This window comes from Glycomyces amatae (assembly GCF_020991375.1).
Classification (GTDB): domain Bacteria; phylum Actinomycetota; class Actinomycetes; order Mycobacteriales; family Micromonosporaceae; genus Glycomyces; species Glycomyces amatae.
The window spans coordinates 1-57,317 of the sequence record NZ_JAJLQZ010000009.1 but is presented as its reverse complement, the minus strand read 5'-3'; the positions used below and the strand labels follow the sequence as shown (position 1 = coordinate 57,317).

49 protein-coding genes (1 of these 49 running past the window's edge) are annotated in these 57,317 nt (G+C 73.2%); 24 read left to right on the top strand and 25 right to left on the bottom strand.

Going from position 1 to position 57,317, the window contains the following annotated elements; translation table 11 throughout:
* Both LO763_RS15375 and LO763_RS15370 read right to left on the bottom strand, forming a co-directional pair.
* On the bottom strand, positions 1–602 hold the 5' portion of the coding sequence (locus LO763_RS15375; protein ID WP_230785863.1) for an ABC transporter substrate-binding protein. 712 nt of this gene lie to the left of the window's left edge; only the first 602 of its 1,314 coding nucleotides appear in the window; its start codon is at positions 600–602; the stop codon falls past the left edge of the window.
* A 10-nt stretch (positions 603–612) separates the two neighbouring features.
* Positions 613–2,733: a glycoside hydrolase family 36 protein gene (locus LO763_RS15370; RefSeq protein ID WP_230785861.1), complete on the bottom strand. Its 2,121-nt coding sequence runs from the start codon at positions 2,731–2,733 to the stop codon at positions 613–615.
* A 211-nt stretch (positions 2,734–2,944) separates the two neighbouring features.
* On the opposite strand from LO763_RS15370, the gene LO763_RS15365 reads away from it, so the two are divergent.
* The gene (locus LO763_RS15365; protein ID WP_230785859.1) at positions 2,945–5,638 is read left to right on the top strand and encodes a carbohydrate-binding protein; all 2,694 of its coding nucleotides are present in this window, start codon (positions 2,945–2,947) and stop codon (positions 5,636–5,638) included.
* A gap of 56 nt (positions 5,639–5,694) precedes the next feature.
* Here LO763_RS15365 and LO763_RS15360 read toward each other — a convergent pair whose 3' ends face one another.
* Complete coding sequence (locus LO763_RS15360) at positions 5,695–6,081, bottom strand: MerR family transcriptional regulator (protein ID WP_230785857.1); 387 nt, start codon at positions 6,079–6,081, stop codon at positions 5,695–5,697.
* A gap of 65 nt (positions 6,082–6,146) precedes the next feature.
* Here LO763_RS15360 and LO763_RS15355 point away from each other — a divergent pair, with 65 nt between their 5' ends.
* Positions 6,147–7,364, top strand: a complete 1,218-nt coding sequence (locus LO763_RS15355; protein ID WP_230785855.1) for an MFS transporter — start codon at positions 6,147–6,149, stop codon at positions 7,362–7,364.
* A 42-nt stretch (positions 7,365–7,406) separates the two neighbouring features.
* On the opposite strand, the gene LO763_RS15350 is transcribed toward LO763_RS15355, so the two are convergent.
* The gene (locus LO763_RS15350; RefSeq protein ID WP_230785854.1) at positions 7,407–7,928 is read right to left on the bottom strand and encodes a MarR family winged helix-turn-helix transcriptional regulator; all 522 of its coding nucleotides are present in this window, start codon (positions 7,926–7,928) and stop codon (positions 7,407–7,409) included.
* Positions 7,929–8,061: 133 nt separating this feature from the next.
* Between LO763_RS15350 and LO763_RS15345 the strand changes: the two genes are divergently transcribed.
* Complete coding sequence (locus LO763_RS15345; RefSeq protein WP_230785852.1) at positions 8,062–8,994, top strand: NADP-dependent oxidoreductase; 933 nt, start codon at positions 8,062–8,064, stop codon at positions 8,992–8,994.
* Between the two features lie 133 nt (positions 8,995–9,127).
* Positions 9,128–9,766, top strand: a complete 639-nt coding sequence (locus LO763_RS15340; RefSeq protein ID WP_230785850.1) for a hypothetical protein — start codon at positions 9,128–9,130, stop codon at positions 9,764–9,766.
* A gap of 82 nt (positions 9,767–9,848) precedes the next feature.
* On the opposite strand, the gene LO763_RS15335 is transcribed toward LO763_RS15340, so the two are convergent.
* The 5 genes from LO763_RS15335 to LO763_RS15315 form a co-directional block, all read right to left on the bottom strand.
* A complete protein-coding gene (locus tag LO763_RS15335; RefSeq protein WP_230785848.1) occupies positions 9,849–12,698 on the bottom strand; it encodes an AfsR/SARP family transcriptional regulator in 2,850 nt (949 codons plus the stop codon).
* A 106-nt stretch (positions 12,699–12,804) separates the two neighbouring features.
* Positions 12,805–13,392 carry an alpha/beta fold hydrolase gene (locus tag LO763_RS15330; protein ID WP_230785846.1) on the bottom strand — a complete coding sequence of 196 codons (588 nt, stop codon included), beginning with the start codon at positions 13,390–13,392 and terminating at the stop codon, positions 12,805–12,807.
* A gap of 98 nt (positions 13,393–13,490) precedes the next feature.
* Positions 13,491–13,910, bottom strand: a complete 420-nt coding sequence (locus LO763_RS15325; RefSeq protein WP_230785845.1) for a hypothetical protein — start codon at positions 13,908–13,910, stop codon at positions 13,491–13,493.
* A 268-nt stretch (positions 13,911–14,178) separates the two neighbouring features.
* Complete coding sequence (locus LO763_RS15320) at positions 14,179–14,958, bottom strand: hypothetical protein (RefSeq protein ID WP_230785843.1); 780 nt, start codon at positions 14,956–14,958, stop codon at positions 14,179–14,181.
* 16 nt (positions 14,959–14,974) lie between these two features.
* Positions 14,975–15,733 (bottom strand): sulfite exporter TauE/SafE family protein, encoded by a 759-nt coding sequence (locus LO763_RS15315; protein WP_230785841.1) that lies wholly within the window; start codon positions 15,731–15,733, stop codon positions 14,975–14,977.
* Between the two features lie 236 nt (positions 15,734–15,969).
* Here LO763_RS15315 and LO763_RS15310 point away from each other — a divergent pair, with 236 nt between their 5' ends.
* The 6 genes from LO763_RS15310 (at position 15,970) to LO763_RS15285 (ending at position 23,755) form a co-directional block, all read left to right on the top strand.
* The gene (locus tag LO763_RS15310) at positions 15,970–17,241 is read left to right on the top strand and encodes an ABC transporter substrate-binding protein (protein WP_230785839.1); all 1,272 of its coding nucleotides are present in this window, start codon (positions 15,970–15,972) and stop codon (positions 17,239–17,241) included.
* Between the two features lie 10 nt (positions 17,242–17,251).
* Entirely contained in the window at positions 17,252–18,223 is a 972-nt protein-coding gene (locus LO763_RS15305) for a carbohydrate ABC transporter permease (protein WP_230785837.1), read from the top strand.
* On the top strand, positions 18,223–19,152 hold the full coding sequence (locus tag LO763_RS15300; RefSeq protein WP_230785835.1) for a carbohydrate ABC transporter permease: 930 nt from the start codon (positions 18,223–18,225) through the stop codon (positions 19,150–19,152). Before LO763_RS15305 ends, LO763_RS15300 begins: the two co-directional genes overlap by 1 nt.
* On the top strand, positions 19,153–21,753 hold the full coding sequence (locus tag LO763_RS15295; RefSeq protein WP_230785833.1) for a beta-galactosidase: 2,601 nt from the start codon (positions 19,153–19,155) through the stop codon (positions 21,751–21,753).
* Positions 21,754–21,771: 18 nt separating this feature from the next.
* Complete coding sequence (locus LO763_RS15290) at positions 21,772–23,034, top strand: ROK family transcriptional regulator (protein WP_230785831.1); 1,263 nt, start codon at positions 21,772–21,774, stop codon at positions 23,032–23,034.
* A gap of 76 nt (positions 23,035–23,110) precedes the next feature.
* The gene (locus LO763_RS15285) at positions 23,111–23,755 is read left to right on the top strand and encodes a histidine phosphatase family protein (RefSeq protein WP_369432001.1); all 645 of its coding nucleotides are present in this window, start codon (positions 23,111–23,113) and stop codon (positions 23,753–23,755) included.
* 109 nt (positions 23,756–23,864) lie between these two features.
* Here the strand turns inward: LO763_RS15285 and LO763_RS15280 are convergent, their stop codons facing one another.
* Positions 23,865–24,362 carry a MarR family winged helix-turn-helix transcriptional regulator gene (locus tag LO763_RS15280; protein ID WP_230785829.1) on the bottom strand — a complete coding sequence of 166 codons (498 nt, stop codon included), beginning with the start codon at positions 24,360–24,362 and terminating at the stop codon, positions 23,865–23,867.
* 3 nt (positions 24,363–24,365) lie between these two features.
* On the opposite strand from LO763_RS15280, the gene LO763_RS15275 reads away from it, so the two are divergent.
* On the top strand, positions 24,366–24,773 hold the full coding sequence (locus LO763_RS15275; RefSeq protein WP_230785828.1) for a hypothetical protein: 408 nt from the start codon (positions 24,366–24,368) through the stop codon (positions 24,771–24,773).
* Between the two features lie 23 nt (positions 24,774–24,796).
* Here the strand turns inward: LO763_RS15275 and LO763_RS15270 are convergent, their stop codons facing one another.
* Complete coding sequence (locus tag LO763_RS15270; protein WP_230785826.1) at positions 24,797–25,660, bottom strand: alpha/beta fold hydrolase; 864 nt, start codon at positions 25,658–25,660, stop codon at positions 24,797–24,799.
* Between the two features lie 249 nt (positions 25,661–25,909).
* Between LO763_RS15270 and LO763_RS15265 the strand changes: the two genes are divergently transcribed.
* From LO763_RS15265 to LO763_RS29880, 3 genes are read left to right on the top strand one after another with little or no spacing between them, the layout of a single operon-like run.
* Positions 25,910–26,581: a GOLPH3/VPS74 family protein gene (locus LO763_RS15265; protein WP_230785823.1), complete on the top strand. Its 672-nt coding sequence runs from the start codon at positions 25,910–25,912 to the stop codon at positions 26,579–26,581.
* 32 nt (positions 26,582–26,613) lie between these two features.
* Positions 26,614–28,119, top strand: a complete 1,506-nt coding sequence (locus LO763_RS15260) for an APC family permease (RefSeq protein WP_230785822.1) — start codon at positions 26,614–26,616, stop codon at positions 28,117–28,119.
* Positions 28,109–28,672: a GNAT family N-acetyltransferase gene (locus LO763_RS29880; RefSeq protein WP_230785820.1), complete on the top strand. Its 564-nt coding sequence runs from the start codon at positions 28,109–28,111 to the stop codon at positions 28,670–28,672. The genes LO763_RS15260 and LO763_RS29880 overlap by 11 nt, the downstream gene beginning before the upstream one ends.
* A gap of 45 nt (positions 28,673–28,717) precedes the next feature.
* On the opposite strand, the gene LO763_RS15250 is transcribed toward LO763_RS29880, so the two are convergent.
* Together LO763_RS15250 and LO763_RS29875 are read right to left on the bottom strand one after the other, a co-directional pair.
* Positions 28,718–29,260: a maleylpyruvate isomerase N-terminal domain-containing protein gene (locus tag LO763_RS15250; protein ID WP_230785818.1), complete on the bottom strand. Its 543-nt coding sequence runs from the start codon at positions 29,258–29,260 to the stop codon at positions 28,718–28,720.
* A 37-nt stretch (positions 29,261–29,297) separates the two neighbouring features.
* The gene (locus LO763_RS29875) at positions 29,298–30,401 is read right to left on the bottom strand and encodes a CopD family protein (RefSeq protein WP_369432000.1); all 1,104 of its coding nucleotides are present in this window, start codon (positions 30,399–30,401) and stop codon (positions 29,298–29,300) included.
* Positions 30,402–30,623: 222 nt separating this feature from the next.
* Between LO763_RS29875 and tsaD the strand changes: the two genes are divergently transcribed.
* Genes tsaD through rocD form a run of 3 tightly spaced genes read left to right on the top strand, consistent with a single transcriptional unit; the run spans position 30,624 to position 33,368 of the window.
* The gene (gene tsaD, locus LO763_RS15235; RefSeq protein ID WP_230603562.1) at positions 30,624–31,757 is read left to right on the top strand and encodes a tRNA (adenosine(37)-N6)-threonylcarbamoyltransferase complex transferase subunit TsaD; all 1,134 of its coding nucleotides are present in this window, start codon (positions 30,624–30,626) and stop codon (positions 31,755–31,757) included.
* Between the two features lie 13 nt (positions 31,758–31,770).
* A complete protein-coding gene (locus tag LO763_RS15230; RefSeq protein WP_230603560.1) occupies positions 31,771–32,169 on the top strand; it encodes an acyl-CoA thioesterase in 399 nt (132 codons plus the stop codon).
* Positions 32,166–33,368: an ornithine--oxo-acid transaminase gene (rocD, locus tag LO763_RS15225; protein WP_230603558.1), complete on the top strand. Its 1,203-nt coding sequence runs from the start codon at positions 32,166–32,168 to the stop codon at positions 33,366–33,368. The genes LO763_RS15230 and rocD overlap by 4 nt, the downstream gene beginning before the upstream one ends.
* Positions 33,369–33,374: 6 nt before the next feature.
* On the opposite strand, the gene LO763_RS15220 is transcribed toward rocD, so the two are convergent.
* The gene (locus LO763_RS15220; RefSeq protein WP_369432006.1) at positions 33,375–34,790 is read right to left on the bottom strand and encodes a short-chain fatty acyl-CoA regulator family protein; all 1,416 of its coding nucleotides are present in this window, start codon (positions 34,788–34,790) and stop codon (positions 33,375–33,377) included.
* 166 nt (positions 34,791–34,956) lie between these two features.
* Here LO763_RS15220 and LO763_RS15215 point away from each other — a divergent pair, with 166 nt between their 5' ends.
* Genes LO763_RS15215 through LO763_RS15205 form a run of 3 tightly spaced genes read left to right on the top strand, consistent with a single transcriptional unit; the run spans position 34,957 to position 38,470 of the window.
* Complete coding sequence (locus tag LO763_RS15215; protein WP_230603554.1) at positions 34,957–36,453, top strand: MmgE/PrpD family protein; 1,497 nt, start codon at positions 34,957–34,959, stop codon at positions 36,451–36,453.
* The gene (prpB, locus tag LO763_RS15210; protein ID WP_230603552.1) at positions 36,453–37,358 is read left to right on the top strand and encodes a methylisocitrate lyase; all 906 of its coding nucleotides are present in this window, start codon (positions 36,453–36,455) and stop codon (positions 37,356–37,358) included. Before LO763_RS15215 ends, prpB begins: the two co-directional genes overlap by 1 nt.
* Positions 37,355–38,470, top strand: coding sequence for a bifunctional 2-methylcitrate synthase/citrate synthase (locus LO763_RS15205; protein ID WP_230603550.1), 1,116 nt, complete (start codon positions 37,355–37,357; stop codon positions 38,468–38,470). Before prpB ends, LO763_RS15205 begins: the two co-directional genes overlap by 4 nt.
* A gap of 18 nt (positions 38,471–38,488) precedes the next feature.
* On the opposite strand, the gene LO763_RS15200 is transcribed toward LO763_RS15205, so the two are convergent.
* Positions 38,489–39,196 carry a TioE family transcriptional regulator gene (locus tag LO763_RS15200; RefSeq protein WP_230603548.1) on the bottom strand — a complete coding sequence of 236 codons (708 nt, stop codon included), beginning with the start codon at positions 39,194–39,196 and terminating at the stop codon, positions 38,489–38,491.
* A gap of 81 nt (positions 39,197–39,277) precedes the next feature.
* On the opposite strand from LO763_RS15200, the gene LO763_RS15195 reads away from it, so the two are divergent.
* On the top strand, positions 39,278–40,324 hold the full coding sequence (locus LO763_RS15195) for an erythromycin esterase family protein (RefSeq protein WP_230603546.1): 1,047 nt from the start codon (positions 39,278–39,280) through the stop codon (positions 40,322–40,324).
* A gap of 55 nt (positions 40,325–40,379) precedes the next feature.
* Here the strand turns inward: LO763_RS15195 and LO763_RS15190 are convergent, their stop codons facing one another.
* The 10 genes from LO763_RS15190 to LO763_RS15145 form a co-directional block, all read right to left on the bottom strand.
* Positions 40,380–41,363: an aldo/keto reductase gene (locus tag LO763_RS15190; RefSeq protein ID WP_230603544.1), complete on the bottom strand. Its 984-nt coding sequence runs from the start codon at positions 41,361–41,363 to the stop codon at positions 40,380–40,382.
* A gap of 188 nt (positions 41,364–41,551) precedes the next feature.
* Complete coding sequence (locus tag LO763_RS15185) at positions 41,552–42,169, bottom strand: DUF6928 family protein (RefSeq protein WP_230603542.1); 618 nt, start codon at positions 42,167–42,169, stop codon at positions 41,552–41,554.
* A 58-nt stretch (positions 42,170–42,227) separates the two neighbouring features.
* Positions 42,228–42,761 carry a hypothetical protein gene (locus tag LO763_RS15180; protein WP_230603540.1) on the bottom strand — a complete coding sequence of 178 codons (534 nt, stop codon included), beginning with the start codon at positions 42,759–42,761 and terminating at the stop codon, positions 42,228–42,230.
* Between the two features lie 96 nt (positions 42,762–42,857).
* On the bottom strand, positions 42,858–45,131 hold the full coding sequence (locus LO763_RS15175) for a glycoside hydrolase family 43 protein (RefSeq protein ID WP_230603537.1): 2,274 nt from the start codon (positions 45,129–45,131) through the stop codon (positions 42,858–42,860).
* Between the two features lie 23 nt (positions 45,132–45,154).
* Complete coding sequence (locus LO763_RS15170; RefSeq protein WP_230603535.1) at positions 45,155–48,823, bottom strand: alpha-glucuronidase family glycosyl hydrolase; 3,669 nt, start codon at positions 48,821–48,823, stop codon at positions 45,155–45,157.
* Positions 48,824–48,925: 102 nt separating this feature from the next.
* Complete coding sequence (locus tag LO763_RS15165; RefSeq protein WP_230603534.1) at positions 48,926–49,558, bottom strand: hypothetical protein; 633 nt, start codon at positions 49,556–49,558, stop codon at positions 48,926–48,928.
* Positions 49,555–50,463: a carbohydrate ABC transporter permease gene (locus LO763_RS15160; protein WP_230603532.1), complete on the bottom strand. Its 909-nt coding sequence runs from the start codon at positions 50,461–50,463 to the stop codon at positions 49,555–49,557. Before LO763_RS15160 ends, LO763_RS15165 begins: the two co-directional genes overlap by 4 nt.
* Entirely contained in the window at positions 50,460–51,404 is a 945-nt protein-coding gene (locus tag LO763_RS15155; protein ID WP_230603530.1) for a carbohydrate ABC transporter permease, read from the bottom strand. Before LO763_RS15155 ends, LO763_RS15160 begins: the two co-directional genes overlap by 4 nt.
* A gap of 68 nt (positions 51,405–51,472) precedes the next feature.
* Complete coding sequence (locus tag LO763_RS15150) at positions 51,473–52,765, bottom strand: ABC transporter substrate-binding protein (protein ID WP_230603528.1); 1,293 nt, start codon at positions 52,763–52,765, stop codon at positions 51,473–51,475.
* A 134-nt stretch (positions 52,766–52,899) separates the two neighbouring features.
* Complete coding sequence (locus LO763_RS15145) at positions 52,900–54,753, bottom strand: glycoside hydrolase family 2 TIM barrel-domain containing protein (RefSeq protein WP_230603526.1); 1,854 nt, start codon at positions 54,751–54,753, stop codon at positions 52,900–52,902.
* A 104-nt stretch (positions 54,754–54,857) separates the two neighbouring features.
* Here LO763_RS15145 and LO763_RS15140 point away from each other — a divergent pair, with 104 nt between their 5' ends.
* The 3 genes from LO763_RS15140 to LO763_RS15130 all read left to right on the top strand — a co-directional run.
* The gene (locus tag LO763_RS15140; protein WP_230603524.1) at positions 54,858–55,856 is read left to right on the top strand and encodes a LacI family DNA-binding transcriptional regulator; all 999 of its coding nucleotides are present in this window, start codon (positions 54,858–54,860) and stop codon (positions 55,854–55,856) included.
* 47 nt (positions 55,857–55,903) lie between these two features.
* Positions 55,904–56,449: a GNAT family N-acetyltransferase gene (locus LO763_RS15135; RefSeq protein WP_230603522.1), complete on the top strand. Its 546-nt coding sequence runs from the start codon at positions 55,904–55,906 to the stop codon at positions 56,447–56,449.
* A gap of 655 nt (positions 56,450–57,104) precedes the next feature.
* Positions 57,105–57,317: hypothetical protein (locus LO763_RS15130; RefSeq protein WP_230603520.1), on the top strand; the 213-nt coding region annotated here is incomplete at its 3' end.

Genomic DNA, 57,317 nt, shown 5'->3' with positions numbered 1-57,317 from the left:
GCCATCTCGTGGAAGGGGGTGACGCCGGCGCCCTCGAGGTCGCGGGCGGTCTGGAGGAAGGCGTCCCAGTCGGCGGGGGTCTCGGTGATCCCGTTGGCCGCGAACACCTCCTTGTTGTAGTAGACGCCCTCGACGGCGGGGGTGGTGATGAGCGCGGCGTAGCGGGTGCCGTCCAGGATGCCGGTGATGTCGCGCAGCTCGGGCTTGTAGGCGTCGAGCCAGGGGGCGTCGTCGAGGGGCTGGAGGTGCTGCTTCGCATTCAGGGCGGTCAGCTGGGAGGCGGTGGGCTGCCAGAAGGCGAGGTCGGGCATGTCGCCGGTGGCGACCTTGGTCTGGACGCCCTGCTCGTAGGGGTCGGGGATGGTGACGACCTCGACCTCGGCGCCGGTGAGCTCCTCGAAGCCCGCGATCACGCTGTCGGGCACGGTGTTCGAGTTCTGGGCGGCCCAGACGGTGAGGGTGGTGCCGGAGAGGTCGGCGTCCTGGGCGGGCCAGTCGACGGGCCCGGTGTCGCCGGTCCCGGCCCCGGGGTCGGAGCACGCGGTGAGGGTCAGGGCTGCGGCGGCGACGAGCGCCGGCGCGTAGCGGAACGGCTTCTTCATTGAACGGCTCCTAGTTCTTCGAGGATCGGACGGTGAGGCGCAGGGTGCGGGCGGCGAGGGCGTCGCCCGCGTGGACGGTGAGGGTGCCGGTGGCCCGGTCCCAGGCGGTCTTCCACTCGGGCAGGCCGGTGGGGAAGACCGTGTCGACGGCGACCTCGCTGCCGGCGAGGTGGGGGAAGCGCAGTTCGGTGCGGTCGGGGCCGCCGCGGCGCCAGACCGAGACGTGCTCTTCGCCGTCGGTGCGCAGGGCGAGGGCGGTCCAGGGGTCGGTCCAGCCGGGGAGGCCGGCGGGCCAGTGGGCGCGGCCCGCGGCGACGGTGGCGCGGAGGGTCTTGGCGGCGGCGACGGCCTCGGCGACCGTGGCGCGCTGGGCCTCGGTCATCTCGTTGAGGTGGCCGGAGACGTAGTAGCGGCCGAGGAGGCCGGTGACGAGGCAGAACGCGGCCTCCTCGTCGTTCATGCCCGGCTGCGGGTAGGCCCAGTTGGCGGCCTGCTCGGGGAGCAGGGAGATCGGGGCGGCGGCGGCGATGGGCGGGAACTTGGTGAAGTCCTGCTGGTCGGAGGTGGACTGCATGGCCAGGCGCGAGAGGATCGCGAAGTCCATGCGCATGGCGCCGGAGGAGCAGTTCTCGACCACGAGGCCGGGGTGGCGGTCGAGGAGGCGGTCGATCCAGGCGAGGTGGGCGCGGTTGTGGTCCAGGAGGCCGTCGCCGACCGAGTCGGCGTCGAGGTCGGTGCCGGGGCCGGGGTCGATGTTGTAGTCGAACTTGAAGAAGCCGATGCCGAAGTCGCTCACGAGGCGGTCGACCACGCCGTCGAGGTGCGCGACGGCGGCGGGGTGGCGCAGGTCGAGGTGGTGGCGGTGGTGCTCGACGAGGCGCTGGCCGTGCCGCTGGAGGAAGGCTTCCGGGGGGAGGGCGTCGGCCATGGGGCTGCGGACGCCGATGACCTCGGGTTCGAGCCAGAGGCCGGGGATCATCCCGGCGTCGCGGATCGCGTCGACGACTTCGCCGAGGCCGCCGGGGAAGCGGGTGGTGGAGGGGCGCCACTCCCCCACGGTGGGCCACCAGTCGCCGCTGTCGTCGTACCAGCCCGCGTCGATGCAGAAGATCTCGGCGCCGACTTCGGCCGCGGCGCCGATGAGCGGGAGGAGCTTCGCGGTGGTGGGGTCGCCGTCGAGGGTGTTCATGTAGTCGTTGAAGACCACGGGCATGGCGGCGTTGTCGGGGTGGGGGCGGCGGGCGGCGCGGCGGAAGTCGGTGAGGGCGGCGAGGGCGTCCTCGAAGTCGGCTCCGGCGGCGACGGTCGCGGGGACGGTGGTGAAGGACTGCCCGGGGCGCAGGACCCTGGTCCAGGCCGCGTCGGCGTCGGTGGGGCCGGAGAGGGCGAGGTAGCCGCCGCCGACGTCCTCGCCGAGCTCCCAGCGCCAGGGGCCGTTGTGCTCGATCTGGAAGGCGAGGGCGAGGTCCGGGGAGACGACGGCGCCGGTCGGGAGGTGGCGGCCGGTGGACCAGGTGCCGTCGGAGGTGCGGGTCCAGGCGCCGCGGGGGTTCTGGGCGGTGAGTTCGGAGGCCAGGCGCGGGAAGTCGATGCCGCGCAGGGCCTCGCGGGTCCAGCGGCCTTCGCCGAGCCAGTCGCTCGTGCCCCAGACGCGGTCCCAGCCGGCGAGGTGGTCGGCGGCGGCGCTGCCGGAGGAGGCACTGCCGGGGGCGGTGTCGTCGGCGGTGAAGCCGAGGGAGAGGGAGGCGACGGCGCGCAGGACCAGGGTGCGGTCGGTGGCGCGGACCTCGACGCGGGCGCGGACGGCCGCGGGGGCGCGGTCGAGGACCTCGAGGAGGAGGTCGGCCTCCACGCCGTCGGCGGCCTGGCGGATCACGAGGGTGCGGCGGTCCCCGTGCTCGGCGGCCTCGTGGGAGACGTACCGCAGCCGGGAGCCGAGCTCGGTGTGCGCGAGGCGGTCGGAGGAGGGGAGGTGGCCCTGGTCGGCCGTCAGGACCTCGACGGCCGGGACGCGGTGGACGGGGTGGCCGCGGCGGCCGCGCGCCAGGCGCGCGACGCTCACCGGAGCGTCGGCGCCCCACTCGAATCCGAGCTCGAATTCGGCACTGCCCCAAGACAACTGTTCGGTCACGACACCCCTTCGGCGGTACTGCTCCGGTGTTTGCGGTCGCCGCTGCCAGCCGGTTCGTCTGGTAGCGATTTCAGGGAAACCGTAGCCAAATCTGAAATCGATTTCAAGTTTAGTCTTGAAATCGTTATCAAATCCCGGTACGTTCAAGCCGTATCGAGGGCCTCCGACCCCCCGCGTCTCGATGAGGAGAGACTCAATGAAGAGGAGACTGATGACCACTGCCACCGCGGCGGCGGTCGCGGCCACCGCCGTCACCGGGCTGGGGGGCGCACCGGCGTCCGCCGCCACCGAAGTGCTCGCCGTCGACTTCGGCGAGCGCACCGGCGAGTTCCGCGGCGGCGCGACCGGCACGCTCTACGGCTTCGGCGACGAAGGCGCGCCCACCCAGGCGCTGATCAACGGCGCCCACATCACCAACTCGTCCCAGAAGGCGCCCTACGGGACCCAGCACCCCTCGGGCGACGCGATCAAGATCGAGGACGGCTTCTTCGCCAAGCACGGCGAGGACATGTACATCTACATGCAGGACTACTACCCCGAGTGGCCCTACAACGGCGGGCGGCGGCCCGGTGACGACCGCACCTACAACCCGGAGGACGGCACCTACACCGAGGAGCCCAACGGCGTCTGGGACTTCCTCGAGGTCGTCGAGTTCGTGACCGAGGCCGTCGCGACCGACTCCGACCGCCCGCAGGACTACGTCTTCCTCCCGTTCAACGAGCCCGACGGCGGCAACTGGTACCCCGACTGGGCGAACCAGAAGGACCAGTTCCTCGGCGACTGGCAGGCCGTCTACGAGAAGATCCAGGAGGTCTGGGAGCGCCACGGCCTCGGGCACGCCCGCATCGCCGGCCCCGGCGACACCCGCTGGCAGCCCGAGCGCAGCGCCGACATCCTCGCCTTCGCCAAGGAGCACGGCTCACTGCCGGACATCTTCGTCTGGCACGAGCTGGGCATCGACAACCTCGCGCACTACCGGCGGAACTTCGCCGACTACCGCGCGCTCGAACGGGAGCTCGGGCTCGACCCCGTCCCGGTCAACATCACCGAGTACGGGATGCTCCGCGACATGGGCGTGCCCGGGCAGCTCGTGCAGTGGCTCTCGATGTTCGAGGACACCAAGGTGGACGCCCAGACCGCCTACTGGAACTACGCGGGCAACCTCTCCGACAACAGCGCCCGGCCGGGCGGCGCGAACGCCGGATGGTGGATGTTCAAGTGGTACGGCGACCTCGCCGGGTCCACCACGGTGGCGGTGACCCCGCCGAACCCCGACACCGTGGACACTCTGCAGGGCATCGGCGCGATCGACGAGGAGAACCGGCGCGCCACCGTCCTGTGGGGCGGGACCGACAACGACGTGACGCTGGACCTGAGCGGACTCGACAAGTCCCTGTTCGGGAACAAGGTCGACGTCGAGATCCGCGAGAACGCGCTCACCGGCGCCGAGGGCCTGGCGTACACGCCGCGCGTCGTCGCCGCCTACGACGGGCTCAAGGTCAAGGGCGGGGCGCTGTCGCTGGACGTCCCCACCTACGACCGGTACGCGGCCTACCAGATCGTCATCACGCCGACCCAGTCCCGCGACGTCGAGGCCGGGGCGCGGGCGCAGGCGTGGACGGCCGCGATCGAGGCCGAGGCGATGGACCTCCAGGACGCGACGGTGTACTCGCACGACCCGAAGGGCGGCGGCGGCTGGCAGTTCCTCGCCTCCGGCGGGCAGGACGTGGGCTCGTTCAACCAGGTCGGCTCGAAGGCCGACTGGACCGTGGAGGTGCCGCGCGACGGGACCTACCGGCTCCAGGTCATCGGCGGGGCGCCGGGCGTGCCCGGGCGCCACGCGCTCTTCGTGGACGGCGAGGCGGCCGGGACGATCCAGTACGCGGCCGACCTCGGGCTCAACGCGACCAGCAAATGGCAGTACCGCGGCAGCGCCGAGGTCCTGGTGGAGCTGGCCGCGGGGAGCCGCACCCTGTCGATCAGGACCAGTGAGGACGGTACCGCGGTACTGCCGAACTCGGACGTCACGCTCGACAAGGTCTCGCTGACGTCCGTGGACGAGGGCGAGCCCACGGCGTACCCGGCCTCGACGTTCCGCCTCGCCGAGGGCGCCGCGCTCGACTGGGCGAACGGCTCGCCGCTGCGCGGCGGCGCCGAGCTCCAGGGCGGGGCCCGGGCCGACCTGTACGCCACCGCGATCGAGACCGGCTACCACGACCTGGTCGTGAACTGGGCGTCCGCCGGGGACTCCGCGGTCGAGCTGAGCGTCAACGGCGTCCCGACCGCCCGGCTCGAAGCGGACCGCAAGGGCACGTGGCAGTCCACGGCCAGGGTCCACCTGGTCGAGGGGATCAACGAGATCGAGGTCCGCTCCCCCGAGGGCGCGGTCGTGGAGTCGCTGACCACAGTGCGCGCCAGGGAGGCCGACGAGGCCGCCGTGTCGATCGAGGCCGAGGACGCCGTGCTCCACGGCGCGGCCGAGGCGACCACGCTCGCGGAGGACACCGGCACCAACGCCTCCGGCGGCGCCTTCGTGGGCTGGATCGGCAACGGCGCGGCGAACGCGATCGAGCTCCCCCGCGACGGCTTCGCCGAGGCGGGCGAGTACGACGTCACCGTCCACTACGCCAACGCCGAGCTCTCGGGCGACCACGACTACAACCCGCAGGTGGTCGACCGGAAGCTCCAGGTCCACGAAGGCGGCACGGAGGTCGGGCACGCCTACTTCCGGTACACGTACTCGTGGGACAGCTTCTTCCAGCGGAGCATCGCCGTGACGCTGTCCACCGCGGACGAGCCGCTGCGGCTGGGCAACGCGGAGGCGTGGGCGCCGAACATCGACCGGATCGTGGTGTCGCCGAGGCTCCTCGGCGACCCGGTGACGGAACGGCTGTCGGGACGGTAAGCGCCGCAAGGTGAGACGGGCCCCGCGCGCATGGCGCGCGGGGTCCGTCCGCGCGTTCAGGCGGCCACCCGGCGCTCCGGCGACCGCGCGCCGCGGACCGTGTCGATGTACCGCGAGATCGCGTCGCGGCTGCGCGAGAGGTGCTCGATCCGGTCCGACATGCTGTCGCGCTCGCGCTCCAGGAGGTCCAGCGTCTCCGGCGTCGCGTCGAAGTCGTGGATGGCCCCCTGGAGCTTGAGGCACGGGAGCACCTGCCTGATGACCCGCGTCGGCACCCCCGCCTCCAGCAGGCCCCGGATCTGGAGCGCGCGGTCGACGCTCCGCTCCTCGTAGTCCCGGTACCCGTTCCCGCACCGGCCCGGGACGAGCATGCCCGTCTCCTCGTAGTAGCGCAGCATCCGCCGGGGGATCCCCGTCCGCTCCGACAACGCACCGATCCGCATGTGTCACACCTCATTCGACGGCGACTTGACCTTCACATCTATGTGAGGGTCGGAAGGTACTGAACATGACGACGATCAGTACCCATCGTATTCCCGATCCCGCGGACGCCCCCGAACGCGACCGGCTCCCGATCTGGCCGCTGCTGGCCCTGACGACGGCGGCGTTCCTGGCGATCCTCACCGAGGCGCTGCCCGCGGGGGTCCTGCCCGAGATGGCCGCCGGGCTGTCGGTGGGCGAGTCGGCCGCCGGGCAGACCCTCACCGTCTACGCCCTCGCCACGGGCCTCTCGGCCATCCCGGTCGCGGCGGCCACCGCCGCCTGGCCCCGCAGGCGCCTGCTCCTGACCGCGGTGGCCGCGTTCGCCGTCGCCAACCTGGTCACCGCGGTCTCCTCCTCGTACCTCCTGACGATGGGCCTGCGGCTCGTCGCCGGCGTCGCGGCCGCGGTCGTGTGGGCCGAGCTGGTGGGCTACGCCCGCAGGCTCGCGCCGGCGCGCCTCCAGGGACGCGCCATCGCGCTGACGATGGCGGGCGTGCCGCTGGCGCTGTCGCTGGGCATCCCCCTGGGGACGCTCCTCGGCGGGCTGGTCGGCTGGCGCATGACCTTCGGCCTGGTGGCGGCCGTCTCGGCGCTGCTGGCGGTCTGGATCCGCGCGTCGGTGCCCGAGTTCCCCGGCCGGGCGCGGGACGGGCGGGAGCCGGTCCTGGGGGCGCTCAGGCTCCCCGGCGTGGCCGCGGTGCTGTTCACCGTGGCGGCCTACGTGCTGGCCCACAACATCCTCTACACCTACATCGCGGCCTTCCTGGACGCCAACGGGATGGACGCGCGGCGCGAGTCGGTGCTGCTGGTCTTCGGCATCGCGTCGGTGGCGAGCATCGTCGTCACCGGGGCGCTGGTGGACCGGCGGCTGCGGCTGCTGACGATCGTCAGCTCGGTCCTGTTCCTGGCGGCGGCCGGGATGCTCACGGTGCTGGCGGACGACCCGCTCACGCTGTACCCGGCGGTCGTCCTGTGGGGGCTGGGCTGGGGCGGGGTGACCACGCTGCTCCAGACGGCGGTCACGGACGCGGGCGGCGACCGGGCGCAGGCGCTGCTGGTGACGACCTGGAACTCGTCGATGGCGGCGGGCGGCGCGGTCGGCGGGGTCATGCTGGGCGCGCTCGGCCCGGGGTCCTTCCCGTGGGGCGTGGTCGCGCTCATGGCGCCGGTGGTGGTCGTGGTGGTCGCCGCCCGCTCGCACGCCTTCCCGGCCGAGCGGCCCGGGCTGGGGACCGGTTCCTGACGGGTGCGGTGAGGGCCGGTGTCGGCGCGCCGACACCGGCCCTCACTCGGGTTCTGAGGCCGGGCGGCGCTTGCGCGGGGCCGCGGAGCGGGGCGGCTGGGCGCGCATGTGGTCGCGCGCGCGGGCCATGATGTCGCCGAGGGCGGCCAGGTCCGCCTCGGACAGCGGGTCGAACAGCAGGCGCTTGACGACCGCCACGTGGCCCGGCATGGCCTGCTCGACGCGGGCGAGCCCTTCGTCGGTGAGGGCGAGCAGGGTCGAGCGCTCGTCGTCGGGGCTCGGGCAGCGGGTGACCAGCCCGGCCTTCTCCAGCAGTCCGGCCTGGTAGGTGAGGCCGCTGCGGCTGTAGACCACGCCGTCCGCGAGTTCGGTCATGGTCAGCCGCCCGCCGGCCTCCGCGAGGGTCGCCAGGATGCGGAACTGGATCGCGCTCAGGCCGATCTCGGCGCGCAGGTGCTGCTCGACGTGGTGCTGGAGGGCGCCCGCGGCCTCCGTGAGGGCGAAGTAGGTCGCCACCTGCTCGGGCGCGAGCCCGGGTCCTGGGTCGTGATCGGGCTCGGTCATCCCCCGACCGTACCTGCTTCGGATTCGAAGCAATGTGCGGAGCGTCACCGCAGCGATTGCTTGCTTCGAATTCAAAGCACTTTACACTCGAGATCATGCTTCGAATTCGAAGCAAATTCTCGAAGGAGCCATCATGAAAGCAGTGCGATACCACGCCTACGGCGACAGCGACGTCCTCCGGGTCGAGGAGGCGGAGCGTCCGACGGCGGCGCCGGGCCACGTGGTCCTGAAGGTCGCGGGCGCCGCGTTCAACCCCGTCGACGCCATGATCCGAGCGGGCGGCTTCCACCAGTTCGCCCCCGTGGAGTTCCCGCACACCCCGGGCATGGACGCCTCCGGCACCGTCGCCGAGACCGGCGAGGGCGTGACCGGCTGGAGCGTCGGGGACGCGGTGGTCGCGTCCCTGGCCATCAACGCGCCGGGCGCGGCCGCCGAGTACATCGCCGTCCCCGCCGACGCCCTGGCCGCCGCGCCCCGGACCGTCCCGCTCGCCGACGCCTCGGCGCTGCCCGGCGTCGGGCTGACCGCCTGGCAGGGGCTGTACGAGCACGCGAAGCTGCGATCGGGCCAGCGCCTGCTGGTCAACGGCGCCGGGGGCGGGGTCGGCAGGATCGCCGTGCAGCTCGCCAAGCGGGCCGGCGCCGAGGTCACCGCGACCGCCAGCGCCCGCAGCCTCGACCGCGTCAAGGCCGCGGGCGCGGACCGGATCGTCGACTACACCGCCGGGCCCGTCGCCGAGGCGCTCGCGGGGCAGCGGTTCGACGCGGTGTTCCACCTGGTGCGCACCGCCCCCGAAGAGGTCGCGCGGATGGCGGAACTGGTGGCGGAGGGCGGCGTGCTCGTCAGCGCCACCGTGCCCGCCCCGGAGGGGGCCGGCCGCGGCGTGCGGACCGAGATGATGTCCATGCGCGGCGACGCCGGGCAGCTCGCGGAGCTCGTCGCACTCGTCGACGCCGGGGAGCTCACGGTGGACGTGGCCGAGCGGCTGCCGCTGGCCGAGGCGAAGGCCGTGCACGACCGGTTCGCCGCGGGGACGCTGGCGGGGAAGACCGTGCTCGTGCCGTAGCGGGGGCGCGCGCCCCCGCTACGTCGGCAGACGCGCATGTGAAGCAGATCCGAAGCAGGCCGCCGGTTCCATGGGTCGCACCAACCGCACCGAATCCGCCGCGCCCCGCGCGGCGGCATCAGAAAGGGAACCCATGAGGACACTCACACGGCGCCTGCTCGCCGTCACCGCGGCGGCCTTCGCCGCGGCGCTGGCGCTCACGGCGCCCGGCGCGGCCTCGGCCGCGCCGCCCGGCCCCGCCGCAGACACCGCCGCGGACACCGCGCCGCAGACCGAGACGGTGGAGCTGCCCGCGGTCGACGGCTTCGCCGCGGCCCCGCTGGACGAGTACGAGGTCGCCCTGGAGCAGCGGCAGCAGCCGCCGGACGCCTTCGAATGCCTGTGGGGCTGGACCGTCGAGGTCGGCGGCTTCTACCCCGAGGCGTGGATGGACTACGCCGCGACGTTCGAATGCAGCCAGATCGGCCCCGACATGGCCGGTTCGCTCCTGGGGAGCCTGCACGACTCCCCGGGCGGCCTGACCCTGCACACCGGGGCCCAGGCCGACTTCGCCTGGTGCTGCTCGCTGGTCTTCCCGCCCGCCGTCAGCGGCGGCGAAGTCACCCTCACCGGGCCGGACTCCTTCTACATCAACAGCCAGTCGGTGGTCAACCTGGTCTCCACCGACCCGAGCATGATCTGGGTCTGGACCTACCTGCCCGAGGGATGCACCGGCGTCGGCTCGCCGCAGGCGGTCTGCGACATCGACTCCGCTCCGTTCGACATCACCTGATCGCCGACGGTTCCGGCCGCACCGCCGCGGCGGTGCGGCCGGTCCTCGTCCGCGGTGGGCCGACCGGGGCTCCCGGGCGGCTTCAGCGCCGCCGCGGATCGCGCGCGGCCGCCCCGGCGGGAGCGTCCAGCTCGGCGAGCCTGCTGCGGACCTGGTCGGCGTCGGCGTACTCGAGTTCGGTGAGGAGGCCCAGCGCCTCGCGCCACGCCTCGCGGGCGGCGTCGTCGTCCCCGGCGGAGCGGTGGAGGTCGCCCAGGTGGGCGAGCGTCTCGGCCTCGAAGAAGCGGTTGCCCAGCTCCCGGTACTGGTCGCGGGCGCGCCCGTAGCAGGCGAGCGCCCGGTCGCGGTCGCCGAGCCCGTGGTGGATGTAGCCGAGGCTGTCCCAGACGTTGGCCGCGAGGGAGGCGTAGCCGAGCTCCAGGCACAGGGCCAGCGCCCGGTCGCAGTGGCGGCGCCCCTTCGCGTACTGGCCGAGTTGGGCGTGGTACCAGCCGATCGAGTTGAGGGCGCGGGCCTCCCCGGCGCGGTCGCCCGCCTCCCGGTACAGCTCCAGCGCCCGGCGGGAGTGGCCGAGCGCCTCGGCGGAGTCGCCGTTCCGCTGCGCGAGGTGGCTCAGGTTGCGGTACGCGGCCGCCTGCCCCGCCGCGTCGCCCGCCCGCTCGGACAGCTCCAGGGCCCGCGCCAGTTGCGCGCGGCTGTCGGCGAGGCGCCCGAGCCGGGTGCTGGCCCAGGCCAGCACGCGGTGCGAGTGGGCCTGCGCGGCCGCGTCGCCCAGCCGCCGCGCCGCGTTCAGGGCGATGCGCTGGAGCTCGACCAGCTCGGTCATGCGGCCGCGCAGCGAGGAGAAGTGGTGGAGCGTCCACACCAGCTGCCAGACATGGGCGTCGAAGTCGCCGGCGACGCGGAGGCCGGCGGCGGTCATGGCGGCGTGCTCGGCCTCGAACCAGGCCATCGCCGCGTCGCGGTCGGCGAAGGCCTCGACGGCGGCCCCCGGAGCGGGGTCGCCCAGCGGGATCGCCATCTCGGGGGTGCCGGGGTACACCAGGAGGTTCGCGGCGTGTCCGGTGTGGACGTAGTGGTCGAGCAACCGCCGCACCGCCGCGCGCCGGTCCTCCGGGGCGTCGACGGCCTCGGCGAGCTCGACCGCGTAGGCGCGCAGCAGGTCGTGCAGCGCGTAGCGCCCGGGGGCGGCCTCCGACACCAGATGGGCGCGGGCCAGCTCCGCCAGGGTCCGGCGGGCCCGCCCGGGCGCGACGGCCGCCAGGCTCGCGGCGGCGGCCGCCGAGACGTCCGGTCCGTGGTGCAGGCCCAGGAGCCGGAACAGCCGGGCCGGGCCCTCGGCGAGGGCCCGGTAGGACCAGGAGAACACCGCGCGGAGGTCGGCGGCCGCGTCGTCGCCCGCCAGCGAGTCGAGGCTGGTGGCCGCGTCGCCGAGCTCGGCGGCCAGGACGGCCAGCGACAGGCCGGGGCTGGTGGCCGCGTTGGCGGTGGTGATGGCCAGCGCCAGCGGCAGCCGGGCGCACGAGTCGACGACGGCCCGCGCGGCCTCCGGCTCCGCGGCGATGCGCCCGCGGCCGAGCCTGCGGGTGAGGAACCGCTGCGCCTCCTCGTCGGTGAGCAGGGGGAGGCCGATCGGGTGCGCGTGCTCGATGGCGACCAGGCCCGAGAGCCGGTCGCGGCTGGTGACGAGCACCAGGCTGCCGCTACCGGACGGCAGCAGCGGGCGCGCCTGGTCCGCCCCGGACGCGTTGTCCAGCAGGACGAGCAGCCGCTTGCCGGCGGTCCGGCTGCGGTAGAGGCCCACCAGCGCGTCCAGCTCCGAGGGCATCCGCTCGGGCGGGACGCCGAGCGCCTCCAGGAACCGGCCGATCGCCTCCTCGGGCCGCAGCGGCCGCCCGGCCAGGTCGAAGCCGCGCAGGTTGACGTACAGGTGCCCGTCGGGGAAGCGGTCGGCGACCCGGTGCGCCCAGTGGACCGCCAGCGTCGTCTTCCCGATGCCGGCCATGCCGCCGATCGCGCCGACGGCCACCGCCCCGGGAACCGGGTCGCCGCGCTCGGCCAGGAGGCGGTCCAGTTCCGCGAGGGGTCCGGCGCGGCCGATGAAGTCGCCGATCGCCGGCGGCAGCTGCCTGGGCACCACGGCGGGAGCGGCGGAGGCGGTCGGGGGCCGCGGGGGCGCCGCCGCCGGGGCGCGGCCGGCCAGGAGGTCGGCGTGGACGCGCCGGAGTTCGGGGCCGGGGTCGGTGCCGAGCTCCTCGGCGAGCCGCCTCCTGATCGACTCGTACCGCTCCAGCGCCTCGGCGGGGCGGCCGAGGCGCTGGAGGACCACCAGCAGGCGGGCCAGCAGCGGTTCCCGGAGCGGGTGAGCGGCCGTGAGCCGGTGCAGCTCGGCCGCGAGGTCCCGGTGCCGCCCGAGCAGGAGGTCGAGGTCGACCCGGCGCTCGACGGCGGACAGGTACCGCTCCAGCAGCCGCGGGGCCTCGAAGCGCTCGAGCCATTCGCAGGAGACGTCCTCCATGGGGTCGCCGCGCCACAGCGCGAGCGCCCGGCCCAGGAGGTCGCGTTCGGCGGCGGCGTCGGCGGCCCGGGCGCTCAGGTCGAGCAGCCGCTCGAACTCGAGGGCGTCCACGTCGCCGGGCCCGACCCGGAGCCGCACTCCGGCCGGGGAGGTGCGCACGAGGCGGTCGCCGAGCGCCGCCCGGAGGCGGGCCACGTAGGTCTGGACGCTGCGCCTGGGGTTGGCCGGCGGGTCGTCGCCGAACAGGACGGCGGCCAGGCGTTCGACCGGGACGGGCTCGCCGCCGGCCATGGCCAGCACGACGAGCAGGGACCGCAGGCGCCGGGCGGTCGGCGCCGCCGGGCGTCCGCCGAGGCGGACGTCCAGGGAACCGAGCACCCGGACCGCCAGCGTCTTGGGGGCTTGTGAGTCCAACGCATCACCCGATGAGGGAGAGGTCCTGAGTTGACTGTCGGTTATGCACCTTTCGTCGTCGAGCCTACCTCGGGGGTGCGACAGCCCCGCGCCGGTTTTCGGCGCCTCAGGCGGCCAGGGCGCGGACGTCGGCGGCGAAGCGGGCGGGGGCGGCCAGGTGCGGCAGCTCCCCCGGCGTGCCGTAGACGCGGCAGCGGGCTCCCGGGACGCGCGCCCCGAGCCACGCGGCGTAGCCCGGTTCGGGCTCGTCCGCGAACACCGACAGGTACCGGCACGCGATCGGCCTGCGGGCCTCGGCGACCTCGCGCAGGGCCTGCGCCAGGCCGGGGTCGTCGGAGGCGCCGTCGAGGCGCTGCTCGACGTTGACGACCGCGTGCGCGAGGTACCTGGCGGCGAAGACCGAGGCGACGAGGGCCGCCGAGGCGCAGCCGACCAGGACGGGGGCGCGCGTGCCCAGCTGGAGCACCATGTGGGCGAGGTCCTCGGCGAGCGCCGCGGGCGAGTGGCCGCGCGGCAGGTCGAGGACCATGACGGCGTGGTCGTCGCCGAGGCGGGCGGCGACGGGCCACCAGGCCGACCGGTCGTGCTCGGGGCGGTTGAGGAGCAGGACGGGGCGGCCGCACGCGCCCCACCGCTCGTATGCGGACTGTCGTTCGGGGTCGTGCAGGAGCGTTTCGATTCGCGGAGTGGACACAGCAGGTCTCCCGGGATGGGTCGGAGAAGGGACCGCCGTCCGGCGCTGCGGGACGGGTCGTCGGCGCGTCGCGGCGCCGTCAGGGGAAGCGGGGTCGGTCAGGCTGCGGCGCGAGGTGGCGCGCGCCCGGCGAAGGCGCGGGCCCAGTGGCGGGGCCGGGGGCGGTCCCAGCGGGCCGCCGCCATGGCGTTCCGGCGCGGCGGACCGGGCCGCCGGACCTCCACGAGGGGCCGGAGGGCCCAGGGGATGGCGCCCGCCCAGCAGTGCCACAGCGCGGAGGCCGCGGCGCCGATGAGCAGGTAGACGCCGAGTCCGATCAGGAGGACCAGCAGGGAGGGGGCCGTGGAGTCCCCCGCCAGGGCCCGCCCGGCGATGTCGGCGCCGACGAAGCCGCCGGTCACGAGCAGGGCCGAGGAGCGGACCGCCGCGAAGGGGACGGGCCGCCGGGAGCGGTCGGGGGCGGCGGGGGCCGACAGCAGCGCCAGGAGGGCGCCCGCGCCGAGGCAGCCGAGGGCCACCGCGGCCGAGGAGGCGTGGTGGGACCAGGACCGGTGGCCGGCGCCCGCGTGGGTGCAGTCGATGATCCAGGCGGCGAGCTCGTGCGCCGCCGTCCACGAGAGGAGGCCGAAGGCCGGCGCAGCGGCCGCGCGGAGCAGTCCGACGACGGTGCGGTTGCGCGGCTTGCGGATTCAGGCCCCCTCGGTTCGATATGTCGCGTTCGAGCCTACGTGGCCTTCGGTGTGCCGGACCTGGGAGGCGACTGACCGCTTGCTGAGAGCCGGGGACCTATTCGGACAGGAGGGCCACGCGGTGCTCGACCGTGTCGGCGAGGTCGCGCAGGTCCCCCGAGGTGTACGGGGCGAGGAGGCCGCCGGTGGCCGCGAGCGCGCGGCGCAGCTCGCCGGGGCTCAGGTCGCGGGGGTGGGTGCGCTCGATGCCCTGCGGCGGTTCGGCTTCGGCGTTCTCGACGGTGACGGCGCCGAACTCGGGGTAGACCAGGCCGAGGGCGTGCGCGTGGAGCCGCCAGAGCCGGTCGCGGGCCTCGGTGAGCGATGCCAGTGCGCGCCAGGGGTGGTCGCGGAGCCGGTGGCGAGCAGCGTCGCCGATCGCGATCCAGGCCAGGAAGGCCCATTCGCGGACGGCGGCCTCGTCGGGGTCCCAGCGGTCCCGGTCGAGGGCGCGGGCGAGGCGGCCGGACTTGTCGACGGCGGCGATCGCCTGCGGGGGCAGGCCGGTGCGGACGGCCTCGTCGAGGACGACGAGCGAGAGCTGGCGGCCGTCGCGGTAGGCGCAGAGGAGGTGGGCGGCGCCGCCGTCCCACTGCTGGACGAGGGCGGCGGCGAGGGGCGCGAGGCCGCGCGCGGCGTCGAGGGCCTCGTCGACGCGGCCGGGGCGGTCGGCGAGGCCGCGGACGCCGATCCCGGCGTCGACGTCGGAGAGCTCGTCGCCGGCGCCGCGGCCGAGGGAGCCGCCGATCTCGACCCAGTCGACCCAGTCGGTGTCCAGGGCCCAGGCGTTCAGGGCCGCGACCAGGGCCCAGGGCCCGGTCTCGCCGGTGCGGTGCATGTGCGCGTCCTCCGGGTCAGATGATGAGCAGGGCGGCGCCGACCGCCGAGAGGGCGAGCGTAGCGATCTCGAACTGCTTCTGGTCGACGCGGTGCACGACCGCCCGGCCGGTGAAGGCGCCGAGCGCGACGGCGGGCACCAGGATCAGGGCCGTGAGCATCGTGGTCCAGGTGATGAGGCCGAGGCCGGCGCTGACGGGGACCTTGAAGAGGTTGACGGCGAAGAAGAACCAGGCCATCGTGCCGAGGAACCGCAGCTTCGGGAAGCCCGAGAGCATCAGGTAGAGGACCATGACCGGCCCGGCCGCGTTGGCGAGCATCGTGGCCGCGCCCGCCGCGACGCCGGTCCCGGCCGCCGCGCTCCGGCGGGCGAGGCCGCGGGGCGGCGCGGCCTCGTCGGGCCGGGGCCGCAGCCTCGACCAGACCTGGAGGGCGAGCATGGCGAGGAGGACGGCGCCGATGACGACGCGCATGAGGGCGTCGTCGGCGTACCAGAGGGCGACCGCCCCGGCCCCGACGCCGATCACGACCCAGGGGGCGAGCCGGGCGAGGACCGGCCAGGCGACGTGGCGCGAGTAGAAGCGGATCGCGAACAGGTCGCCGATGACGAGCACCGGCAGGAGGGCGCCGGTGGACTCCTTGGCGGGGAGCACGGTCGCGAACAGCAGGATGGAGAGCGAAGCGGTGCCGTTGATGCCGGTCTTGGAGAACCCGACGAGCGCGGCGGCCAGCGCGAGGGCGGCCCAGGCGGCGGGGTCGGAGGGGAGTTCGCTCATGGGGCCCCATCATTCACTCCCGCCCCAGTGACGCGGCGGTCGGGACGCGGCCCGCCAGGGGGAGACTGTGCCCGAGTGCGCGGTTTCGTCCCATGTCAGCGGGGTCAAGCATTATGAAATCGTTATCGGTCACATCTGTACCGCACTTTTTCTGTTGGTTAGATTTATCGGTGTCTTAACTCACCGCCGACGCTCCGCGTCGGCGTCCAACCCCCGACCGCAAGGAGGCGGAAGACATGGTGGACAAGGTTCGCTGGCACACTCGGGCCGGCATCGCGGCGACGGCACTGATCGGAGCGGCGGGCCTGACGGCCTGCGGCTCCGGCGGAGGCGGCGACGACGGCGCCCTCTCGATGGTGGTCTGGGGCGGCGACGCCGAGAAGGAGACGTACCAGCAGCGCATCGACCTCATCGAGGCCGAGAACCCCGACATCGAGATCGAACTCCAGCTCATCCCCTCGGACCAGTACGCGCAGAAGGTCCAGACGATGATCGCCGGCGGCGACGGCCCCGACATCATGCAGGTCGCCGAGAACGTCAACTCCTACTCGTCCAAGAGCCAGCTCCTGCCGCTCGGCGAGCACATCGACTCCTCCGGCCTGGACATGGAGCAGCGCTTCGGCCCCGTGGCCGACCTCTACGCCTACGAGGGCGAGACCTACGCGATCCCCGACCGCTCGGGCGCGATGGTCGTCTTCTACAACAAGGACCTGTTCGACGCCGCCGGCATCGAGTACCCCACCGCCGAGTGGACCCAGGAGGACGCTCACGCCGCCATGGAGCAGCTGACGGTCCCCGGCGAGCAGTGGGGCTACGGCGGCGCCGGCTGGTGGGCGCAGTGGTGGAGCTTCGCGTACCAGAACGGCGGGCAGATCATCGACGACTCCGGCCGGCCGACCGCCAACTCCCCCGAGGTCGCCGAGGCCCTCCAGTGGGCCAACGACCTGGCGCACGTCGACCACGTCGTGCCCACCCCCGCCGAGTACGCGGACATGGGCCCCGACGTCGGCGGCGACCAGGCGTTCGCCGCGCAGACCGTCGCCATGAACACCACCGGGTTCTGGGGCATCATCGGCCTCGCCGAGGCCGACTTCGACTGGGGCATCGCCCCGATGTGGCAGGGCGAGCAGCAGGCCGTGTCCGGCTTCGGCTCGGGCCTGGCGATCACCCGCGACAGCGAGAACCCGGACAAGGCCTTCGAGGCGATCGAGCTCCTCACCGACGTCGAGGCGCAGCAGGTCCTCATCGACAACGCCCTGGACGTCCCGGCCAACCTCGAAGTGCAGCAGTCCGACGCGTTCCTGCACCCCGAGTGGGCCCCCGAGGACCTGAACATGGGCGCGTTCGGCGAGTCGGCCGACTTCATCCTCCGCGCCCCCTTCATTCCCGAGTGGAACGAGATGATGGCCGCCTTCGACGACAACCTCGGCACGTTCTGGAACGAGGGCGGCGACGCCCAGACCGAGCTCGACAAGGTCCAGACGCAGCTCGAGTCGATCATCGAGTAGGGCGGCCCCGATGACGACCACCGTCGACGAAGCCCCCGGTGCGGCGCGCCCCGCGCGCCGCGCCGGGAGGCGCCGCACCAAGATGTCCCCGCGCCGCAGGAAGGAGGCCCTCTACTTCTGGCTCTTCATCTCGCCGTGGCTGATCGGGTTCGTCGGGTTCCTCCTCGGGCCCATGATCGCCTCCGTCTACATCTCGCTGACGGAGTGGGACTCGTTCACGCCGCCCGAATGGGTCGGCCTGGAGAACTACGCGAAGGCGCTCACCGAGGACCCGGTCTTCTGGAAGGCGCTCTGGAACACCTTCTACTTCGCGGCGATCTCGGTCCCGCTCGGCCTGGTCATCGGCGTGTGGCTCGCCAACCTGCTCAACAAGCAGGTGAAGGGGCGCAAGCTGTTCCGCACGTTCATCTACCTGCCCACGCTCGTCCCGCTCGTGGCGACGGCGATGGTCTTCAAGATGGTCCTCGCCCCGTCCGGCCCGCTCAACGACCTGCTCGGCTGGGTCGGGATCGACGGGCCCGAGTGGCTCCTGAGCGCCACGTGGATCAAACCGGCCCTGATCATCCTGTCCGTGTGGGGCGCGGGCGGCGCGACGGTGCTGCTGCTCTCGGCGATGAACGGCATCCCGCGCGAGCTCTACGAGGCCGCCGAGATCGACGGCGCCAGCCCCTGGCGCCAGTTCTGGGCGGTCACGTTCCCGCAGATCACCCCCGTGATCTTCTTCAACCTCATCATGGGGCTCATCGGGGCGTTCCAGATCTTCTCGCAGGTCTACATCCTCGCGCCCGGCGGCAACGTCGGCGGGCCGGACAACGCCAGCCAGATGATGGTGACCCTCCTGTTCCAGGAGGCGTTCTCCTTCTACCACTTCGGTTACGCCTCGGCGGTCGCCTGGCTGCTCTTCATCGTGATCCTGGTGTTCACCCTGATCGCGTTCCGCACGGCCCGCAAATGGGTCTTCTACGAGACGGAGGTGCGCTGATGGCCGTCGCCACACCCGCTCCCGAGCAGGCGGCCGGCCCCGGGGGCCGCAGGGCCGAGGGCGACCCCGGCAAGCGCACGCTCTCGGTGTTCAAGGCCTCGCCCGCCACCTACGCGGTGCTGCTCGTGGTCTCGGCGCTGTTCTTCGTGCCGTTCGTGCTCATGATCTCGATCTCGCTGGCGAGCGACCAGACCAGCGCGCAGAACGCGTTCACGGTCCTCCCCACCGAGTTCGAGTGGTCGAACTTCACGGCCGTGTTCACCGCGACGGGGCTGCCCGTGGGCCGCTTCGTCCTCAACTCGGTCCTCATCGCGACCCTGTCGGCGGTGGGCCAGGTGCTCTCGTCCTCGCTCGTGGGCTACGCGTTCGCGCGGCTGCGGGCCCCGGGCAAGGGCGTCATGTTCATCATCGTGCTCGCCACGATGATGATCCCCGCGCAGATCACGATGATCCCGCAGTTCCTGCTGTTCAAGGAGCTCGGCTGGGTGAACACCTACCTGCCGCTGATCATCCCGAACTTCTTCACCAACGCGTTCAACGTGTTCCTGGTGCGGCAGTTCGTCTCCCGGATCTCCGGGGAGCTGGACGAGGCGGCGCAGATGGACGGGCTCGGCTACTTCGGCGTCTACCGCCGGATCATCCTGCCGATGATGTGGCCGATCCTCACCGCGATCGCGATCTTCACGCTCACGTTCGCGTGGGGCGACTTCATGGGCCCGCTCATCTACCTCAACTCCGAGGAGTCGATGCCGCTCGCGCTCGGCCTCCAGTACATGACGAGCACCAGCAACGCGATGCAGCTGCCGCCGTGGAACCTGGTGATGGTCGGCTCGATCATCCTGACGCTGCCGATGATCGCGATCTACTACCTCGGCCAGAAGTACCTCTACGAGATGAACCTCCAAGGCGGAAGTGCGGGAGTGAAGTAAGTGAGCGACCTGTCCACAGCGGCCGCCGTGAAGGGCACTGTGAAGCTCGGCCCCACCGGGCTCGTGATCGACGGACGCGAGGAGGCCCTGCTGTGCGCCTCCCTGTTCTACTTCCGCCTGCCGCGGGAGGTCTGGGAGGCCCGGCTCGCGCAGGTCCGCGCGACCGGGTACCACGCGATCGACGTCTACCTGCCGTGGAACTTCCACGAGACCGCGCCGGGCGTGTGGGACTTCGAGGGGCGGCGCGACGTGGGGGCGTTCCTCGACCTCGCGCACGAGGCCGGCCTGGCGGTCGTCGCCCGGCCCGGCCCCTACATCTGCTCCGAATGGGACGGCGGGGCCCTGCCCGCCTGGCTCGGCCTGGAGGCCGGGACCGGGCTGCGCCAGGCCGAGCCGCGCTTCCTCGGCCACGTGCGGGCCTGGTTCGACCGGGCCATGCCGATCCTCGCGGAGCGCCAGTGGGGCCGCGGCGGGAGCGTCGTGGCGGTGCAGCTGGAGAACGAGCTCGACTTCTTCGACACCCGCGACCGGCACGCGTACATGAGCGCCCTGCGGGACATGGCGGTCGGGCACGGCGTCGAGGTGCCGCTCATCGCGTGCGCCGGCCAGGGCGACCTGGTCGGCGCGACCGGCGGCGTCGAGGGGGTCTGCCCCGCGTTCAACTTCTACCCGGACGACCGGTCCGCGTTCATCGAGCCCGAGGTGCGCCGCTACGCCGGCCTTGCGGCCGATCGGGGCCTGCCGCTGCTGGTCACCGAGACCAACCGGCGCCACGCCACGCTGCGGCGCCTGCTCGTCAGCGGCGCGACCCTGCTGGCGCCGTACCTCCAGGCCTCGGGCTTCGACCTCGGGTACACGCCGTCAGTCGGGAACTGGGGCGACCCGGGCGGGTTCATGACCCACGACTACGACTTCGGCGGGTACCTGTCGCCGGTGGGCGAGGCGCGGGCGGAGACCGCCGAGGCGCGCGTCCTGACCGCGTTCACGCGGACGCTCGGCCCGGCCCTGGCGCGGGCCTCCGCGGTGGAGGCGGACGACGTCGCGGAGGCGACGGTGCCGACCGCGGCCTCCACGTCGAAGCTGGTGCTCGACGGCGGCGGGACGGTCACGGGCGTGCCGAACCTGGGCGACGAGGCCGGGACGGCCGTCGTCAAGGGCCGGGACGGCTTGCGGGACTTGAGGATCGCCCTGCCGCCGTCCTCGTGCCTGCTGCTGGTGCGGGACCTGCCGCTGGAGCGGTTCGGCCTGCCGGGGACGCTGCGGCTGGCCTCGGCCGACCTGGTCGGCGCGGGCCCGGCGGGACTCGAGTTCGCGGCTCGCGGGCCGAGCACGGTCGCGCTCGAAGGCGCGGGCGGCGTGGCGGTCGCCGAACTGGACGCGCCGGAACCCGGTGCGCCCGCAAGGCGCGTGGTGGAGAGCCGCGGGGACCGGTGGGAGGTCGTGGTCCGCCACCCGGAGGACGTGCACGGCCCGGACGGGCCGGTCGCGCCCGGCGCCGTCACCGGTGAGCCGGAGGCGCTCACGAGGGCGGTCCGCCTCGACCTGGAGACGCGCTCGGGCGAGACGGAGGCGCACGGGCTGCCGCCGGCCTCCGAGGCCGTGGGGGTCCTGCGTGGGCGCACGCACTACGAAGCGTCGGTCGCGGGTGCGGAGGAGCTGCTGGTCGAGGGCGCGGGCGACATCGTCGACGTCGCGCTCGACGGCCGGGCCGCGGCGGTGTTCGCCCGGTTCGGCGCCACCGTGCGCGTGCCGGTCGCGGGCGCCGAGCGGTTCGAGGCCGTGGTCGAGACCTGGGGCCACGCGAACTTCGACGACCCGCGCCTGCCGGGCCTGGCGATCGGGTCGCTGCGCGGCCTCGGCCGCGTCTGGTCGGTGGCCGGATGCGAGGACGTCACCGCGCTGTGGACCGTCGACGGCGGGGAGCAGTGGGCCGGGGACCCGGCGCCGCTGCGCACCCTCGGCGGGTGGAGCAGCACCCGGATCGGCAGGCCCGCGACCTACCGGCGCTCCCTGCCGGTGGACGGGACGGGCCACCACGCGCTGCACCTGGACGGGCTGGAGCGGCCGTGCGAGGTCGCGGTCGACGGCGACGTCCGCGTCGTCGGCCCGGACGACCCGTGGGTGCACCTGGCCCCCGGCGAGGGCCGGGAGGTGGCCGTCACCGCGCCGCACTGGCCCGGTTCGGGCGGGGCCGCGACGCTGCTGCGCCTCGAGGCCGTGCGGGACTGGCGGGTCGAGCCGCAGCCCGACACCGCCCTCATCGGACTCGCCGGGCGGGAGTGCCGGGGCGAGGAGGTCGAGCTGCCGCTCGAACTCGATGCGGGCGAAGAGGTCTGGCTCGACGTGCCGGTGCCCCCGGGCGGGCGCTCGCTGCGGTTCGAGGGCGGTCGGGTGCGCGTCAGCGCGTTCGCGCACGGGGAGCTGCTGGGCCGCGTCTGGCTGGAGGACGCGAACCGGCCGCGGTTCACCGGCGGGGACCCGGGCCGGCTCTGGCTGCCGGGCGCGTGGAACGCGGGTGGCGTGCGCCTGCTCGTCCGAGGGACCATTGGAGACGGTCGGCCGCGCCTGGAGCGCGTGACCGCCGCACCCGCCCCCGAATAGATCGAACCTGGAGCCGACATGGCCGTCACCCGGCGCACCTCACGTGACATCCGCAGCGAATCGCGACTCGACGTCCTGCACGCGCTGCTGCTGGCGGGCGAGGCGAGCCGGAACGACCTGGTCGGCACCACGGGCCTGAGCAGCGCCACGGTCGCCACCGTGGTGAGCGACCTCCTCGAAGGGGGGCTCGCGACCGAGGCCCGGCGGACCGGCGGCCGCGTCGGGCGGCCCACGACCACGCTGCGGCTCAACGGGGACCGGGGGCGGATCGTCGGCGTCGACGTCGCGGAGACCTACGTCAGGGCGACCGTGTTCGACGCGGCGCTCGACGAGCTGGCCTCCGCCGAGGTCGCCACCGACGAGCACGACGACGCCGACCGGGTGGTCGACCACATCGTCGGCGTGCTCGACCGCGCGTTGGAGAACAGTGCCCTGGAAAGCAGTGCGCCGGGGACGGGCGCGGCCGGGCGCGCGGGCGCCTCCCGGGAGGACGTGCTCGGCGTGGGCATCTCGCTGCCCGGCGGGATGGCGGGCTGGGGCGGGGCGGCGGCGCCGGACGCGGCCTGGTCGCACGTCGACCGGCTGCGCGAGCGCCTCGGCCTGCCGATCGTCGTCGACAACCCGCTCAAGGCGATCGCCACGGCGGAGCTGTGGTTCGGGGAGGGGCGGCGGCACGCCAGCATGATCACGGTCAACCTCGGCACGGGCGTGGGCGCGGGGATCGTCCTCGAAGGGACGATCCTGCGCGGGGCCACGAACTTCGCGGGCGAGTGGGGCCACAGCCTCCTCGCCTTCGAGGGGCGCCGGTGCCGTTGCGGGCGGAGGGGGTGCGTCGAGGCGTACGTCGGCGCGGAGGGCATCCGGCAGACGCTCGCCGAGATCGACCCCGGGCATCCGCTCGCCGCCGGGACCACGCAGCGCGAGTTCATCGGGGCGCTGGCCGCGGCGCTGGAGCCGCCCTCGCCCGACCCGGCCGTGACCGAGACGATCGAACGCACCGCGCGCTACCTCGGGTCGGCGATCGCCGACCTCGTGGCCATCGTCAACCCCGAGATGATCACGCTGACCGGCTGGACGGCGTGGGCCCTGGGCGGCCACCTCGTGCCGGACGTGCGGCGCCGGGTGGGCGAGGAGTCCCCCGGGGACGCGGCGGCGGGCCTGGCGATCGAGGTGTCCACCGTGCGCGGCAACTCGGTCGCGACCGGCATCGCCACGATCGCCCTGGAGCGGTTCCTCGGCGACGTGGGCCTGGTGACCACGAGGGTCCCGACCGCGCTGTGAGCCCCGAGCGGCCGGACCGGGCGGTCACGGATGCTCTAGTGTCGGGCGGGCCCGTCGAGGAGAAAGGCCGGTTCCGGTGCGCACAGTTCACGTCGTCACCCATCCTGAAGCGACGCATCACGTCGAGGGGGTGGTCGGTGGATGGCACGACTCCGAGCTCACGCCCACGGGCATCCGCGCGGCCCGCTCGATCGGTCGGGCGCTGCGAGCGATGATCCCCGCGGACGCCGAGGTGGAGCTGTTCTCCTCGGACCTGCGGCGCACCGGTCAGACGGCCGAGGCGATCGCCGAACGGTTCGGCGTCGCACCGATCCTGGATCGGCGGCTGCGGGAGAAGTCCTTCGGCGAGGCGGAAGGGCGGCCGCAGGCGTGGCTGGACGAGCGGTTCATCCCGCCGCCGGCGGTCGGGGACCGGATGGACCATGATCAGGGAGTCCCCGGCGCCGAATCCAATATTTCGCTCGCGCAGCGCATCGACGAGGCCATGGACGAGATCCTCCGGCGTCGGTGCGAGCACCAGATCATCGTCACACACGGATTCGCCCTGACGTTCGTCGTCGCGTCCTGGATCAAGATGCCGATCGACTCACTCGGCTACGTGCTGTTCCAGGCCCGCTCCGGCAGCATCACCACGCTGCACGAGGACGACTTCTACCGCAGCCGCCGCGTCATCCGCCTCGGCGACACCCGCCATCTCGACGCCGTCGACGGCCCAGAGTGACTCGTGTCCAGGCGACCAGAGCGATCAGCGCGGCGGCGTACGACGGCAGTGGCAAGGACGGTGAAGTCCCGGCGCATGGACGCGGCGCCCTTCGAGGAGGCTCCGAGGCCTACCCGGCGTCCGCCCTCAGGTGCCGGGCGCTCCGGCGGTTGGCCTCGGCGAGGTCGGTGAGGGCGGCGGTGAGCACCTGGAGCTGCTGCTCGCTCAGCGGGGCCAAGGCGTCCGTCGCGGCGGCGACCACCGGCCGCCAGGTGTCGCGGCGGACGCGGACGTGACGGTCGGAGGTCCGCACCTGCCGGGTCCGCCGATCCGTCTCCTCGCCCGAGCGCGTGATGTAGCCGGCCTGTTCGAGCCGGTCGAGCACCTTGGTGATGGCCGCCGGGCTCAGGCCGCTGGCCTGGGCCAGCCGACCGGGCCGCAGCGGCCCCTCCCGCTCGAGGATCTCCAGGCAGCGCAGGTCGTTCCGGTTGATGCCGTAGCGCTCGGCCGCGGCGTCGAAGAGCGCCTCGGTCGCCGAGTGGAGCAGGCGGGTGGCCGACAGCGCGGCGGCGATCGCGTCCTCGGGACGAGCGGCCTCCAGCGGTAGTACACGTCGTGTATCTTTCACGTCGTGAATCATACTGCGCAAGCCACGCCCGTCCGCCGGCACTCCCTTTCAGCTCGGGTCGGTGCCGCCGCTTATGTCCTGTGGGGGCTGCTCCACCTGGGGCTGGGGACCGCCATGGCGGTCCCCAAGATCGCCGAGGGCGCCGCCGGCGAGCTGGAGGCCGAGAGCTTGATGTTCTTCATCTGCGCCGCCGTCTTCGGCGCTCAGGCCATCGCGGTCGGCTGGTTCCTCAACCGCGTCAACGACCGCTTCGGCTACTGGCTCAACCTCGTCGTCCTCGGCCTCGTCGACGCCGCCTTCGTGGCCGTGATGGTGCTGCCCGGACACGTCGACCTCATCGGAGGACTCTCCGGCCCGCTGGTCTGGGCCGTCGCCGCGATCGCCTCGACCGTGGCCGTCCGCTGGACCTGAGGCGGCGCAACGGATCGGCGGCCTCAGATCAGGAAGTCGGCGAGGAACTCGGCGACCTGGTCGGGGGCCTCCTCGGCCATGTGGTGCCCGGACTGGACGACCGCCTGGCGCACCGGCTGCTCGCACCAGGGCTCCCAGATCGCGGCCGGGTCGACGTACAGCTCCCCCATGTCGTCGCGCCAGGACCACATGACGAGCACGGGGGCCTGGATGCGGCGCCCCGCCTCGCGGTCGGCCTCGTCGTTCGCGCGGTCGACGGTGAGCCCGGCGCGGTAGTCCTCCAGCATGGCGCGCACCGTGAGCGGGTCGGTCACGGCCTCGACCATGTCCTTGTAGTTGGCCCCGCCCATGGAGACGACGTCCGGCCGGTACCAGGCCAGCGGGTCGGCGGTGATGACGCGCTCGGCGTGCGGCGAGGAGCCGTAGAAGAACCAGTGCCACCACTTGGCGGCGAAGCGGGCGTCGGCGCGCTCCAGGGCCTCGAGGATCGGGACGCCGTCGCACACGGCGAGGGCGCTCACGCGGTCGGGGTGGTCGAGCGCGGTGCGGTAGGCGACGTAGGCGCCGCGGTCGTGGCCGACGACGGCGAACTCGCGGTGCCCGAGGGCGGCCATGAGCTCGACGACGTCGCCGGCCATGGCGCGGTCGGCGTACACGCGGTGCTCGGCGTCGGGTTCGGGCTTGCTGGAGCGGCCGTAGCCGCGCAGATCGGGGCAGACGATCGTGCGGCCCTGCGCGGCGAGGACGGGCGCGACGCGGTGCCAGGTCGCGTGCGTGCGCGGATGCCCGTGCAGCAGCACCAAAGCGGGACCCGAGCCGCCGGAGCGGCCGTGGAGCGTGATCCCAGGGGACACCTCGATGTCCCATTCGGTGAATCCTTCGAACATGTATGCATTCTTCCCCAAGATCACTGCGGGGCGACACGGGTACGGGCGAATTCCGAGCGCACGGCCCGCCACACCGCCCGCCCGACGCAATGTGAGCGGGCGTTCACCCATGGCACGCAGGACTTTCGGGCACCGGACGCACCCCGGCAGCGATCATTGCAAATCATCTGCAATACCGATATGGAGTGGTGGATAGGGCAACGGTATGGTTCTCGGATGAATCGCCCTGTATAGGAAGGACTACCCCCGGTGCCCGACGCACCCACCCCCAGACTCGTCTACGACGCGCTGCTGATCACCTCACACCACGACTTCTACAAACCCGCCGTAGCGCCGCGGGTGGCCGAGCTCGGCATCGGCGCGGCGCTCGTCGCCGAGCTCGTGCTCTCCGGCCACGTCGCGGTCCGGCCCGAGGACGGGTCCCGGCTCGCGCCCCGCGACATCGGCGTCGCACCGCCCGCGGACTCCCTGGGGCTGTGGCTGACCGAGCTCGTGCGCGCCGAACCCGAGCCGCTCCCCGTGCCCGAGTGGCTCGAGTTCCTCGCCGTCTCCGACCTGTACTCCAAGACCGCCGACCACATGGTCACGACCGGGCTGATGCACCGCACCGAGCGGCGATCCCGCTGGCGCAAGGCGTCCCAGGTCTCCTACGAGCCGGTCGACGCCTTCATCGCCCAGGCGCCCTTGGCCCGCATCCGCCGGCACCTGACCTCGATGGAACAGCGCATGCCGCTGCCCGACGCGTTCCTCGTCGCGCTCACCGAAGCCGTCGGGCTGTCCAGGTCCCTGTACTCCCAGACCCCCTACGGCGCGCGCGACTACGCCCGGTCGCACACGCGCTCCCTCCCCGCGCCCCTGCAAGCCCTGCACGGGCACCTCGCCGCCGCGGTGGCGGCCACCGCCATCACCGGCAACCTCTGAGTCCCTTCATCCCTTAAGGAGCGACCACCTCCATGTCCACCCCGTCAGCCCCGCCCAGCGCGGTCAGGTCGACCCTGGCCCACGACAAGCTCGGCACCTTCAGCCTGCTCCACTTCTCGCTCACCGCCGCCACCCCGCTCACGGTCATCGCCGGCGGCGTCGTGGTCATGTTCGCCGTCGCCGGCCAGATCGGCATCCCCCTGGGCTACATCGTGATCGCCGCCTGCCTGTGGCTGTTCAGCGTGGGCTACACGACCATGTCCCGGCACATCACCAACGCGGGCGCGATGTACGCGTTCATCGCCCGGGGCCTGGGCCGCATCCCCGGCGTCGCGGCGGCCTGGGTCGCGGCGACCTCGTACTGCGCCATGCAGGCCTGCCTGTACGGCCTGCTCGGCGTCACCGCCGAGGGCGTCATGGACCGCATCGGCCTCACCGTGCCGTGGTGGGCCGCCGCGCTGGTCGCCTGGCTCCTGATCGGACTGCTGGGCACGCGCGCGGTGGACATCAACGCGAAGGTGCTCGCCGTGCTCCTCATGGTCGAGATCGCGGTGATCCTGCTGTTCAGCGCCTCCAACTTCATGAACGCGGCCGACGGCCTCTCGCTCGCCCCCCTGTCGCCCGGGTCCTTCGGCGGCGAGGCGGCGGGCGCCGTGCTGGCGCTCGCGGTCGTCGGCTTCATCGGCTTCGAGTCGCCCACGGTGTACGGCGAGGAGGCGCGCGACCGGCGCCGCACCGTCGCCCGGGCCACCATCGCCACCGTCGGCATCCTGGCGTTCATCTACATCACCGCGTCGTGGTCGATCATCACCGCCGTGGGCGAGGACGACGTGGTCGCCGCCGCCTCGGCCGACCCCTCCGGGCTCATGTTCGCCCTGGCGGGCGACCAGCTCGGCGGCGCGTGGGTCACCATCGGCGAGGTGCTGCTGCTGACCTCGGTCACCGCCGCCGCGCTCTCCTTCCACAACACCACGGCCCGCTACCTGTTCGCCCTCGGGCGCGAGCAGGTCGTCACCGCGCGGCTCGGGCGCACCTCGGTGCGCGCCTGCGCCCCGGTCGCGGCCTCGCTGACGCAGACCGCCGTGGGCGGCATCGTGATCGCGCTGTGGGCCGTGCTCGGCCTCGACCCGCTGACGCACCTGTTCTTCTACCTGGGCACCGCGGCCGGCATCGGCCTGCTCGCGCTCATCACCGCGTGCGCGGTGGCCGTGGCCGTCTACTTCTGGCGCGACCAGCGCGGGGAGTCGACGTGGCACACGAGGGTCGCCCCGGTCCTGGCGTGCGTCGCGCTCGCGGGCGTGCTGTACCTGTCGGTCATCCACTTCCACACGCTCCTGGGCGTCGAGAAGGGCTCGCTGCTGCCGCGCCTGGTGCCGATCCTGTTCGCGGCGCTCGCGCTCCTGGGCGCGGGCTGGGCCGCGTACCTCAAGCGCGCCAGGCCCGAGGTGTACGCGGGGATCGGCTACGGCGCCAAGGCGACCCTCGTCCAGAGCACCGGGGGCGTCGAGGCCTCCCCGGAGGTGGCCCGTGGTCGATAGCGCGAAGGTCGCAGGCCTCCTGACCGAGGCGTTCCTGGACCTGCCGAGCGCGAAGTGGCTCGTGGCCGACGTCGACGAGCGCCGCAAGGCGATCCTGGGGCAGTTCACGATCCTGGCCGAGCACGCCCTGGCGCACGGCGGGATCGCCACCGCGGGCGACCTCGACGGGGCGGTGGTCTGGTTCGACCACACGACGCCGCCCGCGCCGATCCCCGACTACGACGAGCGGCTGCGCGCCGCCTGCGGCGCGCACATCGAGCGCTTCGCCCACCTCGACAAGCTCATGGAGCACCACCACCCGTCGGAGCCGCACGTGTACGTGGCGCTGGTCGGGGTCCGGGAGGACCGGCGCGGCCGGGGCCTGGCGACGGCGATGCTGAACGAGGTCCACGCGGAGCTCGACCGCGAGGGGACCTCGGCGTACCTGGAGGCCGTGTCGCCCGAGACCGCCGCGCTCTACGGGACCCTGGGGTACCGGACCCACGCGCGGCCGTTCCACCTCGAGAAGGACGGCCCGGCGCTGTACCCGATGTGGCGCCACCCGGCGCGCTGAACGGCGGCGGACGGTCCCGGCCTCCACGGCCGGGGCCGTCCGCGTTCACCAGGCCTTGCGCTCCTCGCGCCAGGAGGCCATCGGGTCGGGCAGGCGCAGCGCGGCGAACCGCGGGGTCCAGTCGGCGGCCTTGTAGCCGAGGCCGAGGTCGGTGTGGTGCAGTTCGACCTCGGTGAGGCGGCGCGGCAGGATCAGGGCGGCGCGGAACAGGGGGCCGTCGAGGACGCGCACCTCCTGCTGCCAGGCGGCGTCGGTCAGCATCTCGGCCTCGGCGGCGAAGGCCTCGCCGGTCTCGGCGACGTCGTCGCGCAGGTCGTCGACCGAGCGGCCGGCGCCCTCCTCGATGTCGGCGTCGCGCTGCGACTGCCGCCGGTAGGCGGGGGTCTCGACGCCGGTGCGCGCCCAGGCGAGGAGGTTGCGCAGGGCGTCGGCGTTCCTGGCGACGTGGGTGACGACGTGGCCGCGCGTCCAGCCGGGCAGGAGCGAGGGCTCGGCGGCCTCCGCTTCGGACATGCGCTCGACCGCGACGACCAGGCGGTGCGTCGCGATGCGCAGGACGTTGAGCAGTTCGGCCCGATCGGTGGTCATGGCCACATCGTACCGAGGCCGCGGCCGCGGTTCCATCTCAGTCGACATGCGCTGGCGCGGTTGCCATGTGGTGCTCGATCGAGGTGTGGTCGCCGATGGACGCGGGTGCGGCGGGGCTGAGGTTGACCAGGGCCCCCGTCACGGCCGCGGCGAGGGCGACCGCGGCGGCCTCGGCGAGGAGGACGCGGCGCAGGCGGCGCAGGCCCGCCCGCTCCCCCGGGCTCCGGCGGACGGCGGGCACCAGCAGGTACCGGTTCCACGCCGCCAGCGCCAGGGCGACGGCGACGAGGTCGAGCTTCGCCAGGAGCGCGACGCCGTGGTCGGAGCCGAGGAGGCCGGACCAGGAGCGGTGGATCACCAGGGCCATGACGAGGCCGCTCGCGCCGAGGGCGGCCACGGTCGCCCCGGCCCAGGAGGAGAACCGCGCGACGACCCGGGCGGCGGTGGCGGCGTCGACGGCGGGGCGCTCGGCGTGCGCCGCGCGGAGCAGGACGAGGAGCCCGGCGAGGCCGCCGACCCAGACCGCGCCTGCGAGCAGGTGGACCAGGTCGGCGGCGGCCATGAGCCAGCCGGGTTCGAAGGAGCGCGTGTGCCCGGTGAGGACCGGCGCCGCGAGGGCGAGCGAGGCGGAGGCGAGGGCGGCCGGGCGGAACCAGCGGGCGGCGGTGCGGGTGAAGCACCAGTAGGCGGCGGTGACGCCGAGGACCGTGAGGGCGGCGACGAGGACCGGTTCGGGCCGGACGAGGTCGCGCCAGGCCGCGGTGTCCGCGATCCGGGTCGGCGCGAGCCCGGCGGCGTCGAGGGCGCCGAGGGGGACGGCGAGGGCGGCCGCGGCGATCGCGGCGGCGCCCGAGGCGCGCAGGAGCCGGTGGCGCGGGCGCGGCGGCCAGTCGCCGCGGGCGATGGCGGCCTTGAAGCACAGGAGGCCGGTGAACAGGAGCAGCCCGGTGTAGTGGAGGGCGGCGGCGGCCATCGCGGGCCAGGGGGCGTGCGGCGCCGCGTCGGCGCCGGAGGCCTCGGCGAGCGCCTGGTGGCCGGTGGGGATCAGGGCCGCGTGCGCGGGCGCGGCGGGGGCGAGCAGCAGAGCGAGGGCGGCCAGCGCCGCCAGGGCCGAGAGGCGCGGGCGGGAAGAGGTGGTCACGCTCCCATTATCTCAAAGAATCTATATGAATCAATATTTATGGAGCACGGAGTTCCTCCGTGCCGAGGTGAGCGGCGCCGCTCGCCGCTCCCGTCCCTTATTGCAACACGGTTGCAATAGTAGGATCGGTGCGCAGTGACCGGCGGGGCGAGAGGACGGGCCAGTGGAGGCGGAGACGCGGAGTGCCGGCAGGGCGCGGGCGGGCCTAAAGGGGGCGTCCGCATGAGCGGCGCGGTGGTCCTCGGGATCGAGTCCTCGTGCGACGAGACCGGCGTCGGGCTCGTCGCGGACGGAAGGCTGCTGGGCGAGTGCACGGCCACGAGCATGGACCGGCACGCGCGGTTCGGCGGGATCGTGCCCGAGGTCGCGGCCCGCGCGCACCTGGAGTCGATGGTCCCGGCCGTGCGGACCGCGCTGGAGCGCGCCGGGCTGGGGAAGGGCGACGTGGACGCGGTCGCGGTGACCGCCGGGCCCGGCCTGGCGACCGCGCTCACGGTGGGGATCGCCGCCGCGAAGGCGTACGCGCTCGCCCTGGGCGCGCCGCTGATCGGCGTGCACCACCTCGCCGGGCACGTCGCCGCCGACACGCTCGAGCACGGGCCGCTGCCCGAGCGGAGCGTCGGCCTGGTCGTCTCGGGCGGGCACACCTCGCTGCTCATGCTCGGGGACCTGGCCCGGGACCCGATCGAGCACCTGGGCGACACCGCCGACGACGCGGCCGGGGAGGCCTTCGACAAGGTCGCCCGGCTGCTGGGGCTGGGGTATCCGGGCGGGCCCGCGCTCGCGAGGGCGGCCCTCGGCGGCGACCCGGATGCGATCCGGTTCCCGCGTGCCGCCGTCGGGCAGTACGGGTTCTCCTTCTCGGGGTTGAAGTCCGCGGTGGCGCGCTGGGTCGAGGCGGCCGAGGGGCCGCTGCCGGTGGCGGACATCGCCGCGTCGTTCCAGGAGGCCGTGTGCGACGTGCTCACCGCCAAGGCGGTCGCGGCCTGCGCCGACCACGGGGTGGACACGCTCGTCATCGCCGGGGGCGTGGCCGCGAACGGGCGGCTGCGCGAGCTCGCCGAGGAGCGGTGCGCCGAGCGCGGCATCGCGCTGCGCGTCCCGGCGCCGCGGCTGTGCACCGACAACGGCGCCATGATCGCCGCCGTCGGGTCCATGCTGGTCGAGGCGGGGGCGCCGTGGGCGCCGCCGGGCCTGTCCGCCGACTCCTCCGCGCCGCTCACCGCCGCGCTGCTGCACCCCGAGGCTTCACAACGTTCACAACACCGGCCGGAGAATTCCACAAGAAACCACATCCGCAACGGTTCCAACGGGAACCGCGCTGCGCATACTGTGGATCACGTTCCGCGACCATGAGGAGGCGACCGCGATGACGACACCGGCACCGGGCCCGACGATCGCCGACGTCGTGTTCCCCGAGCAGCTCAACCACCGCGGCACCCTGTTCGGCGGGGCCGCCATGGCGCTGATGGACCGGGCCGCGTTCGTGGCCGCGAGCCGCGAGGCCCGCACCGACGTCGTCTGCGCGGGCGCCGACGGCATCGCCTTCTCCCAGCCGATCCGGCCCGGCGACCTCGTCGAGGCCACCGCCGTGGTCGAGCGGCGCGGCCGCCGCTCGATGACCGTCTCGGTCGTCGTGGTCGCCGAGGACCTCCCGAGCGGCGAGCGCCGCGAAGCCGTGCGCGGCACCTTCCACATGGTCGCCGCCGAGCCCCCGCCGGGCTGGGGCCCGGCCCGACCGACCAGCACACCGAAAGGGCACCCATGAACCGATCCAGCGACCTGACCGCGCTCGAGGAGCGATACGGCGCGCACAACTACCACCCGCTGCCGGTGGTGCTCGCCGAAGGCGAGGGCGCGTGGGTCACCGACACCGAGGGGAACCGCTACCTCGACTGGCTCGCCGCGTACTCGGCGGTCAACTTCGGGCACCGGCACCCGCGGCTGGTCGGGGCCGCGAAGGCCCAGCTCGACCGGCTCACCCTCGCCTCGCGGGCCTTCCACACCGACGCGCTGGGGCCGTTCCTGTCCGGGCTCGCCGAGCTGTGCGGCAAGGACGCCGTCCTGCCGATGAACACCGGCGCCGAAGCGGTCGAGACCGCGATCAAGGCCGCCCGCAAATGGGGGTACGAGCGCAAGGGCGTCGCGGCGGACCGGGCGCGGATCGTCGTGTTCGACGGGAACTTCCACGGACGGACCACCACCATCGTGGGCTTCTCCTCCGACCCGTCGGCGCGAGAGGGGTTCGGGCCCTTCGCGCCCGGGTTCGACTCGGTGCCCTACGGCGACGCCGACGCGCTCACCGCCGCGATCGGGCCCGACACGGTCGCCGTCCTCGTCGAGCCGGTGCAGGGCGAGGCGGGCGTCCTGATCCCGCCGGCCGGCTACCTGCGCGCGGTCCGCGAGGCCTGCGACCGGAACGGCGTGCTGATGATCGCCGACGAGATCCAGTCGGGCCTGGCCCGCACCGGGCGCACCTTCGCATGCGACCGGGAGGGCGTGGTCCCCGACGTGTACCTGCTGGGCAAGGCCCTCGGCGGCGGCATCGTGCCGGTCTCGGCGGTCGCGGCCGACCGCGAGGTCATGGACGTCTTCACGCCCGGCACCCACGGGTCCACGTTCGGCGGCAACCCGCTCGCCGCCGCGGTCGGGACCGAGGTCGTCGCCATGCTCGCCACCGGCGAGTGGCAGGCGCGCGCCCAGGACCTCGGCAAGCACCTCGAGGCCGCGCTCGCCGGGCTCGACCCGAGCCGCGTGGACGCGGTGCGGGTGTGCGGCCTGTGGGCGGGCGTGGACCTCGCCGACGGCGGCCCGACCGCCCGCGAGGTCTGCGAGCGCGCGGCCCGCAACGGCCTGCTGTGCAAGGAGACCCACCACCGGACCGTCCGCATCGCACCGCCGCTGGTGGTCGAGCCCGACGAGATCGACCGCGGCGTCGCGATCCTGCGCGAGGCGATGGGGGGCTGACCGGGCTCAGTCCCGGTCGGGCTCGGTGGTCGAGGGGTAGGGGGTGAACCGGCTGCGGTGGCCGGTCGCCTCCAGCGGCTTGCCGATGGCCGGGAAGGCCCGCTGCGGGCAGCCGTCCCGGTCGCACACCTTGCACCCGGGCCCGATCGGGGTGCGGGCGGCGGGGTTCGCCAGGTCGAGGCCGTCGGCGTAGACCAGGCGGTGGGCGTGGTGGAGGTCGCAGCCCAGGCCCACCGCGAAGGTCTTGGTGGGCGTCCCGAAGCCGCCGTAGCTGCTGGTGACGGTGCGCGCGACCCACAGGTAGGCGCGCCCGTCCGGCATCTGGGCCAGCTGCGTGCGGACCGCGCCGGGCTGGGAGAACGCCTCGTAGACGTTCCACAGGGGGCAGGTGCCGCCGACGCGCGAGAAGTGGAAGTCGGTGGCGGACTGGCGCTTCGAGATGTTCCCGGCCCGGTCGACGCGGACGAAGAAGAACGGCACGCCCCGCGCGCCGGGCCGCTGGAGCGTGCTCAGGCGGTGGGCGACGGTCTCGTAGCCGACGTGGAAGCGGCGCTGGAGCAGGTCGATGTCGTAGCGCAGTTCCTCGGCGGCCCTGTGGAAGGCGCCGTAGGGCAGGATCAGGGCCCCGGCGAAGTAGTTGGCGAGGCCCACCCGCGCCAGGGCCCGCGCCTCGTCCCCTGACAGGTCCGCGGCGGCGACCTGCGGTTCGATGAGGTCGGCGAACCCGGTCAGGGCCAGGTGGGTCGCGAGCTGGAACGCGCGCTGGGCGGGGTTCAGGAGCGCGGAGAGGCGCAGGACCCGGGTCTCGGGGTCGAAGCGGCGCTTCGTGCGGGCCTGCTCGGCCGGGTCGAGGTCGGCGACGGCGGTGCCGTGGCGCTCGCGCAGCAGCCGCGTCAGGCCGCCGACGGGATCGGGGTGGAGGCCGGCCTCGGCGCAGAGCCGCTCGGCGGCCTCGTCCAGTTCGGGGATGTAGTTGCGCTTGGCGTAGAACAGGTCCCGCACCTCCTCGTAGGCCGTGGGCGAGGCCCCGGCGTCGAGTTCGGCGCTCATGGCGGCGTTGCGCTCCAGGGCGTGCCGGTAGCGGCGGTGCAGGTCCACGACGTAGCGCGCGAGTTCGGGGGCGCCCTCGGCGAGCTGGCGGGTCTCGGAGGGCGGGACCTGCTCGGCGTGGGCGGTGTCGGCGAGGGCGTCGCGCAGCTGCGCGGCCAGCCGGTCGCTCTCGGCGGCGGAGAAGCGCTGCACGTCCACGTCGTAGACCTCGGCGAGGCGCAGCAGGACCGGGCCGGTGATGGGCCGCTGGTTCGACTCCATCTGGTTGACGTAGCTGGTCGAGATGCCCAGCGCCGAGGCCAGCGCGGCCTGGGTGAGGCCCTGCTCCTCGCGGAAGCGGCGCAGCCGCAGCCCGACCTTCGCCTTCTTCAACGCCATGACCACGCCCTTTCACAAGATTCACAACTGCGGCCGAAAAATTCCACAAGAAACCACATTTACAGCTGTTTCAAGGGGATTCGGATCTGTGCATACTGTGAACCTACCCTTCGGGCAGAGGAACGGAACGCGGCGGTGGCCGCAGGGCGAGGAGATCCAGTTGCAGACACATGTGGTCCGGACGTACGCCTCCGCGGAGGAGCTGCCCCGCGAGGAGCAGCTCGCCTGGAGGATCGCGCGGGTCGCGGCCGACCCCGTGGAGGTCGAGCCCGAGGTCGCCGAGATGATCGGGAACCGGGTCATCGACAACGCGGCGGTCGCGGCCGCGTCGCTGGCCCGCTCCCCCGTGGTGAACGCCCGGGCGCAGGCGCTGGCCCACCCGTACCGGCCCGGCGCGGGCGTGTTCGGCCTCGGGCCCGCGCCGCGGGTCTCCCCCGAGTGGGCGGCGTGGGCGAACGGGGTCGCCGTGCGCGAGCTCGACTTCCACGACACGTTCCTGGCCGCCGACTACTCGCACCCCGGCGACAACATCCCGCCGGTCCTGGCGGTGGCCCAGCACCGGGGCCTGGACGGGCGGGCGCTGGTGCGCGGCATCGCGACCGGGTACGAGGTCCAGGTGGACCTGGTGCGCGGGATCTGCCTGCACGAGCACCGGATCGACCACATCGCGCACCTGGGGCCCTCGGCGGCGGCCGGGATCGGGACGCTGCTGGGCCTGGACGCCGAGACGGTGTACCAGGCGGTGGGCCAGGCGCTGCACACCACGACGACCACGAGGCAGAGCCGCAAGGGCGCGATCTCGTCGTGGAAGGCGTACGCCCCCGCGTTCGCCGGGAAGCTCGCGGTCGAGGCGGTCGACCGGGCCATGCGCGGCGAGGGCGCGCCCTCGCCGGTCTACGAGGGCGAGGACGGCGTGATCGCGCGGCTGCTCGGCGGGCCCGGGGCCCGGTACGAGGTGCCGCTGCCCGAGGCCGGGGAGCCCAAGCGCGCCATCCTGGACACGTACACCAAGGAGCACTCGGCGGAGTACCAGAGCCAGGCGCTCATCGACCTGGCGCGGCGCCTCGCGCCCCGGATCGGGGACCTCTCGCGCGTCGCGGAGGTCGTGATCCGCACGAGCCACCACACGCACCACGTGATCGGAACGGGCGCGAACGACCCGCAGAAGACCGACCCGGACGCCAGCCGCGAGACCCTGGACCACTCGATCCTCTACATCTTCGCGGTGGCCCTGGAGGACCGGGACTGGCACCACGAGCGGTCCTACACTCCTGAACGGGCGCACCGGGAGTCGACCGTGCGCCTGTGGCGCAAGGTCCGCACGGTCGAGGATCCGGAGTGGACGGCCCGGTACCACGACCCCGACCCGGATGAGCGGGCCTTCGGGGGCCGGGTGACGGTGACGCTCGAGGACGGCTCGCGGATCGAGGACGAGATCGCCGTGGCCGACGCGCACCCCAGGGGCGCGAGGCCCTTCGGGCGCGAGCAGTACATCGCGAAGTTCCGCCGACTCGCCGAAGGCGTGGTCGACGCGGCCGAGCAGGACCGGTTCCTGGACCTGGCCCGCCGCCTCGACCGGCTCGACGCCGAGGAGGTCCGGCAGTTGAACCTCTCGGCCCCGGCGCTCACCGAACCGAACCGCGGAGGACTCTTCTGATGACGCAGCGCACCACGCCCGCCGACAAGCGCCGCCGACTGCGCGAGGGCCTGGCCTCGGGGCGGATCCAGCGCCTGCCCGGGGCGTTCTCGCCGCTGGCCGCGCGGGCCGTCGCCGACCACGGCTTCGACGGCGTCTACGCCTCCGGGGCCGCGCTCGCGGCCGACCTCGCCCTGCCCGACATCGGACTGACGACGCTGACGGAGGTGGCCGGGCGGGGCGGGCAGATCGCGCGCGCCACGGACCTGCCGACGCTCGTCGACGCCGACACCGGCTTCGGCGAGGTGTCCAACGTGGCGCGCTCGGTCGGCGCGTTCGAGGACGCCGGGCTCGCCGGGCTGCACCTGGAGGACCAGGTGAACCCCAAGCGCTGCGGCCACCTCGACGGCAAGCAGGTCGTCCCGGTCGAGCAGATGGTCCGCCGCGTGGCCGCGGCGGTGCGGGCCCGCACCGACCCCGACTTCGTGGTCTGCGCCCGCACCGACGCCCGCGCCGTCGAGGGCCTGGACGCCGCCATCGACCGGGCGAAGGCCTATGTGGACGCCGGGGCGGACATGGTGTTCCCCGAGGCGATGCGCGACGAGGCCGAGTTCGCCGCGTTCCGCGCGGCGGTCGACGTGCCGCTGCTGGCGAACATGACCGAGTTCGGGGCCTCGCCGCTGCTCGGCGCCGAGCGGTTGCAGGAGCTCGGCTACAACGCCGTCATCTGGCCGGTGAGCAGCCTCCGCGCCGCGATGGGCGCGGTCGAGACCCTGCTGGAGACGCTGAACGCCGAAGGCACGCAGGCGTCCGTGGTGGACCGGATGCAGACCCGGGCGCGCCTGTACGAGCTGGTCGACTACGCCTCCTACGCGGCGTTCGACCAGGAGCTGTTCGATTTTCAGATCCCGGGGAGGGACGCATGAGCGACATCCGCAAGGGCCTGGCCGGGGTGGTCGCGGACACCACCGCGATCTCCGAGGTCGTGCCCGAGACCAACTCGCTGACCTACCGCGGCTACCCCGTGCAGCAGCTCGCGGCGTCGCGGAGCTTCGAGGAGGTCGCGCACCTCATCTGGTACGGCGAGCTGCCCGACGGGGCCGCGCTGCGGCGTTTCACCGAGCGCGAGCGGGCGCAGCGGGAGGTGACCCGCTCGACCATCGGCGTGATCGACCGCGTCCCGGACAACTGCCACCCGATGGACCTGCTGCGCACCGCCGTCAGCTGCCTCGGCGCGGAGGACCCGGCAGAGGACGACAACAGCCCGGCCGCCAACCGGGCCAAGGCCGAGGCGATGTTCGCCAAGCTGCCCACGGTGATCGCCCACGGCCACCGGCGCCGCAGGGGCCTGGACCGCATCCCGCCGGACGCGGGGCTGGGCTTCACCCAGAACTTCTTCCACATGTGCTTCGGAGAGGTGCCCGCGCCGGAGGTGCTGCGCTGCTTCGAGATCTCGATGATCCTGTACGCCGAGCACAGCTTCAACGCCTCCACGTTCACCGCGCGCGTGGTCGCGTCCACGCTGTCGGACATCTACTCGGCCGTGACCGCCGCGATCGGCGCGCTCAAGGGGCCCCTGCACGGCGGCGCGAACGAGGCCGTCATGCGCATGATGCTCGAGATCGGCGACCCGGCCCTCGCCCGGGACTGGCTCCGGGACCGGTTGGCGGCCAAGGAGAAGGTCATGGGGTTCGGGCACCGGGTCTACAAGGGCGCGGACTCGCGGGTGCCGACCATGAAGGCCGCGTTCACGGCCATGGCCGAGCGGGTCGACGGCGGCAGGTGGGTCGCGATGTACGAGGAGCTCGAGGCGGCGATGCTGGAGGCCAAGGGGCTCCACCCGAACCTGGACTTCCCGGCCGGGCCCGCCTACCACCTCATGGGCTTCGACATCCCGATGTTCACGCCGCTGTTCGTCATGTCCCGCATCACCGGCTGGTCGGCGCACGTCATCGAGCAGCTCGCCGCGAACGCCCTGATCCGCCCGCTGAGCGCCTACACCGGACCGGGGCAGCGGCAGGTCCCGGCCGCGGCGTGAACCGGGCCGCGCCGGAGGTCAGCGGCCGCCGGAGCGCGGCGGGCCGGCGTCCAGGTAGCGGCTGAGGTGCGCGGCGGCCTCGAGCATGGCGAGGCCCTGGCCGGTCAGCCTGCGGCGCCAGTCCTCCAGGGCCTCGGACAGCGCCTCGGCGCCGCCCGCCGTCCGGACCTGCTGGACCACGGTCGCGATGTGGTCCAGCGGGTAGCCGCCGCGCCGCAGCAGGTGGGCGAGCTCGGCGTCGCGGACGTCCTCGGCGTCGAAGCGGCGGTACCCGGCCCGGTCCCTGGCGGGGGCGAGTATCCCGGCGCCCTCCCAGTTGCGCAGCGTCGCCGGGGTCACGCGGAGCCGGTACGCGACCTCGCCGATGGTGAAGGGGCGCAAGTCGCTCGCGGGCTCGGCCGTCAGGCCCGTGACCGCCGCCCGCACGGCGTCGAGGGTGGTCCGGTCGCGCAGGAGCTGCTCGTGGCCGCGGTCGACGACCATCAGGGCGTCGTCGAGCTTCCCGTCGTGCAGCGCGTGCATGACCTCGGCGGCGGTCGCGTGCCCGTAGGCCCTGGTCAGCGCGAGGAAGGCGCGGAGGGCCGCCGCGTGGACCTCGGTGTAGGCCCGGTGGCCGCCGGGGGTGCGCCCGGCGGGCGGGAGGCACCCGTCGCGCTCGTAGTTGCGCACCGTCTGGGTCGACAGGCCGTGCTCCCGCGCGAGGTCGGAAGGCCGCAGGTTCGTCATCGGTTTGAGACTTTACCGGACGGCTCCGAGGCCGGGGCCGAGGCGAAGTTCAACCGCTGTTTCAACGATATGTTTGAGGCCATGACTCAGGACATCTGCGAATTCGTCAACGACTCGTGCGACCTGCTGGGGTTCGGCGAGCCGGACCACCGGGAGCCGGCCTACGGGCTGATCCGCAACGAGCTGTTCGCGCGGCTGGTCGAGCGCGGCTTCCGGTCGATCGCGCTCGAGACCGACCGGGTGGCCGCGTTCGCCGTCGACGACTACGTCCGGGAAGGAGAGGGCGACTTCGAGGCCGTGCTCGCGGAGGGGTTCTCGCACGGGTTCGGCGCCCACGACGCCAACCGGCGGCTGGTCGCCTGGATGCGGGAGTACAACGAGCGGCGGGCGCCCGAGGAGCGGTTGGCGTTCCACGGCATGGACGCGCCGTTCGAGTTCACCGCGGAGAGCCCCCGGCGGTACCTGGAGTTCGGGCGCGACCGCCTCGGACTCGACCTGGACCTGGCGCCGCTCGTCGGCGACGACGACCGGTGGGGCGGCATGGAGGCGGTCACCGACCCGGACCGGTCGCCCGGCGACACCGACGAGGCCCGGCGGCTGCGGGCGATCGCCGACGACATGCTCACCGCGCTCTACGCCGAGGCGCCCCGGCTGATCGCGGCCGCCTCGCGCGCCGACTGGGACCGGGCCAGGGTGCACGTCGCCACGGCGCTGGACCTGCTGCGCTACCACCGGCAGGCGGCGGTCCGGACCGACGAGGGCGACCGGTGGTCGCGGCTGTCGGCCGTGCGGGACGCGATCATGGCACGGAACCTGCTCGACGTCCGCGACCTGGAGGCCCGCCGGGGCCCGACCATGGTCTGCGGGCACAACGTCCACTTGCAGCGGAACCGGAGCCGCATGTCCATGGCGGGCATGGACCTCGCCTGGAACGGGGCCGGCGCGGTCGTGGCCGCGCTACTGCGGGAGCGGTACGTCTGCGTCCTCGGCGGCACCGCGCCCGGCGCGGGCGAGGCCTGGGGCCTGACGGCCGCCGACGAGTTCAAGGGCGAGGGCCGCTTCCCGCTGGACCGGGAGACGCTGGAGGGCGCCGACGCGGTCCTGCACCTCAACGAGAGCGCGACCTGAAACGCCGGTGCCTCACCGCGGATTCGCGGTGAGGCACCGGCGTTTCAGGCTCGGCTCACCAGCGGTGGTGGACCTGCTCGCGGATCCGGCGGTCGTAGAGGTCGCGCACGGCGCCCAGGGCGGCCTCGGGCAGGGGCGCGAGGTCGGCGGCCGCGGCGTTGGCGCGGGCCTGCTCAGGATTGCGGGCGCCGGGGATCACGGTGGAGACGCCGGGCTGCTGGAGGATCCAGCGCAGCGCGGTCTGCGCGGGGGTCGCGCCCTCGGGCGCCAGGCCCGCGAACTCGACGGCCGCCTCGACGCCCGTGGCGTAGTCGACGCCGGAGAACGTCTCGCCCTGGTCGAAGGCCTCGCCGTGCCGGTTGAAGGCGCGGTGGTCGTCGGCGGCGAAGACGGTGTCCTTCGTGTACTTGCCCGAGAGGAGGCCGCTGGCGAGGGGGACGCGGGCGATGACGCCGACCCCGGCCTCGGCGGCGGCGGGCAGGACCTGCTCGAGCGGCTTGAGCCGGAACGGGTTCAGGATGATCTGCACGCTGGCGGTGCCGGGGCGGGCGATCGCGGTCAGGGCCTCGTCGCAGGTCTCGACGCTCACGCCGTAAGCGGCGATCCGGTCCTCCTCCACGAGGGTGTCGAGGGCGTCGAAGACGGCGTCCGAGGAGTAGACGGGGGTGGGCGGGCAGTGGAGCTGGACCAGGTCGAGCCGGTCGACGCCGAGGTTCGCGCGGGAGCGGTCGGTCCAGGCGCGGAAGTTCTCAAGGGTGTACAGCGCCGGGTCCTGGTCGACGCGGCGGCCCATCTTGGTGGCCACGAGCACGTCGGCGTCGGCGTGCTCGCGCAGGAAGCGGCCGATGAGCTGCTCGGAGCGGCCGTCGCCGTACACGTCCGCGGTGTCGAAGAAGGTCACCCCGGCGTCGAGGGCGGCCTCCAGCACGGCGAGGGCGTCGGACTCCTCGACCTCGCCCCAGTCGGCGCCGAGCTGCCAGGTGCCCAGCCCGACCACCGACACCCGCCGGCCACTCCTGCCGAATACGCGCTGCTCCATGGCTCTCCCCCACTCCGCCGACGGGACGCCCCCGCCGAATCCGGGGCCAGTCTACCGGTGCCGCCGCGGGCCGTCCCCGAACCGCCGGAGGCCCGCGGCTTCTCGCCGAAAAGCCCGCGTCGGCTCGAAAGGCTTTGGCGCGCAGACGCGGACGCACCGATACCGCGGAGATGCCGCTCCGGTCGGGCTCACTCTTTCAAGCGGAAGGCGGGGAGCTCGATCGTGTCGGCGTCAATGGTGAACGTGGAGGGCGATCGCTCGATGCCGAATCCGAAGAACGCCAGGAGCGCCTCTTCCGCGAGGTCGAGCGGGTGGAACGGCAGCGGGTAGTCGGGGGCGTGGGCGAGGCCGCGGGCCCCGGTCCAGAACGGCGCCTCGAAGGGGTACCGGTCCCCCGTGTCCTCCATGGTCCCGGCGTCGGCGGCGAGGCTGATCGAGCGCCGGAGCTCGCCGCCCTCCCAGACCGCGAACGCGCCGTAGTCGACCGCGCTGTGCATGAAGACGCCGTGCGCGCTTCCGGTCGGCGACACCGCCTTGATCCAGGCACCGATCTCGCTCGGGCGGTCGGGGCCGATCTCCCGGTATCCGATCAGGGCGGACGCCTCCCACGCCGCGACGCAGATCGTGCCCCGCTCGGGCCACACGCCCTCTTCGGTGAGGACGCGGGTGCCGTCGGCGCCGACCGGTCCGCCGAGCACCGTTGCGGCCAGCTCGGCCGACCGTTCCAGGTCGGGCCGGAGGGCCGCCCGCAGCGCCGCGGAGGGAAGGCCTTCGCCGAGGTGGACGAGTCCGGCCTTCGCGCCCATCGGGTCTCCTCTCAACCGTTGCGGCCTGACGATAGCGCCCCGGTCCGACGGCACCGGCCTAGAGTCGGTCTCCGGGCGACACGGGTTCGGGCGGGTGGGGGCCACCGCCGTCCTTGAGGTCGTCGTCGCAGTCGTGCCGCTGCTCGGACTGGTCGTTCGGGACCAGCAGCACCGCGTCGACCCGCTCGGGGTGCTCGACGGCGAACCAGCCGTCGCCGGTCAGCGCGCCGTCGTCCTGCCCCCACGCCATGCCGGAGTCGATGGTCGTGCAGGCGAGGGCCACGCGGTCCGCGTCCACCGCGCACACGTCCAGTTCGATGTTCCACGGGTCGCGGTCCTCGGAGACGAGCCGGTAGTCGAAGAACACCTGGTCGCCTTCGTCGGGGGTCTGCGGGTGCGGCTCCAGCCGCCACTCCGTGATCGCGGCGGTCACGCCGGTGTCGCCCCAGACGCTCTCGACTTCGACCGTCGAGGCGGCCTTGCCGCGTTCAGCGGTGGTGTCGCTGCAGATCCAGTCGTCCGAGCAGGCGGACAGGACCAGGAGCGCCAGTACGAGCGATGCGCTGGCGGTCAGAGGGGCGGGAAGGGCCACGTGAGCCTCCTGGGGTGACGGGTGGTCCAGGGTACCCGGAGGCCGTCGCCGCGCCCGGTGGCGCCGGGGCGGAAGGTCTCCCGCCCCGGCGTGGTGTCACTTGTAGAAGCGGACGTAGTCGAAGGTGGCGGTCAGTCCCTCGCCCGCCATCGAGACCAGGCCGATCTGCGGTTCGGCGCCTTCCGGCAGGTGCCAGACGCCGCCCCAGGTGTAGTGCTCGCCGTCCCGGCTCGTGGCGGCCTGGAACAGGTGCTCGCCGGTGTCCGGGTCGACGGTGTGCCGCAGGCGCAGCCACAGCTCGTCGGCCGCGACGCCCACCTGCATCTCGGGCCACGGGTTGCGGTCGCGGCCGATCCACAGCAGCACCTGCCCGGACGGGCCGTTCTTCACCGAGGCGAGGTGGATCGAGCTCTCCGGGCTCTGGAACGCGACCAGGCCCGCCTGCGGGCGCTGGGACTCGTCCGTGGCCGGGTCCTCGGAGATCGGCAGGTGGAGCTTCGTCTCCACCGTGTAGGTGCCCTCGGGCGCGTCGCGCAGGAGCGCGGAGGCCATGGCCCCGTTGCCGCTGAGGTCCGCGTCCTGGGTCGGCCACACGTAGGCGCCGTCCTCCACTCGCCCGTCGGGCGTGCCGAACCAGTTCCAGTCGGCGAGGTCGGCGTCGTCGAACTCCTCGCCGTACCCGGTGAGCTCCTCGCCGACCGCGGGGTCGGCGACGCGTTCGGTGACCGGCTCGTAGAGGGCCGTCACGCCGAGGTTGTCGATCGCCGCGGCGCCGCGGGTGGAGGCCGCGCCGCCCGGTGCCCAGGAGGCCGGCACCGCGATGTCGAGTTCGGCGAGCGGCATCCCCAGCAGCGAGGCGCTGAGCTCGACGTGGGCGGTGCCCGCGTCGATCTCGGCGGTCAGCGCGTGCCAGTCGGACAGGTCGGCGCCGTCGTGGACCTGCGCCTGGACGCGGTCGGTGATCCGGCCGTGGCGCCGCACCTCGACGCTGAGCAGTCCGTCGGCGTCGATCCAGGCGACGGCGTGGTTGCGGGAGTCCTCGTAGCCCAGGACGAGTCCGGCCCGGCCGCGGTCGTCGGTGACCCGCACGTCCGACTCCAGCCGCACGTCGCCGGTGGGCGCGTCGTCGGGGAGCAGGAACGACGGGTTCGGCGAGTGCGCGGTGTTGTACGCGAAGCCGCCGGACAGGTCGTCCTGGTCCCGCTTCCAGCGGCCGGGTCCGGGCGTGCTGAAGCCGCCGGCGCCGTCCTCGAAACCAGTGCCGTCCTCGAAGCGGCTGCCCGCGTCCCAGGCGCCGACCGGCGCGGTCTGCGGGCCGTCGCTGGACCAGGCGCCCGCGTTGACCGTGGGCCAGCCGTCGATCCAGTCCAGGCGGTCCATCAGGGTGGGACGCCCGCCCCAGGTCAGGTCCTCCTCGAAGCGGTCGAAGCCGTTGGTGAGGATCCACTCCTGTCCCGAGTGGTCCACGACGTTCGCCGAGTGGCCGGAGGCGACCCAGCGGTTCCCGTTGGGCGAGTTGACGATCGTGCCGCCCGGGTTCTCCGCGGTGAGGCTGACGCCGTCCGCGTCGGTGAACGGCCCCAGCGGGCTGTCGGAGCGGCCGACGAAGACGGGGTAGCCGCCCTTCTCGCGCTCGCAGCAGCCGAGTCCGGAGTAGAACAGGTAGTACAGGCCGTCGTGCTTGACCACGTAGGGCGCCTCGCCCTGGCGGCTGCCGACGACCTGGACGGACTCGCCCACGGGGGCGGTGCCCTCGTCGTTCAGCTCGACCGCGCGCACGCCGGCGTCCTTGAACGAGCCGTAGTAGAGGTACTTGGCGCCGTCGTCGTCGACGAACAGGGCCGGGTCGATCTGGTTGGCGCCGTCGTCCTCCTCGATCACCGGGCGGCCCAGGTCCGTCCAGGGGCCGGCCGGGGTCGGGGCGGTCGCCAGGCCGAGCTGGTTGCGCGGCCCGCCGCCGCCCGCGGCGGCGTAGTAGAGGTGGTACAGGCCGTCGACGTAGCGCACGTCGGGGGCCCAGTAGTAGGTGGTGTCGAAGTCGCGCCACTCGGGGTGGTTGTCGCGGTCGAAGACCTCGCCGACGTACTCCCAGTCGACCAGGTCCGCCGAGCGCATGATCGGCATGAAGTACTGGTCGTCCCAGTCGCCGCCGCGGTTGTCCTTGCGGAGGCTGGTCTGGGTCGCGTAGGCGTACCAGTAGCCGTCCTTGCCCTGGATGATCGACGGGTCCGAGAAGGCGTCCGCCAGGTCGTCCATGATGTGGTTCTCGTAGGTGCCCGGCTCGTCGCCGGGGTCGGCCGCGACCGGGGGGCCGACGGCCAGCAGGCCGATGACCGCGGCGGTGGCGACCGCCAGTCTGGATCTGCGCACGGGGTGCCTCTCTTTCACTGGGTTCACTGGGGACCGACGACGGCGAGTGCGGCGATGCGCCACATCTTGTTGAGGCCGCTGCCGGTGAGCGCCAAGGACGCGACGCGGCCGTCCGCGCCGCCGTCGACCTCGAAGGAGAACCAGGTCATCTTTCGGGACGGCAGGGTGGACGCGCCCGAGCGGCCCAGCTCCGCCCCGTTCTCGGAGACGACGGTGACCGCCGAGTCGGTGAGGGGGTCGCCGGTGAGGATCCAGACGCGGTGCCCGCCCGCGGGGATCGCCACGTCGAGGACGCGTTCGCTGGTGGCGACGACGAGGTCGCGGCGCAGCGGGTCGGTGTTGCGCCGGTCCCGCGCGTCCGGGCGCTCGCCGCTCCAGCCGTAGCCCTGGCCGGCGTCCCATCCGCTCTCGGGGGTGAGCGCCCGGTACCCGGGGATGACGGCCTCGGCGTCGGGCCCGGCGTCGAGGGCGAGCGCGGCGCGCGCCGGGTCGGGCGCGGCCACGACTTCGACGAGCCTGCCGGATTCGAGGACGGTGCCGTTCGCGGTCACGGTGATCGCGAGCCGTTCGATGCTCGGCTCGGGTCCCGCGGTCACCGGGACCGCGATGTCCTGTTCGGAGCCCGCGGCGACGGCGGCGGTCACGGGGGCGGCCTGCCAGCCGTCGGGGACGGCGATGTCGACGGTGACCTCGGCTTCAGTGTCGCCGTCGTTCGCCACGGCGACGGCGACCTCGTACGAGCCGCCGGTCCACCAGATCGGTTCGGCGCCCGCCGCGTGGACCCGCACGGGCGGCATCGGCGCGTCCGGGTCGGGGACGACGAGCGCGGCCAGCTTCCACCAGTCGTCGATGCCGGTGAGCTCGAGGTCCACCGGTCCCCCGGCGTCGCCGCCGTCGAGTTCGACCTCGACCCAGGTGAAGACGCCGGAGTTCAGGTCGGGCGTGGTGGTCTCGGTGCCGCCCGCGGCGACGGTGAAGGGGCGGCAGCGGGCGCCGCGGTCGCCGATGAGGAGCTGGGCGGTGTGCCGTCCTGAGGGGACGGTGACGCGCAGGGTGCAGGCGTCCGGGTGGCCGACCAGGTCGGCCGTGAGCGGTTCGAGGACGTTGCGGTCGCGGCCGTTGGGGGTCGGGCCGGCGACCCAGCCGTAGCCGCGTTCGTCCGAGAAGGTCGTGCCGGGGGCCAGCCGTCGGTAGCCGGGCTGCACCGGAGAGCCGTCGGTGCCCGCGTCCAGGGCGAGGTGGCAGCGCTGCCCGGCGGGGGCGACGAGGAAGCGGACGCCCCGGTTGCCGAGGACCGTGCCCTCCGGCGCCAGTTCGACGTCGACGGGGCCCTCCCAGCCCTGGAGCGGCGGCTGGACCGGGATGAGCGCGGTCGCGGTCTCGCGCGAGGGGATCTCGACGGCGGCCGCGGCGCCCCAGTCGCCTTCGGCGGGCGCGAGCCGGGCCTCCAGTTCCCTGGTCTCACCGCTCGCGTTGGTGACCTCGACGGCGACGCGGTTGCCCCAGCCGCCGGTGAGGACCCGCTCGCCGGGCACGGCGATCTGCGTCCAGGACCGGTGCTCGTCGAGTACCCGGCCGAGGTCGAAGAAGAAGGCGACGATCGCGTCGCGCCAGGTCGTGGCGTGGCCGATCTGCTCGGCGAAGTCCGCGGCGATCTCGGCGTGCCGCTCCTCGTCGACGCGGCCCGCGAGGGCGAGCCAGGCGTCTTCGAACTCGCGCACCCGCTCCACGCCGGCGAAGTGCGTGTCGTAGACGTGCTGGATGACGGTGGACCCCGACTTGAGGCGGTGGTCGTAGGGGACCCAGTGCATGAACAGCAGCAGCTCGTCCGGGACGGTCTCGAGGTTCTCGTAGACCTCGGTCCAGGCCTCGGGGTAGAGGCCGGTGAAGCCGGTGCCGGTGGCGACGGTGCGGTCGAAGCCGGTGCCCTCGCCGGTGCTGTGGTGCGACTGCGTGACCGTGCCGACCGGGTCGGGGTCGAAGTGCGCGCCGCCGGGGTTGCTCAGGTAGCCCATGCCGAGCGGGGCGGTGTAGTCCTCGTAGGTCCGCCAGGAGTCGAGCAGGATCGCGGCGACCGCGTCGACGACCTCCCGGTCGACGCCGAAGGTCATCCGGATCCACTCGGCGGCGAGGTCGGCGGGGTCGGCGCCGGTGGACCAGGCGAGGCGGCCGAAGGCGTAGCTGTTGGCGGCGCCGAGGCGGTAGCCGGTCCAGTTGTCGTCGTCGCCGAAGTTGCTCACGCCCGCGAGGCCCGCGGGGCCGGCGGCGACGACCTCCGCGACGGTGGGACCGGTGCCGGGCCCGCCGGTGGGGAAGTCGAGCACCTCGCGCCACATGGGGGCGAGGAAGACGGCGTGGCCGTCGTGCCCGGTGTACTCCTGGGTGATCTGGAGCTCGACCATCTGGTGGGTGGCCGCGAGCTCGCCGAAGAGCGGGTGGACGGGTTCGCGGACCTGGAAGTCGATGGGGCCGTTCTTGGTCTGCACGATCACGTTGTCGTCGAACTCGCCGTCGAGGGGCGCGAAGACGCGGTACTGGTACTCGGCCCAGTCGCCGAAGTCCTCGTGGACGAAGGAGCGCCACACGATCAGCCGCGGGGCGACCGCGCGGGCGAGCATGTTGGCGCCGTCGGCGTGCGTGCGCCCGTAGTCGAGGGGCCCGGGCTGTCCTTCGGAGTTGGCCTTGACGAGGAAGCCGCCGAGGTCGGGGAGGGCCTCCTCGATCTCGGCGGCCTTGTCGCGCCACCACTGCCGGACGCGCGGGTCCTCGGGGTCGGCGGTGGTGATCGGGTCGTCCGAGTCCTCGGTGAGGAGCATGGGGCTGGCGTAGTTGAGCGACAGCCAGGGGCTGATCCCCCACGAGGCGAGCAGTTCGCACAGCGGGGCGAGCTTCGCGAGCATCGCCGTCTCGATGAAGGCCGCGTCGGCGTTCACGTTGTTGAGGACGGCGGCGTTGATCCCGATCGAGGCGGTGGCGCGGGCGTAGTCGGTCATCCGCTCGGTCAGCTCGGGCAGTGCGTCCCACGCGAAGATCGAGCGCCCGGCGTAGCCGCGCTCGACGGAGCCGTCGAGGTTGTCCCAGTGGTTCAGCATCCGCAGAGGGGCGTCGGGCGCTTCGGTGGCGTCGAGGTCCTCGGGTTCGGTGCCGTTCTGGAGGGAGCGGATCAGGTGGAACACGCCGTAGAGGACCCCGGCGGGTTCGTTGGCGGCCACGGCGATCCGCTTGACGCCGCGGCCGGTGGTCCGCACCCGGATCGCGAAGCCCTCGGTGCCGAGGGCCTCGGCGTCGGCGGCGCCGACGGCGTCGCGCACGTGCGGGGACGAGTCGATCGTGCCGATCACCAGCGTGCCGTGCGCGCCGGACCAGCCGGTGTCCGGTTCGACGCCGGTGAGGCCGGCGAGGGCGCGGCGGACCTCGTGCTCGGCGTTGTCGATGAGGGGGCCGGTGCCGAAGACGGCGACGCGTTTGAAGACGTCGCGGTAGCGGTCGAGGCGGTCGGGGTCGGCGACCCGGAGGTAGCGGAGCCACAGGGGCCCGTCGTCTCCCGCGACTTCCTGTGCTCGTGCGGTTCCCGGTGCGGCCCATGGCGAGGCGGCCGCGGCGAGCGCGACCGCCCCCGCCGTCAGGGTGCCGGTCCGCAGCAGCCCGCGGCGCGAGACGCGCGGCCGACCGGGTCCGTGTGGTGACGTCATTGTCAACTCCCGTTGAGTAAGCGCTTTCTTGAAGGTCGGGGATCGGTCGGCTCGGTGTGCCTTCGCATGCCGGTCGGCGGGCCGGGGTGCGTTCGCGGCGGTTCAGGCGTAGGCGCGGCGCCGGGCGGCGAGCATGGCGACGGCGAGCATCCCCGGCGTGATGACGATGAGCGGCAGGAACATCCACGCCACCACGCCGCCCACGCCGAGTCCGATGAGGACATAGGCGGTGCCGACGGGGTCGACGGTGGTCAGGGCGGCGGCGTCGCGCAGCAGCTCGCGCCAGTCGGCCCCGGGCTCCCACAGGGACGCCGCGCGGACGGCGACCACCGCGATCACCGCGGCGAAGAGGCCGCTGACGACCGCCAGCGGCGTGCCGCCGGGGACCAGGCCCTGGACGCCGAGTGCGACGTTGAGGCCGAGCAAGCCCACCACCAGCGCGACGGCGGCGCCCGCGAGCCAGCCGCCCTTGACCGCGCGCCAGGCGCAGGACAGCAGCTCGTTCAGGCCGTCGCTGCGGTCGGCGAGGTGGCGGTCCAGGTGGCGGGTCCCCGCGGCGATCGCGGGGACGGCCGTCACCAGGGGCAGCGACAGCGCGGTCACGACGAGCCCGACCACGATCATCTCGCCGAAGAGGGCGACGGACCCGCCGCCGAACCGGAGGAGGCGTTCGGCCCCGCGGGACTCGGGCGTCTCCCCGCGTCCGGGACCGGCGGGGCCGCCGTGCGCGCTCATCCCTTCAGCCCCTGGGTCGCGACGCCGCCGACCAGCTGACGCTGGAAGGCGAAGAAGAACAGCAGGACCGGCAGGAGGGCGAGGATGGCCATGGCCATCTGGGCGCCGTAGTCGCTCGTCGACGTCTGGTCCACGTACAGGCGCAGGGCGAGCGGCATCGTGTACATGCCGGGCTCCTTGAGGTACAGCAGCGGCCCGAAGAAGTCGTTCCACGACCAGATGAAGGCGAAGATCGAGCTGGTGACCAGCGCGGGCTTCATGAGCGGGAGGATGATCGAGAAGAAGATCCGCGGGTGCCCGGCGCCGTCGATGACCGCCGCCTCGTCCAGCTCGCGCGGCAGCCCGCGGATGAACTGGATCATCAGGAACACGAAGAACGACTCCGTGGCCAGGAACTTGCCCAGCAGCAGCGGCCAGTAGGTGTTGATCATGCCGAGGTTGTTGAACACGATGTACTGCGGGATGATCACGACGTGGAACGGCAGGAGCATCGTGGCGATCATGCACACGAAGAACAGGTTCCGCCCGCGGAACCTGACCCGCGCGAACGCGTAGGCCGCGAACGAGCACGACAGCAGGATGCCGACCACCGAGCCGACGGCGAGGATCAGCGAGTTCACCACGAAGGTCCAGAACGAGATCCCGCCGATGCCCTCGAGCGCCGTCGCGTAGTTCTGGAACCCGCCGCCGGTGGGGGCGAGGCTCACCGAGCCGATGATCTCGTTGCTGGGCTTGAAGGAGCTCATGAGCATCCACACCGCGGGGTAGAGGATGACGATGAGCACGGCCAGCGAGAAGAGGTGGAACAGAACCGACCCGCCGGCGCGGCGCGCCCTGGCCCGCTTCCGGAGCACGGCGGAGCGGCGCTGCCGTTCGGCCTGCGGCTGTGCGGTCGCAATGCTCATTTGTCGTCTCCCGAGTAGTGCACCCACGACTTCGAGCTGCGGAACAGCAGGAGGCTGACCAGCCCGACCACGATCACCAGGACCCAGGCCATCGCCGAGGCGTAGCCCATCTGGAAGTCCCGGAAGCCGCGGAAGTAGAGGTAGAGCGTGTAGAACAGGGTCGACTGGGCGGGGCCGCCCGAGCCGTTGGAGATGATGAACGCGGAGTTGAAGATCTGGAACGCGTGGATCGTCTCCAGCAGGAGGTTGAAGAACAGCACCGGCGAGAGCAGCGGGACGGTGACGCTCCAGAACCGGCGGACCGGTCCGGCGCCGTCCACTTCGGCCGCCTCGTACATCTCGGTGGGCACCTGCTTGAGGCCCGCCAGGAAGATGACCATGGGCGCCCCGAACTGCCACACGGTGAGCAGGACGAGCATCGGGAGCGTGCGGCCGGGGTCGCCGACCCAGCCGCCGTCGGCGGCGGGAGCGCCGCCGAAGACCTCGCCGACCTGGGCGACGATGCCCTCGTCGATGAACATCGCCTTCCAGACGATCGCGATCGACACGCTGCCGCCGATGAGCGAGGGCAGGTAGTACGCCGAGCGGTAGAACCCCTGGCCGCGGCGGGAGTTGTGCAGGAGCATGGCGATCGCCAGCGCGGCCGCGAGCTTGATGGGGGTCCCGAAGACCACGTACAGGGCGGTGACCTTGGCGGCCTGGAGGAAGTTCGAGTCCGTCAGGAGCCGCTGGTAGTTCTCGAGGCCGGTGAAGACCGGGGGCGTGAACAGGTTGTAGTCGGTGAACGACAGGTACAGTGACGCGATCATCGGTCCGGCGGTGAGTCCGAAGAACCCGATGAGCCACGGGGACAGGAACGCGTACCCGGCGCGAGTCGAGCGGTCCCGGCGCCGCCGCGCCCGGGCGCGGACGGGGTCTCGCGCGATAGTCGTTCCGGCCATATGCCGACCTCCTTTGAGCCGAAGGGGTTGAGGGCGGCCCGGGCGGGGGCCCGGGCCGCCGCGGGTGGTCATCCGAGGAGCAGGTCCATCTCGGAGAACAGCTCCTCCGCGAGCTGCTCGGTGGTGATGTCGCCGTAGAGCAGCTGCTCGTGCAGCTCGCCCCACTTGGCCTCGATGGAGCCGTACCCGGAGGGCAGCAGCGGGTAGGGCTCGGTGATCTCGTCGGCGATCGCGTCGAGGTAGCCGAAGTCGACGGAGTCCGAGGTGGACTGCTCGACGGCCTCGCGGCCCGCCTCGGTGGGGGGCGCGCCGAGGGACGCGCCGAAGATCGCCTTGACCTCGGGCGAGTTGGCGAGGAAGTCGACCAGGACGGCGGAGGCGTCGGGCTGGTCGGTGTTGGCGGCGACGCTCAGCAGCATGCTGGGGTGGTCGGCGAGCACGTGCGTGCCGTCCTCGGTGGGGGCCTGGACCATGCCGATGTTCTCGGTGCCGATGTCGCTCATGGCCTGCGCCACGGTGGTGGAGAAGTTGAACCAGAGCGCGGCCTCGCCGCCGAGGAAGCCGCCGAGCGGATCGAGTGCGACGGTCCGCTCGACGGGGTAGAAGTCGCCCGCGTCGCGCAGGCCCGCGACCGAGTCGAGGTAGTCGACGACGTCGCCCTCTTCGAAGGCGGGCCCGCCGTCCTCGGTGAACACCGGCTCGTCCTGCTGCATCCGGTGGTAGATGAACCCGGGGAAGCTGCCGGTGTAGTCCGAGGCGCCGTAGATCTGGGGGTCGTGGGCGGCGCCGGCCTGGTTGACCTGGAGGACGTACGCCTCGAGCTCGTCGAGGGTCATGTCGTCGGTCGGGTAGGGGACGCCGAGCTCGTCGAGCAGGTCCTTGTTGTACATCATGGACCAGGCGTTGTAGCCCATCGGGACGCCGACGAGCTGGTCGTTGACGGTGCCGGACTCGAGCAGGGTGTCGGCGTACCCCTCGGTGTCGAGCAGGCCGCCGTTCCACGGCTCGAGGTCGAGGAAGAGCCCCTTCTCCGCGTACTCGCCGAGGTAGCCGGCGTCCATCATGAGCACGTCGGGGAGGGCCTGGCCGGCGGCCTCGGTGTTGCGCGCGGTCCAGTAGTCGCCCCACGCGTTGAAGTTCCGCACCACCTCGACGTTGGGGTACTCCTCGTTGAACAGGTCGAGGGCCTGCTCGAACCAGTCGGCGCGCTCCTCGTTCCCCCACCAGGTGAAGGTGATCTCCGCTTCCGTGTCGGGGGCGAAGGTCGTGGCGGCGTCGTGGGGCGCGCCGCCGCTCGAGCAGGCGGCCAGTCCGAGCACCGCCGTGGTGCCCAGTGCTGCCGCGATCTTCATTTTCGGCATGGATTCTCCTCATCGTGCGGAGGTGTGCCGCCCTCCTGGGGGTAGTTCAGCGTTGAACTAAGGCGAATCCAGTTCAACGCTGAACTATTGGCGTGACGCTACCATACGCCCCTCGGAGGGGCAACGGCTCGGTTTCAGTCCGCGTGTCCGAGGATCAGTTTCCGCAGCTGCTCGATCGGCAGTTTCGGCTCGCGGTCCTCGGTGAGCAGGCCGTTCGCCTCCTGGAGGGTGTCGGTCAGCTGCGTCCAGCACCAGCCGGCGAGGCCGTGGCGGCGGCCGCCGTGGCCGATCGACCCGCGCTGGACCGCGCGGAGGATGTCGCCGACGCGGCGCTCGAAGTCCTCGGCGCTGCCCGCCTCGGAGTAGCCCCAGGCGTCCTCGGCCTCGGGGCCCTTCGACCACTTCACGCCGCCGAACTCGGTGAGCATGACCGGCTCGCCGCGGTCGGACGTCCCGGCGAGGCGCACCCGGCGGCCCACCGGCCCGGTGCCGTTGAGGTACGCGCGCAGCTCCTCGACCGGCACGTCGTAGCGGGCGGCGAGCACGCCGCCGTCGGACTCGTAGTCGTGCAGGGTCCACAGGTCGGAGGTGCCGAGCTCCCAGCCGTCGTTGGAGACGACCGGGCGGGTGGGGTCGAGCGCCTTGGTCAGGTGGTAGAGCGCCTCGGCGAAGGCGCGCTGGTCCGCCCGGGTCGCGAGGTGCTGCACGCCCCAGCTCTCGTTCAGCGGCACCCAGGTCACGATCGAGGGGTGGGAGGCGTCGCGCCGCACCGCCTCGGTCCACTCGGCCGCGGTGCGGGCGACCGAGTCGCGCGAGAAGGCGTAGGTCGCCGCCATCTCGCCCCAGACCAGCAGGCCGAGCCGGTCGGCGTGGTACAGGAAGCGCGGGTCCTCGACCTTCTGGTGGACGCGCACGGCGTTGAAGCCGAGCTCGGCGATCAGCTCGGCCTCGCGCCGCAGCGCGTGCTCCGAGGGGGCGGCGAGGTGCGACTCGGGCCAGTAGCCCTGGCTGAGCACCGAGCGGAGCACGACGGGGCGGTCGTTGAGGAGGAACTGGCCGTCGTCCACGCGGACCGAGCGCAGGCCCAGGTAGCTCGCCACGACGTCCTCGGTCCGGCCCTCGGCCTCGACGCCGACCCAGGCGTCGAGGAGGACCGGCGAGCCGGGCCGCCACAGCAGCCGCTCGTACTCCTGGCCGTTGTCCTGCCCCGCGAGCGGCACGGTCACGCTGGCGCGGGTGCCGGTGGCGCGCACCTCGGCCTCGCCGACGACGGCGCCCTCGTGGGCGATGCGGACGCGCACCGCGGCGTCGGCCCGGCGGCTGAGCTCCACTTCGGCGGTGGCGGTGCCGCGGGTCAGGTCGCAGGTCCAGAGCAGGCTCCGGACGTGCAGATCGGGCACCGACTCGAGCCACACTGGCTGCCAGATGCCGGTGGTGCGGTGGTACCAGATGCTGTGCGGCGCTTCGCGCCAGTCCTGCTTGCCGCGGGGCTGGGCGACGTCGCGGGGGTCGTCCTCGGCGCGGACGACCAGGACGTGCGGGCGGTCGGGCTCGCCGTGGAGGTCGTCGGTGAGGTCGAGGGTGAACGGCGTGTGCCCGCCCTCGTGCTCCCCGACGGCCCGGCCGTCGAGCCAGACGCGGGCGCGGTAGTCGACGGCGCCGAAGTGGACCAGCAGGCGCCGGCCGGGCCCGTGGCCGACGGCGGCGAGGTCGGCGGCGGTGAGCTCGCGCCGGTACCAGACGACGGGGTGGAAGCCGGTGGCGCCGACGCCGGAGGCGGAGGACTCCGGGGGGAAGGGGACGGTGATCGTCCGCGGCAGGGCGCGGCCGTCGGACCACCGCTCGGCGAGGCCGCGGTCGCCGTCGTCGTGGGCGAAGCCCCACTGGCCGCTCAGGTCGAGGAACGACTCCCGCAGCAGCTGCGGGCGCGGCCTGGCGACCTCCTGGCGGCTCGCCCGGATGTCGAATGTCGTCGGCTGGGTGCTCATACGCGAAACTCCTTGACGGTGCTTAATTCAACGTTGAATGTATCAGCCCCGGCCGCTATGATCGAGACCGTCGATCCCGCCCCTTCCACGCAGAGAAGAGACCCATGGCGCGCACTCGTGTCACCCTCGCCGACATCGCGGCGCGCGTGGGCGTCAGCCCCAAGACCGTCTCCAACGTCGTGAACAACACCGGCTGGGTGGGCGCGGAGGTCCGCGAGAAGGTCCTCGTGGCGATCGACGAGCTCGGCTACCGGCCGAACCTGGCCGCGCGGCAGCTGCGCCGCGGCTCCAGCGGGGTCCTGGCGCTGGCCCTGCCGACCCTCGCCGAGCCCTACTTCGCGGAGCTCGCCGCCGCCTTCGTCGACGTCGCGCACGACCGGAACCTCACCGTCCTCGTGTCGCAGACCGGCGGGGTGCGCGAGCGGGAGGTGGAGGCGCTCGACGGCGTCCGCCTGCCCGCCATCGACGGGCTGATCATGAGCCCGCTCGGCCTGGAGGCCGAGGACGTGGACGAGCGGCGCCGCGACCTCTCGCTCGTCCTCGTCGGCGAGCACGGCGAGCGCGTCGCCGGGGACCGGGAGCACCACGTCGGGATCGACAACGTCGCCGCCGCGGCGGCGGCCACGGCCGAGCTGATCGCCCAGGGGTGCAGGCGGATCGCCACGATCGGCGTCCAGGACGAGGGGCCGACCGAGACCTCCCGCGACCGCTTCGACGGCTACGCGCTGGCGCTGCGGCGGGCGGGCCTCGCCCTCGACGAGGCCCTGATGGGGCACGTCCAGGAGTTCAACCGCGCGGAGGGGTCGCGCGCCGCGCAGCGCCTGATCGAGTCCGGGGCGGCGTTCGACGGGCTGCTGTGCTTCAACGACTCGCTCGCGCTCGGCGCGATGTACGCGCTCGGGGTGCGGGGGCTGAGCGTCCCGGACCAGGTGCGCGTCATGGGCTTCGACGACATCGCGGACGGCCGGTACTCCATCCCGGCGTTCTCCACGGTCGCGCCGGGCCGGGAGGCGCTGGCGAACCGCGTGCTCGACATCATCGCGAAACCGGACGACACCGCGCCCGGCCACCACGAGGTGCCGTTCTCGCTGGTGCTGCGGTAGCGGAAACCAGTTGTCGCCGGTCGCCGCGGCTGCCAGAATCCGTTGGCATGACACCAGGGTCACCGACGCTGCGCAGCGAGCGGCTCGTGCTGGAGCGGTACGTCCACGCCGACGAGGAGGACTTCGTCGCGCTCTTCATGGACGAGCGGGTCTCGCGCCACATCGGCGACGGGCCCCAGCCCGAGGCGGACGTGAGGGCGCTGTTCTGGCGGGTCTTCTCGAACGTCTACGACAAGGGCGCGTTCGACGTGTGGGCGGTCCGCGAGAACGGCGTCCACATCGGGCACGCCGAGATCAAGCCCACCGAGACCTCCGGCGGGCACGAGCTGGTCTACGCGCTCGCGTTCGACGCCTGGGGCCGCGGACTCGGCACCGAACTCGCGAAGGCGGTCGTCGCCTACGGATTCGACCGCCTCGGACTGGAGGAGGTCCACGCGACCGTCGCGGCCGGGAACACGGGCTCCCTCGCGGTGATGGCGAAGATCGGCTTCGAGCACGTGCGCGACAAGGACAACGAGGACGGCTCGGTCACCCGGGTCCTGACGGTCGCGAAGGCCGGGGCGGACTGGTACCGGGCCGCCGGGGACGCCTGACCGACCTCCCTGGACGTCGCACCTGGACCCGACGCGGTTCAGTTGGGATGGCGGCGGGGTCGTCGGGCCTGGGATGGCGGGTCCGGGGCGGCGGGTCCGGAGGTTGGTCGGAGTGGCGGGTCCGGAGGTTGGCCGGAGTGGCGCGTTGGGTCGCCGTGCGAGTGCGGTGTGGGCGGCGGGGATCGTCTTCGTCGGGCGGGAACGTCGACTTCAGGATGGGTGTGCTCGCGGTCAGAGCAGGCGGCGGTGAAGAGGTTCTATTCGGATCTGGTTGATCTTCGGGGTGCAGGTGGGAGTGGCGCGGCGTTAGAGCGGGCGGCGACGGTGGGGTGCCCTTGGGGGCTGGGTGGAGTGGTGGGCGTCTGGTCGCGGGGGTCGGGGTCAGAACGGGCGGCGACGAAGAGGTGGGTGGGTGCCCGGGGCGGGGTGGCGGGCGTCTGGCCGCGGTAATCGGGGTGCGGGGGGTGCGGTGGGGGTGGTGGTTCGTGTTGGGTCGCAGGGGGCCCTGACGAAAGTTAGGGGTGATCGGGCGGTTTTTCATACCTTCGACCGATGACAGTCCGCAGTCGTCCTGTCACCATTGATGAAGTACGGCATCACCGACAACCAGGCAAGTATTCGAGCACAGCGACACGGCAAGGGAGGCGAGCCCCCGATGAACACCACCACCACTACGCCCGACGCTCCCTCTCTCATCGGCACCGACCGCGCCGCCCAAGCCCGGGAACTGCGCGCCACCCTCGATGCGGCCGCTGATCTGATCAACGCCCAGCACGCCCAAGTGCTCGCCGCCGTCATCGTGATGAAAGAACGGAACCTCCACCGCTCCGCTTTCGGCTACTCGGCGCTGCGGGACCTGCTGCTGTCC

Coding starts and splice junctions, on each gene's coding strand:
- LO763_RS15365 (WP_230785859.1), top strand. CDS start 2,945: ATGACCACTGCCACCGCGGCGGCGGTCGCGGCCACCGCCGTCACCGGG.
- LO763_RS15360 (WP_230785857.1), bottom strand. CDS start 6,081: ATGCGGATCGGTGCGTTGTCGGAGCGGACGGGGATCCCCCGGCGGATG.
- LO763_RS15355 (WP_230785855.1), top strand. CDS start 6,147: ATGACGACGATCAGTACCCATCGTATTCCCGATCCCGCGGACGCCCCC.
- LO763_RS15350 (WP_230785854.1), bottom strand. CDS start 7,928: ATGACCGAGCCCGATCACGACCCAGGACCCGGGCTCGCGCCCGAGCAG.
- LO763_RS15345 (WP_230785852.1), top strand. CDS start 8,062: ATGAAAGCAGTGCGATACCACGCCTACGGCGACAGCGACGTCCTCCGG.
- LO763_RS15340 (WP_230785850.1), top strand. CDS start 9,128: ATGAGGACACTCACACGGCGCCTGCTCGCCGTCACCGCGGCGGCCTTC.
- LO763_RS15320 (WP_230785843.1), bottom strand. CDS start 14,958: ATGCACCGCACCGGCGAGACCGGGCCCTGGGCCCTGGTCGCGGCCCTG.
- LO763_RS15315 (WP_230785841.1), bottom strand. CDS start 15,733: ATGAGCGAACTCCCCTCCGACCCCGCCGCCTGGGCCGCCCTCGCGCTG.
- LO763_RS15310 (WP_230785839.1), top strand. CDS start 15,970: ATGGTGGACAAGGTTCGCTGGCACACTCGGGCCGGCATCGCGGCGACG.
- LO763_RS15305 (WP_230785837.1), top strand. CDS start 17,252: ATGACGACCACCGTCGACGAAGCCCCCGGTGCGGCGCGCCCCGCGCGC.
- LO763_RS15300 (WP_230785835.1), top strand. CDS start 18,223: ATGGCCGTCGCCACACCCGCTCCCGAGCAGGCGGCCGGCCCCGGGGGC.
- LO763_RS15290 (WP_230785831.1), top strand. CDS start 21,772: ATGGCCGTCACCCGGCGCACCTCACGTGACATCCGCAGCGAATCGCGA.
- LO763_RS15270 (WP_230785826.1), bottom strand. CDS start 25,660: ATGTTCGAAGGATTCACCGAATGGGACATCGAGGTGTCCCCTGGGATC.
- LO763_RS15260 (WP_230785822.1), top strand. CDS start 26,614: ATGTCCACCCCGTCAGCCCCGCCCAGCGCGGTCAGGTCGACCCTGGCC.
- LO763_RS15250 (WP_230785818.1), bottom strand. CDS start 29,260: ATGACCACCGATCGGGCCGAACTGCTCAACGTCCTGCGCATCGCGACG.
- tsaD (WP_230603562.1), top strand. CDS start 30,624: ATGAGCGGCGCGGTGGTCCTCGGGATCGAGTCCTCGTGCGACGAGACC.
- LO763_RS15230 (WP_230603560.1), top strand. CDS start 31,771: ATGACGACACCGGCACCGGGCCCGACGATCGCCGACGTCGTGTTCCCC.
- rocD (WP_230603558.1), top strand. CDS start 32,166: ATGAACCGATCCAGCGACCTGACCGCGCTCGAGGAGCGATACGGCGCG.
- prpB (WP_230603552.1), top strand. CDS start 36,453: ATGACGCAGCGCACCACGCCCGCCGACAAGCGCCGCCGACTGCGCGAG.
- LO763_RS15205 (WP_230603550.1), top strand. CDS start 37,355: ATGAGCGACATCCGCAAGGGCCTGGCCGGGGTGGTCGCGGACACCACC.
- LO763_RS15200 (WP_230603548.1), bottom strand. CDS start 39,196: ATGACGAACCTGCGGCCTTCCGACCTCGCGCGGGAGCACGGCCTGTCG.
- LO763_RS15195 (WP_230603546.1), top strand. CDS start 39,278: ATGACTCAGGACATCTGCGAATTCGTCAACGACTCGTGCGACCTGCTG.
- LO763_RS15190 (WP_230603544.1), bottom strand. CDS start 41,363: ATGGAGCAGCGCGTATTCGGCAGGAGTGGCCGGCGGGTGTCGGTGGTC.
- LO763_RS15185 (WP_230603542.1), bottom strand. CDS start 42,169: ATGGGCGCGAAGGCCGGACTCGTCCACCTCGGCGAAGGCCTTCCCTCC.
- LO763_RS15170 (WP_230603535.1), bottom strand. CDS start 48,823: ATGACGTCACCACACGGACCCGGTCGGCCGCGCGTCTCGCGCCGCGGG.
- LO763_RS15165 (WP_230603534.1), bottom strand. CDS start 49,558: ATGAGCGCGCACGGCGGCCCCGCCGGTCCCGGACGCGGGGAGACGCCC.
- LO763_RS15160 (WP_230603532.1), bottom strand. CDS start 50,463: ATGAGCATTGCGACCGCACAGCCGCAGGCCGAACGGCAGCGCCGCTCC.
- LO763_RS15155 (WP_230603530.1), bottom strand. CDS start 51,404: ATGGCCGGAACGACTATCGCGCGAGACCCCGTCCGCGCCCGGGCGCGG.
- LO763_RS15150 (WP_230603528.1), bottom strand. CDS start 52,765: ATGCCGAAAATGAAGATCGCGGCAGCACTGGGCACCACGGCGGTGCTC.
- LO763_RS15145 (WP_230603526.1), bottom strand. CDS start 54,753: ATGAGCACCCAGCCGACGACATTCGACATCCGGGCGAGCCGCCAGGAG.
- LO763_RS15140 (WP_230603524.1), top strand. CDS start 54,858: ATGGCGCGCACTCGTGTCACCCTCGCCGACATCGCGGCGCGCGTGGGC.
- LO763_RS15135 (WP_230603522.1), top strand. CDS start 55,904: ATGACACCAGGGTCACCGACGCTGCGCAGCGAGCGGCTCGTGCTGGAG.